The organism is Leisingera sp. ANG-S5 (assembly GCF_000813925.1).
Lineage (GTDB): Bacteria > Pseudomonadota > Alphaproteobacteria > Rhodobacterales > Rhodobacteraceae > Leisingera.
The window spans coordinates 1-55,591 of record NZ_JWLH01000008.1 but is presented as its reverse complement, the minus strand read 5'-3'; the positions used below and the strand labels follow the sequence as shown (position 1 = coordinate 55,591).

Here is a 55,591-nt window from a genome sequence, read left to right as displayed (position 1 = left end):
GATCGGGGCGGCCAATGTGGGCGGCACGCTGCTGGCGGGCTACCTGGGCAAGCGCTATTCCAAGAAATACCTGCTGGCGGCGATCTATACCGGGCGCACGATTGCGGCGGCGGCGTTTATCCTGTTCCCGATCACGCCGCTGAGCGTCATCATCTTCTCCGTTGCGATGGGGTCGCTGTGGCTGGCGACGGTGCCGCTGACCTCTGGGCTGGTCGCGCATATCTATGGGCTGCGTTACATGGGGACGCTTTACGGCATCGTGTTCTTCAGCCACCAGCTGGGCAGCTTCCTGGGCGTGTGGCTGGGCGGGCGGATGTACGACGCCTATGGCGATTACACCCTGGTCTGGTGGATCGGGGTCGGCGTCGGAGCGTTCAGTGCGATTGTGCATCTGCCGGTCAAGGAGCGCCCGCTGAGTGCGGTAGTCCCCGCGGCGGCGTAACAAAAGCGACCCGCCTAAGGCGGGCCGTATCTATGGGTATTTGTGACCAGAAAGAAGCGGGGCCGGGGATGTTTTGTCAGGCCCTGGCCTTCCACTTTTGCAGGATGTGATGGCTGGTCATCAGGTCCAGATGGGCACCGCCGCCGTTCTTGAACAGGGTGATCCGGGCGGGGTCATAGGCCGGGAATTGGCCGAGGCTGTAGTAATCCGCCAGCACATCGCTGCGCTGGATGGTGCCGGCGGCTAGCGGGATCTTGAACTCGCCGATGTGGTCCAGGGTGGTGTCAAAACTGTCGCAATAGATCTGCGCGCGCTTGAGCGCCTCGTCATCGGCCTCGCGCATGTCGGGGCGGTAGGCGCCGATCAGGTTGAGGTGCTGTCCGGGACGGAGCCAGTCGCCTTTGATCACTGGGTTTGACGACATGGTGCAGGTGATGATGATATCGGCGGCGCGCACCGCCGGTTCCAGATCGGGCGCGTGTTTGGTGCCGGGGTATTGGGCGCAGAGTTCTTCGGCCTTGGAACCGGTGCGGTTCCAGACGCGGATCTGCGCCTGCGGGAAGCCTGCGCCGAAGGCCTCGATCAAAGAGCCGCCAACTGTGCCGGCGCCGACGATCAGCACCTCCCGTGCGTCCGGGTTGGCCAGCCGCAGGGCACCCAGCAGGCTGTCGCCTGCGGTCTTCCATTTGGTGACCAAGTGGAAGTCGACAAGGGCTTCAAGGGTGCCGTCGGCATCGGAGTAGAGGCAGACAGAGCCGTTGATCATCGGTTTTCCGGCGTCGGGGTTGCGGGGGAAGATGTTGGCGGTTTTCACCGCCAGCCCCAGCCCGTCGATCCAGGCGGAGCGGCTGAGCAGCGTGTCCGGATCGCGGTAGAGGAAAGTATCGCCGATCTCTGCCTTGGGCAAATCGTGGCTGGCGGCCAGCGCCTCGGCAAAGCTGACCCAATCGAGCAGCGCCTCGCCCTCTTCAAAGCTGATGAACGGGATGGTCATGGGCCTGTTGTCCTTCTTCCTGCGGGCCGTCTCAGGCGGCGTCTTGGTCTGTCAGCAGCCCTGCCTGCACCAGCCGCGCCGCGAATGGGGCGGGGGCGGTGAACAGATGGGTCTGCCAGCCGCGTGCTTTGGCGGCTTCGATGTTTTCCGGGCGGTCGTCGGTGAACAGCAGCCGGTCCGGCGCCACCCCGGTTTCGCGTTCCAGGATGGCATAGATTTCCGGTTCCGGCTTGATCGTTTTCAGATGCGCAGAGACAAATGTGCGGTCAAAGCCGCGCAGGAACGGGTAGGCGGCGCAGGCGGTCTCGAAGGTTTCCGCGCCGAAGTTGCTGAGGGCGAAAACGGGCGTGCCCTTGGCCTGAAGCGCCTGCATCAGGCGGACGGAATGGGGGATGTCGCGCGGCACCATCTGCAGCCAGCAATCGTGCCACCAGCGGATTTCCTCCGCCCAGTCCGGGTGCTGCTCTGCCAGCGCATAAACGCTGCCGCGGAAGGGGTGGCCGCGGTCCACATTCAGGTTCATCTCGTGCAGCGGCACCTGGTCGAACAGCTGCTGCCGGCGGGTGGCGCCGATGCGGCCGTCGTAGAAGCGTTCCGGCTCCCACTCGATCAGCACACGGCCGATGTCGAAGACGACGGCGTCAATGGGCATTGGGGTTATCCTTCTGCGCGCGGGCGGGGCCGCGGGGCGGGGCGGTTCTTGCGGGTCTCGCGCCAGACCGAGACCAGGCCGGAGGCGATGATCAGGGCGCTGCCGAGCCAGACCTGCAGATCGGGCCATTCGTTGAAGATCAGCACGCCCCAGAGGACCGACATCGGCATGGCGATGTATTCAAACGGGGCCGCCAGCGCCGCCTCGTTCATGCGGTAGGCCTGGCTGACCAGATAGCCGCCGGCTGAGCCTGCGATGCCGACGCCGATCAGGTAGGGCCAGTCCTGTGGCGCGGGCCAGATCCAGGCGCGCAGGATGAAGTCAAAGGCGGGGCTGTCGCCAGTGGCAAAGCGGCCGTCGCCAAAGATCAGCCCGGCCAGCGCGCTGAGAAGCAGAAAGCCCAGCATCGGGTAGAAGGCGAGCGTCGCCCCAGCCTCGGACCCGCCGGCGCGGCGGGTCAGCACGTGCAGGGTGGCATAGCCGCAGGCGCCCAGCAGCGGCAGGATGGCGGCGGGCTGGAACGTGCCGGCGCCGGGGCGCATGATGATCAGCACGCCCAGGAACCCGGCCACCACCGCGCCCCAGCGCCAGGGGCCGGGGCGTTCGCCAAGAAACAGCGCCGACAGGGTGGTGACGATGAGGGGCGTGGCAAAGGCGATGGCGACGGCTTCGGCCAGCGGCAGCAGGGTGAGGCCGGTGAAGAAACAGATGTTGGCAAAGAACACCACCAGGCAGCGCATGAGGTGCAGCTTGGGCTGGTGGGTGCGCAACAGGTGGTAGCCGCCTTCCAGCGGCATGATGAGGGCGAGCATGACGGCCACCGCGATGACGGAGCGGAACAGCACCATTTCATAGAGCGGGTAGTCGCCCGACAGGAACTTGAAGATCATGTCGATGACGGAAAAAGCGATGCCCGCCCCGGCCGCGGCAAACAGGCCGGGGACGCTGACCTTCATCTCTGCGCTCATGCCGTTGCCCTCCCGTATCCTGCCCTTGATCAGTGGCGGATTTGATCTGGCCGGGCAATGGGCGGGGGCGGAAAAATGCAATTTTTCCGGGCAAAATTCCGGGGCGGAATTTTGGGCCGCGGAACGCTGGGGATTGGAAATTGGGGAGGGGATGGATTGCCTGCTGAGAAGCGGTTCAGGTGCAGGCCTGCCCCTGAACGCGCCTGTTCGAGTGTGAGGCGGCCTGATCCCGCGTCAAGGCCACGCCGTGCTGAGGCACGGTCCGCTGGCGCGGAGCCTTGACCCGGGCGCAGGCCTGTGGGGTTATAAGCAGGCCGGTGCTACTGGCTTGACGGCGCCATGCCGCGAAGACTGACAAGCTGGAAATTTTAATCAGAGTATTGATATGGAAACAGAAATTACAGCGCACGGCAATGGTGCTGCCTGGCAATTGCTGCCGCAAAGCGGGGTGGCCGGAATAGCGCTAGCTGTCTTGTTCCTCTACCTGTTTTTCAGGCACCTGATGTTTGTTCTTATGGTTATGGATATCTTGCTGGGGTTTCTACGGCGGTTCAGCTGGTTTCCCAAAGAAGGCAGCCGACTGAAGGCGTTTGGGCATTGGGTGACTGCTGTGGTCTTGTTTGTCGGCTACCTGGTTGCCGCCATGCAATTTGGCTGGATCGAATTTGTGCCCGTTTAGAAGCGGAGCTTTGAGCCTGCAAAATGGGCAGGCTTAGCGGCCTGCCTTGGCCGCGCGCAGTTCGCGCTCCAGTGCATCCAGGAAGCGGGAGCGGTCGGCCTTGGTAAAGCCCTTGCCGCCGCCCTGAACCCCCAGCGGGTTGGCGGCGCGCAGGTCGGCCATCAGGTCGCGCATCGCCAGCTGCTGGCCGATGTTGGCTTGGGTGAAGCGCTCGCCGTTGTGGCGCAGCACGCGGGCGCCGGCTTCGATGCATTTGGCAGCGAGAGGGATGTCACCCGTCACCACCACATCACCGGGGCCGCAGCGGTCTGCGATCCACATGTCGGCCACATCGGCGCCCTCGGCCACGATCACGGTTTCCACCAGCGGGTTCTGCGAGGGCCGCAGCCCGCCGTTGGAGACCACGAACATGCGCAGGCCATGGCGGGTGGCGACCCGCTCGGCCTCCTGCTTCACAGGGCAGGCGTCGGCATCGATGTAGAGGGCGGTCACTCTGCCGCCTTCTTCTCTGCCGCGGGGGCTTTCTCCGCCTTGGCCTCGGGTTTGGCCTTGGCCTTGCGGGCGGGTTTCCTGACCTTGAACTCTTCCGGGATCGGCATCCGGTTGAAGGCGTCGAGACCCGCGATCTTGTAGGCCTCGGCCAGGGTCGGGTAGTTGAAGGTGTTCTGCACGAAGTAGTCCACCGTGCCCTTGAGGTTCAGCACCGCCTGGGCAATGTGAATGAGCTCGGTCGCGCCTTCGCCGACGATCTGCACGCCCAGCACCCGGCGGGTTTTCAGCGAGAACAGCATCTTGAGCATGCCGTGCTCCAGCCCCATGATGTGGCCGCGCGAGGTTTCGCGGAAGCGGGCGACGCCGACCTCGTAAGGGATGCCGCGCTCTTTCAGCTCTTCCTCGGACATGCCGCAGGTGGACATTTCCGGCACCGAGTAGATGCCATAGGGGTACCAGGGGCTTTCTGGCAGCGTCGGGGTTTCCAGCGCGTGGCAGGCGGCGACGCGGCCCTGCTGCAGCGAAGTGGAGGCGAGCGACGGGTGGCCGATCACATCGCCCGCGGCATAGATATGCGGCACCTCGGTCTGGTAGGTCTTGCGGTCCACGCTGAGGCGGCCGCGGTGGTCGGTCTTGAGGCCAACAGCCTCGAGGTTCAGGGCGGAGGTGGCGCCCATCCGTCCGGCCGCAAACAGCAGCATTTCAGAACGCACATGGCGGCCGTTTTCGAGGATCACCTCAACATGCTCGCCACGGTCCTCGATGCTTTCGACCGCGGAGCCAAGCCGCAGGTCGACGCCGTTTTCGCGGATCTGATGGGTGAAGTCCTGGATCAGAGTCTTGTCGATGAAGTCGAGGAAGGTCTCGCGCGGTTCAATCAGGGTGACGCGCACGTCCAGGGCCGAGAACATGGTGGCATATTCCACCCCGATCACGCCGGCGCCGATCACGGTGAGGGAGCGCGGGATCTCGGCCATCTCCAGGAATTCGTCGCCGTCGACCACGGTCTTGCCGTTGAAGGGCACATATTCCGGGCGGTAGGTCTTGGTGCCGGTGGAGATCAGGAATTTCTCTGCCGTCAGCCGGGTGGTTTCGCCCGCCTCGGTGGCGACCTCGACCTCGTTCGGGCCGATGAATTTCGCCAGTCCCAGCAGCGTGTCCACGTGGTTGCGGTTGAACTGGTGCTCCAGCACGTCGACCTCGTAATCGAGGGTCATGTGCAGGCGCGCCTTCAGGTCGTTTGCTTCGATCTGGTCCTTCACCCGGTAGGAGCGGCCGTAGAATGAGCGTTCGCGCCAGCCGGAGAGGTTCAGCACGGTTTCGCGCAGGGTCTTTGACGGGATGGTGCCGGTGTGCACCGACACGCCGCCCAGCCGGTCCTTGCGGTCGATCACCAGCACCCGGCGGTGCAGTTTGCCCGCCTGGATGGCGGCGGCGCGGCCCGAGGGGCCGGAGCCGATGATGATCAGGTCATAATCAAAGTCTTCACTCATGGCCGCGTCCTTTGTCTTTTAGTTCTGGTACAGCGCGTCGGCGTGGAAGGAGACATGCTCCTCCATGAAGGTCGACACGAAGAAATAGCTGTGGTCATAGCCCGGCTGCATCCGCAGGGTGGCCTGCTGACGGCGTTCGGCCACCGCGTGGGCCAGCGCCTCGGGCTTCAGCAGGTCGATGAACTGGTCGGAGGTGCCGGTGTCGATCAGGATCGGGCCGTCAAAGCCCTTTTCGCGCATCAGCAGGGTGGCGTCATGCTTGGCCCAGGCGGCTTCATCGTCGCCCAGGTAGGCGCTCAGCTGCTTGCGGCCCCAGTCCGATGCGGTCGGGTTGGAAATCGGCGCAAAGGCGGAGACCGACTTGTAGCGGCCCGGCAGGTTCATCGCCAGCGTCAGCGCGCCGTGGCCGCCCATGGAGTGGCCGGTGATCGCCTGGCGGTCCAGGTCGATGGCGAAGTTCTCACCCAGCAGCGCGGGCAGTTCTTCGGCCACGTAATCCCACATGCGGAAATGCGGCGCCCAGGGGTCCTGGGTGGCGTTCACGTAGAAGCCCGCGCCCTGGCCCAGGTCATAGGCGTCATCATCGGCCACGCCTTCGCCGCGGGGGCTGGTGTCGGGGAACACGATGGCGATGCCCTGCTCGGCGCACCACGCCTGGGCGCCTGCCTTGGTCATGGCGTTTTCATGGGTGCAGGTGAGGCCCGAGAGGTACCACAGCACCGGCACCGGGCCGTCCTTGGCCTCCTCCGGCAGGAACAGGCCGAATGTCATGTCGCCGCCGGTGGCGCTGCTGGCGTGTTTGTAGACGCCCTGGGTGCCGCCAAAGGCGCGGTTCTCGGAAACGGTTTCCATGGGTGAGGCTCCTCAAAATCTGTTAGCCCTACCGCTACCTGCTGATGGCCTCAGGGTCCAGCGGATGGGCGGCAGCAATGCCGGTTTTTGCGGCACAAGGATTGCGAATTCGCAAACAATCGGGGCTTTGGCCGCCGGGAGGATGCCGCAGTTGCGCAAGGGGGTGCTGGACAGCCGCCGCGAAAACCGGGACAGTCCGCCGCCAAGGCAAGAGGGAGGCACAGCGCCATGAGCGATTTTCTGAGACTGACACCGGAGGCCGCGGAGGCGGAGGTGGAGCGTCCGGCGCCAGAGAAGGTGCTGGCGGGTGATCCGGTGTTCACCACCTGGAACGCGGAGGAGCGCGACGGTTTGTACTGCGGCATCTGGCAGTCGACACCGGGCAAGTGGCGGATCACTTACGACGAGTGGGAATACTGCCGGATCCTGGAGGGCCGGTCGGTGATCACCAGCGATGACGGCACCGCGTATCCGCTGGCGGCGGGCGACAGTTTCATCCTGCGGCCCGGCTTCAGCGGCACCTGGGAAGTGATCGAGACCACCCGCAAGGATTATGTGATCCGGCTGTAGGGGCCGCGGGTCAGGAGACCCAGGCGATCACCGCCGGCACGGTGACAATCGACACCACGGTGGAAATGAAAATGGCGGCGGAGGCCCGGTGCGGGGCCACGCCGTAGTGTTGCGCCAGCATGTAGACGTTGCCCGCCACCGGCAGGGAGGCGGCAGCGATGGCGACTGCGGCGGAGAACGGTGCCGCCGGGATCAGCCACAGCACCGCGATTGCGACACAGGCCGGGTGCAGCACCAGCTTGGCAAAGCTGAGCCAGCCGGAGATGTGCACTCGCTCCGCCGATTTCGAGGCCAGCGAGGCACCGATAGCAAAGAGGGCTCCGGGGGTGGCGGCGCCGCCGAGGATGGTGAGGAAATTGTTTGCGGGTTCCGGGATCGGCAGCGCCGATGCCGACCAGGCAAGGCCCGCCACGATGGACAGGATCATCGGGTTCTTCAGCAGGCCCAGCCCCACAAGCCGGAGGGTGGCAAGACCAAGCCCCTGGCCGCGGCCCGCGTTGATCAGGATCACGATCAGCGAGGAGAACACCACCAGATCGACGCTGAGCACCACCATCATCGGCGCCGCCGAGGCCGGGCCGAACAGGATCGCCATCATTGGCAGGCCGAGGAAGCCCACATTGCCGATCGCCGCGCATTGCGCCTCCACCGCGGCGGTGGGCACGTCCAGGCCGCGGGCCATGGCGACAGCTGTCACCAGCAGGTAGACCGCCAGCGTGCCCGCCAAATAGCCGAGGATCAGTGTGGGATCGAAGACCTCGGCAAAGGAGAGGTTGGCGGCAAAGCCGAAGATCATCGCCGACAGCGGGAAGTAGAACACAAAGCGGGTGAGATAGGCGGTGGCTTCCTCGGTGAAAAACCGGCTGCGCCCGGCCCAGTAGCCGAGGCCGATGATTGCAAAGAAGGGCAGGGTGCGGAAGAAGATCTCGGCCATGAAGGATTGGTAACAAGACCTGACCAATTGGCAAAGTCTGTTTTTTGGGCAGGCTTGGGACGAGCAGATCTTGATAGGGCAGGGGCGTGCTCCCGCCTGTTCAGCGGCAATCTGAAGAATGCCCTTCACAGTTGGGCGTGGCCCTGTGCTGCGCTCAGGGCAGGGGTTGTGCTGAGATGCGCTCTAAGGGCAGGTGTGCCCTGAGAGAGCCTGGTCAATTGTGATATCGTCCAAGACAGCCTCAAGGGTAAACCGCGCTGGCGCGCGGCGGCTGTGCCGCCCTTGACCCTGTCTTGGCCAAGCGGAGCAGCTCGCAGCGCTTCTAACCGCTGCCGATCAGCGCGCCGGCGCCCAGCACCAGCGCACCGCCCAGCACCACCTGCATAGTGGCGCGCCAGAACGGGGTTTCCATGAACTTGTTCTGGATCCAGGCGATGGCCCAGAGCTCCACAAAGACGATCAGCAGCGCCAGGGTGGTGGCGGTCCAGAATTCCGGGATCAGATAGGGCAGGGCGTGGCCGAGGCCGCCGACGGTGGTCATGATGCCGGAGGCCAGCCCGCGTTTGACAGGGGAGCCGCGGCCAGAGAGCTCGCCGTCGTCGGAGGCCGCTTCGGTGAAGCCCATTGAGATGCCCGCCCCGACCGAGGCCGCCATGCCAACCAGGAAGGTGGTCCAGGTGTCCTGGGTGGCAAAGGCGGTGGCGAAGATCGGCGCCAGGGTGGAGACCGAGCCGTCCATCAGCCCGGCCAGTCCCGGCTGCACCCAGGTCAGCACGAACTGGCGGTGGGCGGCGCGGTCCTCGTCCGCGCGGGTGTCTTCGTCCAGATGCGCCTCCTGCAACTCGCCCGCACGGGCCTGGTGCCCTGCCTCCGCTGCGGCGAGGTCGCCCAGAAGCCTGCGGGTGGCGGCATCCTGCGTGCGGGCGGCGGCGTGGGTGTAAAACCGTTCGGCATCGCGCTCCATCGCGCGGGCCTCGTCGCGGATGCGGTCGAGGCTCAGGTTCTCCATCAGCCAGATGGGGCGGCGGGCGTAGTATCCCGCCACATGCTCGCGCCGGATCAGCGGGATTGCGGGGCCGAACCGGCTTTCGTGCAGGGCAATCAGTTGGGCGCGGTGCTCGTCTTCCTCCGCCGCCATCCCGTCAAACAGTGCCGCAGAGGCGGGGTATTCGCTGCGCAGCCGCTCGGCATAGCCGCGGTAGATGCGCGCATCGTCCTCCTCGGAGGAAATTGCCAGGGCCAGGATCTCTTGCCCGGTCAGGTCCGTAAACCGTTTGCGCTGGGTGAAAAAACGCATCTGCCGCCCCTCAATTTAGAATAATTCTAAACATAACGGTTCCGCGAGGGAGCGCAAGATGATGCGGGTTCTGCTGTTGCAATGGGGCGGCGCAGGCTACATTAGGCCCAGACCCCTACGCAGCCATTGGAGCCCGCATGAACCAGCAAGCCAGCGTCCTGCGCACCGGCCGCAAATTCGATCAGGTCCTGGACGGCGCGCGCGAGGTGTTCCTGGCGGACGGGTTCGAAGGCGCCAGCGTCGACAAGATTGCCAAGGCGGCGGGGGTCTCCAAGGCGACGCTCTACAGCTATTTCCCTGACAAGCGGGTCTTGTTCATGGAGGTGGTGCGGTCAGCCTGCGTGCAGCAGGCGGATGCTTCGCTGGATCTGGCGCCCGGCAGCTGCGGGCCGCGGGACGTGCTGCGGGCGGCGGCGGAGCGGGTGCACGGGGTGCTGCTGGGCGGTTTCAGCCTGCAGCTGTTCCGCATCTTCGTGGCTGAGGCCGACCGGTTCCCGGAGCTGGGGCCGATGTTCTACGAAAGCGGTCCGATGGTGCTGCACGGGGAGATCCAGGCCTATATGGAGGCTGCGGCGGCGCGGGGCGAGCTAAAGATCGAAGACGCCGATCTTGCCGCGGCGCAGTTCATCGAGCTGTGTAAGGCGGATGTGTTCCTGCGGTTCCTGTTCAAGATCGACACCGAATTCTCTGAGGCCGAGCGCGAGCGGGTGATCAGCGGCGCGATTGACACCTTCATGGCGCGTTTCGGGGCCTGACTTGCCGCCCCGTGGCAGGGGCTGCTGTCCTGTTAGTGTGTGGTGAAGCTGTTGGGGGTGCTGCGGTAGGTCTCGTGGCAGCTGAGACAGCTTTGCATCAGGCCGGGCAGGGTGCGGCGCAGGGCGGGCAGCGAGCGGGTGCTGAGGTTGCGGGCCGCGGCCTCTGCGGTTCCGGCGCGGGTCTTGAAATCCTTCCAGCTGTGCCAGATCAGCGGCCGCGCGTTGGAGCGCGCATCCAGCCGCGGTTTCTTGAAATGCTTGCGAATGCTGCCGGTGGATTTGATCAGCTGGCGCCGGGCGCTGCGCGCCTTGTCCCGGTCGAAGACGATGCGTCCGGCCATCATCCCGGTGAGCACATCCATCGCCGCTTTCTGCCCTGTCATCAGGGCCATCCGCCGGGTCACATGTTTGCTGAGACCGCTGTCTGCCGTGACCGGGGCGGTCACGCCTGCGGCCAGAGCGGCGAGGATCACGAGGAAGGCGAGCCCCTTGAGACGGCGCAGGGTCATTGCGCAGCGCCCCTGCGGATTGACCGAATCGCATTTTGAGAACAAAATAAGAACATCTGCCAAAAAACTCCTGTAACCTGCCGCCTGCCGGCCCTTGCTGCCCGATTTGCCCATGCCCCATCGCCGCATTCTGTCGCTGTGGTTTCCGCGCCTTGGCGCCGAACGCATTTTGCGGGCGGAGCGCGGCGGTATTGCCGGGCCGCTGGCCGTCGTTGAGGAAGTCTCCAACACTCAGGTTATTTCCGCGTTAAACCTGGCCGCCTCGGCAGAGGGGCTGCAGGCCGGCCAGCCCTTGCGCGATGCCCATGCGATGTGCGCGGGCCTGGTGGTGCGGCCGCGCAACCGGGCGGCGGAGATGGCGTTCCTGGCCGCACTCCGGCGCTGGGCAGGCAAGTTCAGCCCCTGGGTGGCGGAGGCGGGGGAGGACGGGCTTACCATCGACCTCACCGGCTGCGCGCATCTGTTCGGCAGCGAGGCGGCGCTGATGGAGACGGCGGGGCAGGATTGCGCGGAGATGGGGCTAAGCGTGCGGATGGGGCTGGCGGACACCCTGGGCGCGGCCTGGGCGCTGGCGCGCTATGCGGGGGAGGAGGCGGCGCCGGAGCGGTCGGGCGACGCCATCGACCAGGAGGCGCGGGCAACCCGTGCCCGGGCGCAGAAACGCCAGAGCGTCAAGCGGCGCCACTGGACCCGCGGCGGCGCGGCGCCGCAGCTGCAGGCGGCGGTGCCGCAGCTGGGGCGGATTGCCGAAGCCGGCCAGGCCTATGGCGCGCTGGCGCCCTTGCCGGTGGCGGCGTTGCGGCTGGACAGCGCCACCGTGGCGCAGCTGAACCGGCTGGGGCTGCGGCGGATCGGCGATCTCTTGGGCCAGCCGCGGGCCAGCCTGGCGCGCCGGTTCGGCCAGGGGCTGGTGCTGCGGCTGGACCAGGCAATGGGCAGCGCGCCGGAGCCGGTCTCGCCCGCGCGCAGCCCGGACCGTTTTGCGGTGCGGCTGACCCTGCCGGAGCCGATCGGGCTGATGGAGGATCTGCTGGCAGGCATCGACCGGATGCTGCCGCGGCTGTGTGCCCGGCTGGAGGCGCGCGGCAAGGGCGCCCGCGTGCTGCGGCTGGAGGCGCACCGCTGCGATCAGGAAATGGAGGCCGTGACCCTGGGCCTGGCCCGTGCCAGCCGCCAGCCTGCCCGCATCCGGCCGCTCTTGGAGATGAAGCTGGAGCAGATCGACGCGGGTTATGGCATCGACATGCTGCGGCTGGAGGTCTTGCAGGCGGAAGCCATTCATGCCCGCACCCCGGCGGGCCATCTGCAGGCAAGTGCCGCGGCGCGGGCGCGGCAGGAGGATGGCGCCGCGCTGGAGGATCTGATCGGCCGGCTGGGCGCGCGGCTGGGGATGGAGGCAATCACCCGCTGCCATCCGGCGGAGAGCCACATTCCGGAAAAAACCTTCACCGTGCAGGCGGCGGCCTGGTCGGAGCCTGCCTCCGGCGATTGGCCCTTGCCGCCGCGCCCGCGGCCGCTGCTGTTGTGGCGGCCTGAGCTGGTCCATGCGCCGGATGTGCCGCAGGTGCCGGAGCAGTTCAGGTGGCGCGGCCGGGACTGGGCGCTGGCAGCGGCGGAAGGCCCGGAGCGGATTGCGCCCGAGTGGTGGCTGGAAGACCCGGAGTGGCGCAGCGGGGTGCGCGATTACTGGGTGGTGGCGACAGGCTGCGGGGCGCGGCTGTGGCTGTTCTTTGCCCATGGCGGCGCGCTGTCGCCGGGCTGGTTCTGCCATGGGTCGTTTGCGTGACCGGGCACGCGGAAACGGAGGGACAGTTCGGCGCGCGGCGAAGGGTTTTGCTTGGGTGTCCCTGCGCAAACCGCATAGGGTAGGAGCATGATCACACCGCGCTTCGACATTCTGGGCCAGGCCATCAGTGACGCCAGCCGCACGCAGATGCTGTGCGAGCTGATGGAGGGCCGCGCCTATACCAACAAGGAGCTGGCGGCTGCTGCTGGGGTGACGCCGCAAACCGCCTCGGCGCATTTGCGGCTGCTGCAGGACGCAGGGCTGGTGGTGGCGGAAAAGCGCGGCCGCTGCGTCTATCACCGGCTGGCAGGCGCCGAGGTGGCGCACGTGCTGGAGCAGCTGGCGGCAATTGCGCCTGCCGACAGCCTGCACCGCGCCCAGCAGCGCAAGGCGGGCGGGCTGGCACAGCTGCGCAGCTGCTACGACCACCTGGCAGGCCCGCTGGCGGTGGCGATGACCCGCGCCTTCCTGGACCGTGGCATGCTGGTGGAGGAACAGGGCGCCTTTCGCGCAGAACCCGCCGGAGAATGGCTGAAACTGGGGGTGGTGCTGCCGGAAAAAACCGGCCGCCAGCCCTTCGTTCGGCCCTGCTTGGACTGGACCGAGCGCAGGCTGCATGTGGCGGGACCAATGGGGCGGCAGATCCTGGAACATGCCTTGGACAGCGGCTGGGTCAAACGGCACCGGCACAAGCGCGGGCTGATGCTGACGGCGCCCGGACGGGTGGCGCTGGAGCAGATCCTGGGGGTGCAGTGCGGGGCACTGGCGGCGGCCTGAGAGGGTCTGAAAAAGGCTCTAATACAGCCGGAAACGCGCTACTTTCGCCTGTGCGCATCCTGCACCACACGAAAAATCGAACGTTAAAACCCTTGATTTGCCGGGGAAACGGCGCAACCTGTTATCTATGAGCTTTGATCAGGTGCAGCCTTTTCCCGGATCTCCCATACCTCAGCAAGTCGCCTTTGACCGCCGGGAACTGTCGGTCATTATGACTCTCTATGGCCGTATGGTGGCCGCCGGGGAGTGGCGCGATTACGGGATTTCTTCCTTGCGTGATCTGGCAGTTTTCTCCGTCTTCCGGCGCACGGCAGAGCATCCGCTCTACCGGATCGAAAAGCGCCCCAAGCTGCGGCTGCGGCAGGGGCAGTATTCGGTGGTCGGCATGGACGGGCATATCCTGAAGCGCGGGGCGGATCTGAAGACCGTGCTGAGGGTGCTGGAGCGCAAGCTGATCCGCTCCGTGGAGTAGCCGCAAGCTTTGCGGCAGGGCGGGGACCGGAAAATTCGAATTTTCCGGCTAAAAATCTTCGCAAGATTTTTGCCGCCGGTGGCGGGCGCAGGGGCCTACGCCAGCCGTTTATGCGAGGTAAGCGGGCCGTCGCCTTGGGCCTGTATACGCTTTATTGCAGCACCGATGGGTTCGATGGCCACCGCCATGTCATGGGCATTGGCATGGATCAGCGTCTCTGCGTCCCGCACCAGGGCGACATGACCCTTCCAGAACAGGAGATCGCCGCGGCGGTAGTCTGCGTCCGGAACGGGCTCGCCCAGTTCCTCCTCCTGCATGTCGCTGTCACCAGGGCAGGGGGTGCCGCATGCCAGCAGCGCGGCCTGCACCAGGCCGGAACAGTCGATGCCAAACCGGCTGTTGCCGCCCCAAAGGTAGGGGGTGCCGAGGAACAGCTCTGCCACCATCACCGGATCATCGGCATGGGCACCCAAGGGCGACAGGTGGCGGGCGGGGATGAAGCCAAGGCTGGTTTCCACGAACCGCCCAGTGAACTGCCCGGTGCCGCCCATCACCTCCACCCGGCTGCCGTGGCTGAGGGCGCTGGTTTCCGGCGATTTGAAATCATCCGCGGAATAGGCGTGGGTGGCCGGGGCGCTGACCCAGTGGGTGGCCTCGAACGGTGTGGTCAAGGCGGAACTGGGAACATAGCCCACGTAGGAATCCTTGGCGGCCTGCAGGAAGGCCCAGCCGCCACAGTCCTCGTAGACCGTGACCGGTTCGCCGTAGACCAGCTGGCGGTCGCGGGCGCCGTCCGGTGTGCGCAGCAGGTCTGCGACGGGCATGCCGATGCGGGCGGCAATGCCGTCAACACGTTCCAACCCTTCAGGCGCGTGTGTCAGATGGGCGGCGGCGATGCGGTCATTTACCGGAGTACGGCGGCGGTCTGCCATGGGATCAGAGCTCCAGCATGTCCGGCAGCGCAGCAAACAGAGCGCGGGCGCCCTGCAGGGCGCCGCCCTTGGGGCGGCCGGGTGCTGCGCTGGGGGTCCAGCCGTAGATGTCGAAATGCATGTAGCGGGTGTCCCCGGCAAAGCGGCGCAGGAACAGGGCCGCGGTAATGGAGCCTGCGAACCCGCCTGAGGGTGCGTTGTCGAGATCGGCTATACCGGGTTCGATCATCGTCTCGTAAGGATCGTGGAAGGGCATCCGCCAGACCGGGTCGGCGGTGCGCGCCGCACTGGCCGCAAGCGCCGCGGCATCATTTTCGTGATCCGTATAGTAGGGCGACAGGTCCGGGCCGACCGCAACGCGGGCCGCGCCGGTGAGTGTGGCCATGGAGACCAAGAGGTCCGGCGAGCCCTCTGCCGCCAGCGCCAAGGCGTCGGCCAGAACCAAACGGCCCTCTGCGTCGGTGTTGTTGTTCTCGACCGTCAGCCCCTTGCGCGACATCAGCACGTCACCGGGGCGGAAGGCAGAGCCGGAGACGGCATTTTCCACCGCGGGGATCAGCACCCTGAGCTGCAGCTTCAGCCCGGCATCCATGATCATGCGGGCGAGGCCCAGAACATTGGCTGCACCGCCCATGTCCTTTTTCATCAGTGCCATGCTGTTTCCGGGCTTGAGGTTCAGCCCGCCGGTGTCGAAACAGACGCCCTTGCCCACCAGGGTGAGCTTGGGGCCGGTGCGGCCCCAGCGCAGGTCTATGAGCCGCGGCGCGCGGGTCGAGGCGCGGCCGACGGTGTGGATCAGCGGGAAGTTCCGAGCCAAGAGGTCCTCGCCCAGGGTGACGGAGATTTCTGCGCCGAATTCCTGCGCGAGGGATTCGGCTGCGGCTTGAAGCTCTGCCGGGCCCATGTCGGAGGCGGGTGTGTTGATCAGGTCGCGGGTCAGGCATTCCGCCGCGGCCAGCGACTCCACGGCGGCGGAATCCACGGCCTCCAGTGTCTGCAGGGCCGCAGTTTCGCCCTTGGCCTCCTTGTAGCGGTCGAAGCGATAGGCCGTGAGCAGCCAGCCCAGCGACTCGCTGGCGGCATCTTCCGCGGGCAGGCCTGAGGCGATGCGGTAGGTTCCGGCGGGCAGTTTCTGCACGGCTTCGGCCAGCACGAAGCGGCGGCGCGCGCGCTGGGCGGCGCTGCCGTAGCCCGCAAGGGCCATTTCGATCCCGCCATCGGCATCCGGCACTGTCAGCGCCTGGCCGCAGGCGCCGGTGAAGCCCTGCGCCGATGCCCAGGCCTGAACGCGCTGCGGCTGGCCTGAGAGCCAGCTGTCCAATTCATCGCTTGCAATAACATGCACAGGGCAGGCGTCAGGGCCGGGCGCGGCAAAGACTGGCGGCATCGAAAAAACTCCGGTTGCAATCACTTCTGATGCGCCAGAGTAGCCGCCGCCGCGCGGCCTGCAAGCCCTGCGGGCTGCACAATTGTCAGATCGTCATGTCCTGCTGGTCCCAGACCGCGGTCAGCGAACGCTCGCCCACCCGCATCAGCCGGAACAGGATGGCGGCGACCGCCGGCCCGTCCTCGGCATCAATCGCCTCGGTAACGTCCTTGGCAATTGTTGCCAGCGCGGTCATGCCGATCTGTTCGGCCATTGCAATCAGCGACCGGGCGCTCTTGCGCAGGTTCATCATATCGTTCTGCCGCCACAGACGCTCGCAATGCGTCAGGCGGACCGCCATTTCCTCAATCGCCCGGCACACGACGTCCTCAGCACCGGCCTCGCCGAGCTGTTCATAGAGCGCGGAAAGTTTGTCTGGATCTAATCGCACTGTCTCGGAGTGCATCACTGTCAGTATATTGGCCACCACATTCACCCAATTCTTCATGCCCCCACGGCACGCTGCCCAATGTGGAAGCCAGAAGTTTTCAAAAGGTTTCCGCGGGCGGATCAAATCCCTCGAATTTTGAGACAATGCAGGGTAATACGGCCGGCAACGTGAAATGAACCGAGGATTCGACAATGGAATTTGCCAAGCCTCTCCCGAGCTATCTGGTGACCCGTTATCACGGCTGGAAAGCCACTTCATACGAGGAAAACCAGGGCTGGTACCGCCGTCTGGCGACCGAAGGCCAGCGGCCGCGGGCGATGGTGATCTCCTGCTGCGACAGCCGGGTGCATGTGACCTCGATCTTTGGCGCTGACCAGGGCGAGTTTTTCATTCACCGCAATATCGCCAATCTGGTGCCTCCGTTTGCGCCCGATGGCGACCACCACGGCACCTCGGCGGCGGTGGAATATGCGGTCACCGCGCTGAAGGTCTCGCATCTGATCGTGCTGGGCCATTCGCAGTGCGGCGGCGTGCAGGGCTGCATCGACATGTGCAAGGGCCATGCGCCGCAGCTGGAGGAAAAGACCAGCTTTGTCGGGCGCTGGATGGACATTCTGAAGCCGAAATTCGGCGGGGTTGCGGATATTGACGACCCGGTAGAGCAGGCGCGCCAGTTCGAACGGCAGGCGGTTGTCGCCTCGCTGGAGAACCTGATGACCTTCCCGTTCATCGAATCGGCCGTGAAGGCCGGAGAGCTGAGCCTGCACGGTCTGTGGACCGACATCGGCGAGGGCGGGCTGGAATGCTATGACCCCAAGGCGGGTACCTTCGCCCCGGTCTGAGGTCAGGCCGTTTCCTTGCTGATCCCGAATGCAGCCGCCAGATTGGCGGCTGCTTGCGTATAGCCCCCTGCCGCGCCGTCGATAAAGTGGATGTGATCGTCCTCCACCGGAGAGGGCACGATGCAGGTGACCATGGCAGCGTCCTGTTCGTGCAGTCCGAACTGTACCAGACCGGCCGAGGCGGCCTGTTGCAGTTTCTGGCGAATGCGGCGGCTGATCCCGGGCGTGCAGTCCAGTGTCATCTTGAGCCCGTCGTCGAATTTGCGGAAGTCGGAATGCGCCCGCAGCATCGACAGGTAATGCAGCGTGTCAAATGCGCCCACGCGCCGTTTTCCGGTGAAAACCCAGGCGGCAAAGGCGCAATGGCCTAGCAGATAGAGCTTGCGGAGGAACAACGGAAGCCGGCCGCGGGAGGCCTTGGCCTCAAGCGTCAGACCAGCAGGCGGAAACTGCAGCCGGGGGCCTGCCTCGGGAACGGGGTGGCCGCTGTCCTCGAGCTCTGCCGCCAGATCCAGCACATCAGCGGCGAGCCGGGCAAAGTCCTGCGGGCTGGCGCCGGGGGCGGGCTGGGCCACCACAGACAGGATGATGCCGTGTCGGGCGGGGGTGTTGCTCCAGCGGCAGGAGAGGCCTGCGAGGTCGGGCGGGTCCGCCTGCGGGGCAGGGGCAACCGCAAAGGCGCCGGCCTTCATCTGCGCTTCCGCCCAGGCCAGGCCACCGCCGCTGAACATGGCGAAATCGGCGTGGTCCGACACCGCGTAGCGGGCCACCTGCACATCCAGCCCCTCGTCGCGGATCGCAGAGGCCGGAAGGACCGCGGCGCGCAGGGAGATGCCGTATTCATCTTCGGTCCAGCTGCGTAAGGATCCCAGAACGCGCTGTGTTGTGGCCTGATGGCGGGGCGGCACCGCGAAAGAAGCGCCGTCGCCACCGAAGACATAGGGAAACGCCTCGCCCTTAAGCGCGTTACGCATGGCGGCAATCACTGCGGCGCCGACCATGTTCACGGTCTTGTAGCGGCCTGCCTTCACCAGTCCGGTGGAATTCACGATATCGGTGCAGCAAAGCAGCCAATCGCCGGGCAGCGGCGCAAAGACCGATGGGTCGGAGAGATCGCTGAAATCGCGGACCTTGGGGAGGGTGGCATAGAAAGTGTCCGTCGTCATATGCGTCTTCCCTCTGTGGCACGGTCCCGCGGCCTGCCGTTTCTGTGTAAACAAATTGTGCGCCCGCGCCAAACATGCAAGCTGTACGGCAGTCACGAAAAACTGTGCAGGACTTGGGGGAGAGAAAATGCAGGCAGGATTGATCTTATTGTGCCTGGCCTATGTGCTGAGTCAGTTTTTTCGCGCCTTCCTGGCCGTTTTGTCCGGGGTGCTGGGGCTGGATATCGGTGCTGCGCCGGATGATTTGGCCTTTGCCTCCGGGCTTTGGTTTCTGTCCTTTGCGGCAATGCAGCTGCCGGTAGGCTGGGCGCTGGACCACGTTGGCCCCCGCAAAACGGCGTCGCTGCTGCTGCTGCTGGGCGGCGGCGGCGGTGCGGCGCTGTTTGCCGCTGCTACAGCCCCCTGGCATGTCGGTGCCGCCATGTTCCTGATCGGCATCGGCTGTTCGCCGGTGCTGATGGCGTCCTACTATATCTTCGCCCGCCAGTACCCGCCCGCGCGTTTCGCCACATTGGCGGCGCTGATGCTGGGGGTGGGGTCGGCCGGCAACCTGGTGGCGTCTTACCCGACTGCACTGGCGGTTGATCTGTTCGGCTGGCGCGGCACGCTGGCGGGGCTGGCGGTTGTTTCGGGTATCGTCGCGGCGGGGATTTTCATGACCGTCAGTGATCCGGACAAGCCTGAAGGGGAGCACACGGGATCGGTGCTGGACCTGCTGAAGATGCCGGCGATGTGGGCGATCTTCCCGCTGATGCTGGTGGCCTATGCGCCGTCGGGAGCGCTGCGGGGGCTTTGGATCGGGCCTTACTTAAGCGATGTCTACGGACTCAGCACCCAGGCTGTGGGGCTGGCGACGCTGGTGATGGGGGCAGCGATGATTGCCGGCACCTTTGCCTATGGGCCGCTGGACCGGGTGCTGGGCACCCGCAAGTGGCTGATCCTGGGCGGCAACCTGTTGGGCTGCGCGGCCCTGGGCGGGCTGATCCTGGCCACCGGCGCGCCGGTCTGGATGCCGGTGGTCATGATGGCGGCCGTTGGCTTCTTTGGCGCGTCCTTCCCTGTGATCATGGCGCACGGGCGTGCCTTTGTGCCGCCGCATCTGGCCGGGCGGGGGGTGACGCTGCTGAACCTGTTTGGCATCGGCGGGGTGGGAATCATGCAGTTTGCAACGGGCCGTCTCCACGCAAATCTGGCCGGAGCGGACCCATCCTTGCCCTACACGGGTATTTTCACCTTCTTTTTGGTGCTTCTGGGGCTCGGCTGCGCAATTTATCTGCTCAGCCGCGACAGCATGGACTGATCGGCCCCTTTAAACTTGTCCCCATAGGCAGTATCACTCCCGCGCCGGCCATGGGGCCGGGCAATACTGGAGAAACAGACAAATGGGTTACCGCATCGTCGTCGTTGGCGCCACTGGCAACGTGGGCCGCGAAATGCTGAACATCCTGGCCGAGCGCCAGTTTCCTGTGGATGAGATCGCTGCGCTGGCAAGCCGCAAATCTCTCGGCACTGAAGTCAGCTTTGGCGATAAGACACTCACTACCCAGGATCTGGACACCTTCGATTTCACCGGCTGGGACATGGCGCTGTTTGCCGTCGGCTCCGCCGCGACCAAGGATTACGCGCCCAAGGCCGCTGCGGCGGGCTGCACCGTGATCGACAACTCGTCGCTCTACCGTTACGACCCTGACATCCCGCTGATCGTGCCGGAGGTGAACCCGCAGGCGATCCACGGCTATGCAAAGAAGAACATCATCGCCAACCCCAACTGCTCGACCGCGCAGATGGTTGTGGCGCTGAAGCCGCTGCACGACCGCGCCAAGATCAAGCGCGTTGTGGTCTCGACCTACCAGTCGGTGTCCGGTTCCGGCAAGGACGCGATCGACGAGCTGTGGAACCAGACCAAGGGCGTTTACGTCCCTGGGCAGGAAGTGCAGCCCAAGGTCTACCCCAAGCAGATCGCCTTCAACGTCATTCCGCATATCGACGTCTTCATGGAAGACGGCTCGACCAAGGAAGAATGGAAGATGGTTGCCGAGACCAAGAAGATCGTCGATCCGTCGATCAAGGTCACCGCGACCTGCGTCCGGGTGCCGGTGTTTGTCGGCCACTCCGAATCCGTGAACATCGAGTTCGAGGACTTTCTGGACGAGGACGAGGCCCGCGACATCCTGCGCGAGGCGCCCGGCATCATGGTGATCGACAAGCGCGAGGCCGGCGGCTACGTGACCCCGGTGGAATGCGTTGGCGATTTTGCCACCTTCATCAGCCGCATCCGCCAGGATTCGACCATCGAGAACGGCCTGAACCTGTGGTGTGTCAGCGACAACTTGCGTAAGGGCGCGGCGCTGAACGCGGTGCAGATTGCCGAACTGCTGGGCCGCGAGGTCCTGAAGAAGGGCTGAGGCATATATCCTTTTGGTGAGGGGGGTGCTTCGAAAGAGGCGCCCCCTTTGCTTTTGCGCCCCTGCCGGAGGGCGGCGGCCGGGCCTAACCTGATCCTGAAATTATGAGTGAAGGAGGTGAGGCCATGCTGGCGCAAAAGGAATTTCCCGCAAATGTCATGAACCAGAACGCTGCCCCGGCGCAGACCGCCTGGGCCAGCGCACGTATCCACAAGCGGCTGGATTCGGAGATGGCGGCGCAGCTGCGGATGCTGCTGGCGGGGATCTTTCATTCCGCCCAAAGCTGGCTGGAGCTGCGCAAGGGGCTGAAGCAGCACGGGTTTTACCTGCGCCGGAAAGGGCTGCGCCTGCTGCTCTGCGATATGCACAGCCATGTGGAGATCTGCTCTTGCCGGTTTCTGGGGTTTCCTGCGGCAGTGCTGGAACAGCGTTTGGGCAGCCTTCTGCCGCGGGCCTGAGGCAGGCAACGGCCGGGCTGGCCGGACCTCCCTGACGGGGGTAGCATGGCATCAGGCGGGACCACCGCCGTGATTTTTGATTGAGAGATGCCAATGCGATTTTCTTTGATGGCTTTTGCCTTTTCTTCAATTGCCGCGGCGGCGGCTGCGGACACTATCCCCGTCAGCAGCACGGTGTCGGAGGTGACGCTGTATCCCGGGCTGGCGGAAGTCACCCGCAGCGCCGCGCTGACCCTGCCGGAGGGGCGCCACCGGCTAATCCTGCAGAACGTGCCCAGAACGGCTGCGCTGGAGACACTGCAGGTGGAGATCGCCGGCGCCCGCCGCGTCGCCACCCTGCTGCGTGAGAATTACGTGCCGCCGCGCGATGCGGATGACCCTGAGGTCGAGGCCGCCGAGGCGCGGGTGCGCGAAGTCGAGGCGCGGATTGCCGCGGTGCGGGACGAGGCAGCGCAGGCACGCGCCGGGGTGCGGGCGGCGGAGGCCTCAATCGGGTTCCTGCAGCAGCTGGGCACAAACGAAGGTTTGGCTCAGGCGGATGCGGTTGCATTGAGTGAAATTGCCCGGATGATCTCTGCGGAGGCGGCGGGCGCCAGTCAGGCAGCCGTGGCGTCAGAGGCTGAGGCGCGCCGGATCGAGCTGCAGATGCAGGACTTGGAAGAAGAGCTGGCAGAAGCGCAGGCGGCACTGGCGGCGATCACGCTCGAGGATGACGACCGTCTGTACATCGCAGTGGACATCGAGGCGGAGCAGGCGGGTGAGGGCGCCGTCAAGGTGAGCTACTATACCGCGGGCGCGGGAAATATCGGCTGGCAGCCGTCTTATGAGATGCACTTGAATACCGTGACGGAGCAGCAGGTGATCCTGAAGCGTGCGGTGATGCTGGTGCAGGATACCGGCGAGAACTGGCAGGATGTGGCGCTGACACTGTCGACAGCGGTGCCAGGTGATCAGGGCAGCCCGTCGGTGCTGCACCCCTGGCTGCGCCGGATCGAGGAGCCGCAGCCGCCGCGGGCGCTGAAGTCCATGGGGCAGGATGTGGCGGAAATGTCTGCGCTGGCAGAGCCGGTGCTGGAAGCGCCCATTGTTGAGGAATACAGAAGTCCCGGCTGGGGTGCGGATCTGGGCGGTGCGGCGGCGACCTATCGCTTCGGGTTGCCTGTGTCGATTGCCTCCGGCGCCGATTTGCTGCGGCTGGAAATGGACAGCCTGACGGCGGAGGCAAAAGTGCAGGCGGTGGCGGTGCCGTCACGGGATGACACGGCTTATCGGGTCGCGACCTTCACCAACACATTTGCCGAGCAGCTGCTGGCCTCGGATGAGGTGCCGCGGTTTGTCGATGGCAAGCTGGTCACAGTGGAGGACTTCGCCGGGCTGGCGCCGGGGGCGGAGATGGACGCAGGGTTCGGCCCCATCGAAGGGCTTCAGTTGCGCCGCGACGTGCTGGGGCAGAGCGAAGGGGAGCAGGGGCTGATCTCACGCAGCAACGCGCAGGTGCAGAAAGTGGAGATCACGGTGGAGAACCTGACCGCGCAGGACTGGCCTGTCCGGGTGCTGGACCGGGTGCCCTATTCGCAGCAGGACGATTTGGAGATCACTTGGAGCGCCACGCCGCGTCCCGCGGAGGAAAACGTCGAGAAGCAGCGCGGCATTCTGGCCTGGGATCTGGAGCTGGGTGCTGGCGAGAGTGAAACCATCCAATTGGATACCACGCTCAGCTGGCCCGAGGGTATGCTGCTGCGCTGACGCTGGTTTGGTGTCAGGCAACGGACAGGTGGCTCCCGCCCGTCGTCAGGCATTGAAAATACCTTCCTCCCGTTGGGCGTGGCACCGCGCTTGGCGCGGTGCCACGCCCAAGACAGCTGCCGCTGCGCTGGCAAAGCCGGAGCAGCGGGCAGGCGCGGGAGTGCTTCCTTTGCGATGTACGGCAGGCGGTTAGTCTGCCTTCCACTTGGCCGCTAAATCACGGGCGTTGCGGGCAAGCACCATGACGTCGATGCCGACCGCCAGGAACTGCGCGCCCATGTCCGCATAGGCCTGAGTAGCCTCATCCGTGGTGCCGAGGATGCCGGGGGCGATACCAGCCGCCTTGATGCGGGTGATGGCATCAGCAATTGCGGCGCGCACCTCCGGGTGGGCGGAGTTGCCTTGGTGGCCCATGTCGGTGGACAAATCCGCCGGGCCGATGAAGACGCCGTCGATGCCCTCGACCTGCAGAATTTCGTCCAACGCAGCCATCCCGGCGCGGTTTTCCACTTGCACCAGCAGGCAGACTTCCTGATCGGCGGTCTGGATATACTCGGAGACCGTGCCGAACATGGTGGCGCGGGCCGCCGTGGCACCGACGCCGCGCAGGCCCTTGGGCGGGTAGTGGCAGGCGCGGACCAGCTCGCGGGCCTGTTCGGCGCTTTCGACGATCGGCACCAGCACCGTCTGGGCGCCTGCATCCAGCACTTGCTTGATCATCCAAGTCTCCCCCACCGGCACCCGCACCACCGGGTGGCTGGGCGAGGCCGCCAGCGCCATCAGTTGGTCGCGGATCGAGCGGATGTCGTTGGGGGCATGCTCGCCGTCGATCACCAGCCAGTCGAAGCCGCAGGTGCCCATGATCTCGGCGAGCTGGCCGTCGGCAAAGCTCATCCAGCAGCCGATCTGGCGTTTGCCCTGTGTTAGAGCCTGTTTGAAGCTGTTCTTGGGCGCGGGCATGGAGGCCTCCTGTCAGGCGAAATTGATGGATACAGAACCGAAGGGGCCGAAATCTGCGGCGATCTCCGAGCCCGGCGGGCATTCGATGGGGCGGATGAAAGAGCCTGAGAGCACGATATCCCCGGCCTCGATCTGTTGTCCATATTCCGCCATCCGCCGCGCCAGCCACAGGACCGAGGTGACGGGATCGTTCAAAACACCCGCGCCGAGGCCGGTTTCCTCCACCGTGCCGCCCCGGGCCAAGATGGCGCCGACCCAGCGCAGGTCATGCGCGTCCACCGCGTGGCGCTCCGCCCCCAGAACCACGCCGGCATTGGCGGCGTTGTCGCTGATGGTGTCGGTGATGATGCGGGCCTGGCCGGTTGCGGGGTCGGCGCGCAGGATGCGGGTGTCGAGGATTTCCAGCGCCGGCGCCACATAGTCTGTTGCGGCCAGAACATCTGCACGGGTGCAGTGGGCGCCTGCGAGGGGGGATTTCATGACAAAGGCGATCTCCGCCTCCACCCGCGGCTGGATGAAGCGGCCTTCGGGGACGGTGGCGCCGTTTTCAAATGCCATGTCGTCCAAGAGCACGCCGCTGTCGGGGGTGGTGATGTTCAGCGCCTGCTGCATGGCGCGGCTGGTGAGGCCGATTTTCCAGCCGATTTTCCTGCGGCCGGAGGCCAATTTTTGCCTTATTAGAGCCTGTTGCACCGCATAGGCATCGTCCAGCGTCATGCCGGTATAGGCCAGCGAAAGCAGGCCGCATTGCTGGCCGGATTGCTCGGCTTTGAACAGCCGGTCAGCGGCTTCCTGATGCTGTTTCGGGGTCATGCCTCTCCCCCGCTGAACTCATCTTCAACCGTGTTGCGTAAGGTTCCGATGCCTTCGACCTCAACCTCGACCACGTCACCGGGTTTCAGGTACTTCGGCGGATCAAACCGCGCGCCTGCGCCTGTCGGGGTGCCGGTGATGATCACGTCGCCGGGCTGCAGGGTGGTGAAGGTGGAGATATAGGCGATTTCTTCGCGGATCGGGAACATCATGCGGGCCAGGTTGTCATCCTGGCGGATCTCTCCGTTCACGCGGGTGATGATTCGGGCGTTGTCCAGCTGGGCGGCATCGGTGAAGGGCACAAGCCAGGGGCCGATGGCGCCGGAATTGTCCCAGTTCTTGCCTTGTGTCACGTTGAATTTGGCGTGGCGCACCCAGTCTCGGATGGTGCCCTCGTTTGCCAGCGTCAGGGCTGCGATGTGACCATAGGCGTCTTCGGGCTTGATCCGGCGGCCCGGCTTGCCGATCACCACGGCGACCTCCCCCTCATAGTCCAGCGTGTGGTTTTCGGGCGGGCGGATCAGCGGACGCTCTGCTCCGGTGAAGGAACGCGGGAAGCGGGGAAACAGGGACATGTGCTTGGGCTGGGCAGAGCCGTCCTTGTACTCCGCGTTGCGGTCCGGGAAGTTGACGCCGACGCAGATGATCTTCTCCGGGTTGGGGATGGGGATCTCATAAGTGAAATCCGTGTGGGTCACGGGTTGGCCTTCGGCGGCCTGAGCCAGCGCGGCCAGGCCGTCCGCGGCAATCACCTCGCGCAGGGTGGGCCAGTCCGGGAACTGCGGCGACAGGGCGATCATGCCGGCGTCCGTCACCGCGCCATAGAAGGTTTCGCCGTCGGCGGTGTAGGTACCAAAGCGCGTCATTACAGGTTCCTTGCGATTTCGGTGATGACGTCGAAGGCCATCATCACGTCTGCTTCCGTGGTCTCGAATTGACCCGCCTGGAAGCGGATCACCAGCTGGCCGTCGAGGCGGGTCTGGGTCAGGTAGATGCGGCCATCGCCGTTGATTGCATTGACCAGCCGCAGATTCAAATCGTCGAGGTCCGCCGCGCCCTCGGGCGCATAGCGGAACGACCAGAGCGACCACATGGGCGCGGAAGTGAATTGAAAATCAGGCTCTAACTTGAGCTTTTCGTGCAATTGTTTCGACCACGTGATGTGGTTGCGCAGGCGCTGGCGCAGGCCCTCCAGGCCGTAGGTGCGGATCAGGAACCAGATCTTGAGCGCGCGGAAGCGGCGGCCCAGCGGCACCGACCATTCGGAATAGTTGATGATGCCGTCATGGCCGTGGGTCTTGAGGTATTCCGGGCTGATCGCGAGGGATTGAATCAGATCATCCGGGTTTTTCAGGAAATGGGCGGAGCAGTCGAATTGCACGCCCAACCATTTGTGCGGGTTGAAGACGATGCTGTCGGCGCGTTCGACGCCGGGCCAATAGTGGCGGTATTCGGGGCAGATCATCGCGGAGCCGGCCCAGGCGGCGTCCACATGGGTGTAGAGACCGTATTTTTCAGCGACGTCCAGCACCTGGTCCACCGGGTCGGTGGCGCCAACGCCGGTGCCGCCAACGCAGAGGATCACACCTGCGGGCTGGTGGCCTGCGGCGAGGTCGGCCTGGATGGCGGCCTCCAGCGCTTCGGGGTCCATGCCGCGCCAGTCCCCCTTGATCGGCACGCGGATCAGGTTCTGCTGGCCGATGCCCGCAACCCAGATGGCCCGGTCGATGGAGGTGTGGACTTCGGAGGAGCAATAGATGCGCAGCGCCTTCTTGCCGAACAGCCCTTGTTGGTTGCCCTGCCAGTTCAGCGCCTTTTCCCGCATCGTCAGGACGGCTGCGAGGGTGGCGGAGGAGGCGGAGTCCTGGATGACGCCCTGGAACTGGTCCGGCAGGTCCAGCGCCTGGCGCAGCCAGTCCATCATCCGGGTTTCCATCTCGGTCGCCGCTGGAGAGGTCTGCCACAGCATGCATTGCGGTGCGATGGCGGCGGTCAGGAATTCCGCCAGCACCGAGGGCGCGGCGGCGTTGGAGGTGAAATAGGCAAAGAAACGCGGGTGCTGCCAATGGGTGATGCCCGGCATTACGATGTCTTCGAAATCGCGGAAGATTGCCTCCATCCCCTCGCCGGCCTCAGGCGGGGTTTGGGGCAGGGCGTTCAGCACCTCGCCGGGTTCTGTTCTGGCGCGCACGGGGCGGTCACCAACGGTCAGGTGGTAGTCCTGGGTCCAATCCGCGACCCGGCGGCCCCATTCGGAGAATTCATCCCATTTCATTTTTCTTACCTTACTTCTACCGGGGCGCGATTGCGCACACCCTCGGGACGGTCGCGATCCTGATGTTTAGGGTGCAATAATCGGCTGCGCGTTCAAGGCGCTGGGTTTCGGAGTGGTGCCTTCAAACACCGAGCCTTCCTCAAACCAGCTGCGCGGCGCCGGGGCGCCCCAAAGGGTCTGGCGCTGCGGGTCGGTGAGCGACCATTTGATCGGCTCCAGATCCGGATCGACGGTCTGGTAGTCAGAGCAGTAGATTTCGATCCGGTGGCCGTCTGGGTCGCGCACATAGAGGAAGAAGGCGTTGGAGATGCCGTGGCGGCCGGGGCCGCGCTCGATGTTATCGACATAACCAGTGGTCGACATCAGGTCCAACAGGTCGATGATATTCAAGGGGTTCGGCACCCAGAAGGCGGTGTGGTGCAGGCGCGGGCCGAGACCATTGGTGAAGGCCACGTCATGAACGCCGCCCTTGCGGTGCATCCAGGCGGCCCAGACCTTGCCGCTCTCGTCATCTTCAGTGAACTCAGTGGTTCGGAAGCCCATCTCGTTATAGAAGGCAATCGCGCCGTCCACATCCGCGCTGAACATGTTGAAATGGTCGATGCGCAGCGGTTTTACCCCGTTATAGAGCCTGTATTTCTGATGGATCGGCTCCAGCCGGTCCATTTTAACGTAGAACTCCAGCGGGATGCCCCAGGGGTCGCGGGTGCGCAGGGTTTTGCCCATGTGCGGGCGCTCCACCCATTCGACGGGTAGGTCCTTGGAAGCGAAGAACTCCGCTGCCTTATCCAGGTCGGGCTCATCATAGAGCTTGAAGCCCAGCACCCCGACCGAGGCCGTGTCCGCCTGCACCAGCACGATGCAGTGGTGGCCGCGTTCCTCCATCGCACGCAGATAGATGCGCTCGCTGTCCTCATGCGTCACCTGCAGGCCGAGGGTATCCACATAGAAGGCGCGGGAGGCGGCGAGGTCGGTCACGGCGTATTCGACGTGGCTGAGCCGCACGATGTTGAAGGGCGGATAGAGGTTCGGGGCGGGGACAGGCATTCGGGGTCTCCTTTTACTGAACCGGGAAGATCACGTTGGTCTGGCCGGTGCCGGAACTGGGGAAATACTCGGTGATCACTTCGCAGGGGGCAGTGTAGCTGTCCCAGCCAAGCGCGCCATACAGCATGGCGGTGTCGTGCATGGAACCTTCGCCGCAGCAGAAGTCGGCGTATTCGCCCAGCATTTTGAGGAAGGTGGCGTGGTCGCCCTTCTGCCACAGCTCTAGCACCCGCAGGTCCATCTGGCGGTTGAACTCGGAACTGATGGTGAAGGTGCCATTGTTGGCGGCATAATCCTTGTTTGCCCAGATCTTGTGGCTGAGCGAGCCGGAGGCGACCAGCAGCACCTTGCTGTCCGAGGCTTCGACTGCTTCGCGGATGGCCTCGCCGATCACCCGGCTTTCGTCGTGATCGTGGACGGTGCACCAGGCGGCGACGGAGACCACCTTGAAATCGCCTTCGCGGCTCATGAAACGCATCGGGACCAGGGTGCCGTATTCCAGTTCCAGCGAGTCGAGCTGGTGCGACAGGGTGTAGACGCCCTTGTCCGACGCCGCTGCCGCGATGGCATCGCCCAGGGCCGGGTTGCCCTCGTACTCATAGGGCAGGTTCTGGATGAACTGCGGGAATTCGTTGGAGGTGAACAGCCCCTTGAAACGGCTGTTGGCGTTGATGTGGTAGCCCGCGTTGATCACCCAGTGGGTGTCGCAGATCACGATGGTGTCGGCGCCGAGCGCCTTGGCGCGGCGGGCGATTTCCCGGTGGCCGTCGATGGCGGGCTTGCGGGCGCCCTCCAGCCGACCGGGCTGTTCCGACATCAGCATGGTGGGCACATGGGTGCATTTGGCGGCGAGAACGATTTCTCCCATGGTCTTCTCCTCAAAGACGGGTTGCGCGTTTCCTTGAGGTCAGGCACCGAGGCGCGGGATCTTATGGTGGCCCAGGGCAAAGCCGATGTGTTTCTGTTCCATGTAGAACTCGAACGACCAGTCGCCGCCATCGCGGCCGATGCCGCTGGCCTTGACCCCGCCAAAGGGGGTTGGCAGGTGGCGGACGTTTTCCGAGTTCACCCAGATCATCCCGGCCTCCAGATGGTTAGTGAAGCGCAGGGCGCGGGTGAGGTCGTTGGTCCAGACATAGCCGGTGAGGCCGTACTGCGTGTCATTGGCCAGTGTCAGAGCCTCATCCTCGTCTTTGAAACGGATCGCGGTGAGGACCGGGCCGAAGATTTCCTCCTGCGCGATGGTCATATCGTTGGTCGCATTGGTGAACAGCGTCGGGCGGACGAACCAGCCCTGATCGCCAACGCGGGTGCCGCCGGCGGCGATGGTGGCGCCGTCCTGTTTGGCTGTCTCGAAGTAGGATGTGACCTTGTCGAAATGCACCTTGTGGATCAGCGGGCCGACCTCTGTGGCGGGGTCCAGCGGGTGGCCGACGCGGATGTTGTTCACGCGTTCGATCAGCTTGGCCTCGAACTCCTCCGCGATGCTCTCCTGCACCAAGAGGCGCGAGGAGGAGGTGCAGCGCTCGCCGTTCAGCGAGTAGATCATGAAGATCGCGGCATCGAGCGCGCGGTCGAGGTCAGCGTCATCGAAGACCACCACTGGGTTCTTGCCGCCGAGCTCGAAATGCACCCGTTTCAGGGTATCGGCGCCCTGTTTCATGATCATCGATCCGGTTTTGGACTCGCCGACAAAGGCAATGGCCTTGATGTCTGGATGCTCGGTGAGGGCCTTGCCGGCATCCTCGCCAAAGCCGTTCACCAGGTTCCAGACACCGGCGGGCAGACCTGCCTCGTGGGCGATTTCGGCCAGGATGCGGGCGGTGAGCGGCGAGAATTCAGCCGGTTTGTGGACCACGGTACAGCCTGCGGCCAGGGCAGGTGCGATCTTCCAGGTCGACAGCATGAAAGGCGTGTTCCACGGGGTGATGACGCCGACCGGACCGATCGGGACCCTGGTGGTCACGTTCATCAGCGTCGGCGATTGCAGCTGCTGGCCGTCGCGGGCGGAGGTGGCCTTGTCGGCAAAGAAGCGGAAGTTCTCAGCACCGCGCAGGGCCGCCTTGGACATGAAGCGCAGGGCCTGGCCAGTGTCCCAGCATTCGCACAGCGCGATTTCCTCGGCGCGTTCGACGATTAGGTCGGCGATGCGGTGCAGGATTTTCTTACGCTCCAGCGCCGGCATGTCGCGCCAGGCGGGGAAGGCCGCCTTGGCGGCCGCTGCCGCAGCGTCGATGTCCTCAGCGCCGCCTTTGGCAACAGAGCAGATCACGCTTTCATCGACGGGTGACGATGTTTCGAAGGTGTTGCTGGAGGCGGCGGGGCGGCTCTCGCCGCCGATCAGGTTCAGGATGCCGGTCTCGCGGAAGCGGGCCAGGTGGCTTTTCAGCGTTTCGATGTTGGTGGTCAGATCGCTCATCACTGGTCCGCCTTTTGCATGTGCTCGCGGATGGTGCCGCATTTCGGGGAAAGCTCCGGGTCGACGTTGCGCATCTCCAGCGACAGCGCGATGGAGTGCTGTTGCATGGCCGGCTCAAGGAAGGATTGCGCTGCCTCGAACACCGCCTGGGCTGCGCGTTTGCGGGTGTCCAGGTCACGGCCCGCGCGCAGCCGGATGGAGATGTCGAGATAGCCGTGCCGGTCATCGCCGTCGGCAATGGAGGTGTGATTGGCCGCAAAGGCACGCACCCGGATGCCCGCAAGGGGGAACACGCCGGTGGCTGCCGCTGCCTGCCGCAGATGGCAGCACAGGGCGGCGATGTCGGTGCGCGCCTCCATATTGGCTGAGTAGTCCAGCGTGATGTGCGGCATCTGCGTTACCTCTCCTGAATTACTTAACATGTTTAGCAATTGTGCGGCGATGAGTCAAGCGGAAGAAACCCAAGCGGCAATTGCGTTTAGCCGGAAGCGGGGCGATACTCGGGTATGACCAGGATGATGCCCTCCACCGACCGTTCGCTGCCAATCGCCCTTTTGCGGGCGCGGGAGCGTGTCATGGGGCCGATCCGTGCCCTGCTGAGCGGCGCGGGGCTTACCGAGCAGCAGTGGCGCGTTTTGCGGGTGGTGCAGGAGAGCGGGCCGATTGATCCAACCCAGATCGCCGACAAGGCCTGCCTGCTGCTGCCCAGCCTGACGCGGATCCTGCAGAAGCTGGAGGAAAAGCAGCTGATCAGCCGGGAGCGCGACAAAGAAGACCGCCGCCGTCAGGTGGTGCGGATTGCGCCTGCAGGGGAGAAGATCATCACCGACAACCTGGAGGCCAGCCTGGAGCTGATGGAGCAGACCCGCCGGAAGATGGGGGTGGAGCGCTATGAGGCTCTGCTGGATCTGCTAAACGAGCTGGACCAGATCGACCTGCCGGAGTGAGTCGGATTTGCCGCATTTGGCGCGGATGCCGGGGTGCGTGACGCAAATGGACCAGATTATTCAGTTTTGTGGCGGGTCAATGATTTTCATGCTATTGTCAAATAAAATCAATTGTCTAGATGTGGTTTGAGACTGCATTGCTGCAACCTGTGATGCTGCATCTGCACAGGTGATTTCCCGCCTGTGACGCAAATGGCGCTGCCGATGTCCGAAATCCCTCTGTGATGTGACGCATTTCTCACTCATCCTGCCGGGGACAGTTGATGAGGACATCATGCGGTACTCTGGCCTGAAAGTGATCAAGGAGGCCCTGACGGGCCACAAGGGATGGCGCCCGACCTGGCGTGATCCGGAACCCAAGAAAAGCTACGATGTGGTGATCATCGGCGGCGGCGGGCACGGGCTGGCGACGGCCTATTACCTGGCCAAAAACCACAACATCACCAATGTCGCGGTGATCGAGAAGGGCTGGATCGGCGGCGGCAACGTGGGCCGCAACACCACCATCATCCGCTCCAACTACCTGCTGGACGGCAACGAGCCGTTTTACGAGCTGTCGCTGAAGCTGTGGGAAGGGCTGGAGCAGGACTTCAACTATAACGCCATGGTCAGCCAGCGCGGCATTCTGAACCTGGTGCATACCGATGCGCAGCGTGATGCGGCGCGGCGGCGGGGAAATGCGATGATCCTGAACGGGTCCGACGCGGAGCTGCTGGATACCGATGGCGTGCGGGCGATGTACCCGTTCCTGAATTTCAATGATGCGCGTTTCCCGATCAAGGGCGGGCTCTTGCACCGCCGCGGCGGCACCGTGCGCCACGATGCGGTGGCCTGGGGCTATGCCCGCGGGGCAGACCTGCGCGGCGTGGACATCATCCAGAACTGCGAAGTCACAGGTTTCAAGATCGAAAACGGCAAGTGTCTGGGCGTGGAAACCACCAAGGGTTTCATCGGCGCCAACAAGGTCGCGAGCTGTGTGGCTGGATCTTCCAGCCGGGTGATGGAGAAGGCGGGCATGCGCCTGCCGATCGAGAGCCACGTGCTGCAGGCGTTTGTCTCTGAGGGGCTGAAGCCGGTGCTGGACGGGGTCATCACCTTTGGCGCTGGTCACTTCTATTGCAGCCAGTCGGACAAGGGCGGCCTGGTCTTTGGCGGCGATCTGGACATGTACAACTCCTATGCGCAGCGCGGCAACCTGCCGGTGGTCGAGGACGTGATGGAAGGTGGCATGGCGCTGATCCCGGCGCTGGGCCGGGTGCGGATGCTGCGCAGCTGGGGCGGTATTATGGACATGTCGATGGACGGCTCCCCCTTCATCGACAAGACGCATATCGACGGTCTCTATTTCAACGGCGGCTGGTGCTACGGCGGATTCAAGGCAACCCCGGCCTCGGGCTGGTGCTATGCGCATCTGCTGGCGACCGATACCCCGCACAAGGTGGCAACGGCCTACCGGCTCGACCGGTTCCGCCGCGGCTGCATGATCGACGAAAAGGGCCAGGGCGCCCAGCCGAACCTGCACTGAGGAAAGGAAGACAGCGATGATTATCAACCATCCGATCCTCGGGCCGCGGGATTTCCAGGAGTTCACTTACCTGGGTGATGCGTCCCTGATCGACCGGCCGGACTGGCAGGCTGACAATGCGTCGGATCAGTTCCACGACTACCTGTATCTGCGCGACAACCCGGCGGGCGAACACCGTGAACTGTGGTTCCATGAGCAGGGCGACCGGTCCTGGCTGGTGGTGACCCGCAACACCGTGACCCACGAAATCCTGAATGTCGAACTGGCCCGTGATGTGGCCCGGGCAAGGGGGCGCAGCAAATGACTGACGCAGTGATGAATGCCGGCCGCGTGGCCTTTCAGGCCGACGGCAGCACCGGTGCCCGCAAGGGGGTGCAGGTGAACCGCTTGGACGGGGGGCTGATCAAGGGCGGCAAGCCGCTGAGCTTCACCTTCGATGGCAAGCGTTTCAAGGGATTTGAGGGCGACACATTGGCCTCGGCCCTCTTGGCGAATGGCGTGCGGCTGATGGGCCGGTCGTTCAAATACCACCGTCCGCGGGGCGTGCTGACCTCCGGCTCCGAAGAGCCGAACGCGCTTGTCGAGCTGCGCAGCGGCGGGCGGCAGGAGCCGAACACCCGCGCCACCGTGGCGGAGCTGTATGACGGGCTGGAAGCGAACTCGCAGAACCGCTGGCCGTCGCTGCAGCATGACTTCATGGCGATCAACGACCGGTTCTCGAACTTCCTGACCGCGGGTTTCTACTACAAGACCTTCATGTGGCCTGCAGCGTTCTGGGAGAAGCTGTATGAGCCGATCATCCGCAAGGCGGCAGGTCTGGGCAGCATCAGTTTCGAGGCGGACCCGGATGCCTATGACAAGGGCTTCCTGCATTGCGATCTCTTGGTGATCGGGGCCGGTCCCACCGGCCTGATGGCAGCGCTGACTGCGGGCCGGGCCGGTGCGCAGGTGATCATTGCCGATGAGGATTTCCTGCTGGGCGGGCGTCTGAATGCGGAAACCTTTGGCATCGGCGATCTGGCTGGGTCTGCCTGGGTCGAGCAGGCGCAGGCGGAGCTGGCGGCTATGCCGAACGTGCGGGTGATGCCGCGCACCACCATTATCGGCGCCTTTGATCACGGTATCTATGGCGCGGTGGAGCGGACTGCCGACCACGTGCTGGCGCCGGAGGCGGGCAAGCCGCGGCAGATCCTGTGGCGGATCTATTCCAAGCGGGCGATGCTGGCGGCGGGCGCAACTGAACGCCCCATTGCGTTTGAGAACAACGACCGTCCCGGCGTGATGCTGGCCGGTGCCGTGCGCGCCTATGCCAACCGCTGGGCGGTGACGCCGGACCAAACCGTTGCGGTTTTCACCAACAACGACGACGGCCACCGCACTGCCGCCGACCTGATCGCCAAGGGCGTCAAGGTGACCGCGGTGATCGACACCCGCGCCGATGCGCCCGCGGTCGAGGGGGCTGAGCTTTTTGCCGGTGCAAAGGTGATCGACACCAAGGGCCGGCTGGGCCTGGAATCCGTCCGCCTTCGTCTCGCCAGCGGCATCACCCGCGACGTGCCTTGCGGGGCACTGGCGGTGTCCGGCGGCTGGAACCCGAACGTGCATCTGACCTGCCACCAGCGCGGCCGCCCGGCCTGGCGCGAGGATATTGCGGCCTTTGTGCCGGCAGGCGAGCTGCCGCAGAGCATGGTCGTCGCCGGTGCCGCCAATGGCGATTTCTCCACCGCCGCCGCGCTGCGCGCCGGTGCCGAGGGCGCCGTGGCCGCATTGTCGGAGCTGGGTATCGAGGCAAAAGCTGCCGATCTGCCTGAGGCTGAGGATGCGCCGGTCAACGTGACCCCCTTCTGGTATGTGAAGGAAGGCAAGGGCCGCGCCTGGCTGGATCAGCAGAACGACGTCACCGTCAAGGACGTAAAGCTGGCGCACCAGGAGAACTTCCGCTCTGTCGAGCACCTGAAGCGTTACACCACCCTTGGCATGGCAACCGATCAGGGCAAGACCTCCAACATGGGCGGCCTGGCGATCATGGCTGAGCTGGCGGGCAAGCAGATCCCCGAGGTCGGCACCACCATGTTCCGCCCGCCCTATACGCCGGTGTCCTTCGGTGTGATGGCAGGCCGCTCTGTGGGCGAGGAGTTCCGCCCCACACGCAAGACGCCCAGCCACAAATGGGCTGAGGAGCAGGGTGCGGTGTTTGTCGAGGTCGGCCAGTGGCTGCGGGCGCAGTGGTTCCCCCAGGCGGGCGAAACCCATTGGCGTCAGTCGGTGGACCGCGAGGTGCTGCAGACCCGCAATTCGGTCGGTGTCTGCGATGTGACCACGCTGGGCAAGATCGACGTGCAGGGCAAGGATGCCGCCGAGTTCCTGAACAAGATGTATGCCAATGCCTTTGCCAAGCTGCCGGTGGGCAAGGTCCGCTATGGGCTGATGCTGCGCGAGGACGGCATTGCCTATGACGACGGCACCGCGGCGCGGTTTGCCGAGGATCATTTCGTGGTGACCACCACCACCGCCAACGCAGTTCTGGTCTACCGCAACATGGAATTTGCGCGCCAGTGCCTGTTCCCTGACATGGATGTGCAGCTGATCTCGACAACCGAGGCCTGGGCGCAGTTCGCGGTGGCGGGTCCGAATGCCCGCAAGCTGCTGCAAAAAGTCGTGGACCCCGAGTTCGATATCTCGAACGAGGCGTTCCCCTTCATGGCCTGCGGGGAAGTGACCGTGGCGGGCGGCTGCCGGGCGCGGCTTTTCCGGATCTCCTTCTCGGGCGAGCTGGCCTATGAGATCGCGGTGCCGACCCGCTATGGCGATGCGATGATCCGCAAGCTGATGGAAGCGGGCGAGGAGTTCGGCGCTGTGCCTTACGGCACCGAGGCGCTGGGCGTCATGCGGATCGAGAAGGGCCATGCCGCCGGCAATGAGCTGAACGGCACCACTTCGGCTCTGAACCTCGGCATGGGCCGGATGGTCAGCAAGAAGAAGGATTGCATCGGCAATACCTTGAGCGAACGCGAAGGCATGAACCAGGAGGATGCGCTGAAGCTGGTGGGCTTCAAGCCGGTGAATGCCGCCGATCCGGTGCAGGCCGGGGCACATCTGATGAACGCCGATGGCGAGGTCAGCGCGGCCACCGATCAGGGCTATATCACCTCTGCCGCTTATTCGCCGGTGCTGGGGTGCTCGATCGGGATCGGCTTCCTGAAGCGCGGTGATGCGCGCAAAGGGGAGGTGATCCGTGCGGTCAATCCGCTGGAGGGCCGCGAAATCCAGGTCGAAGTTGTCAGCGCGCATTTTGTGGATCCGGAAGGGGAGCGTCTCCGTGGGTAAGTTTGATAATCATGGGCTCAAAGCCATCTCTCCGCTGGGCGGGTATGAGCCGCGGGTGGATGTCTTCACGGGTCTCCAGATCCGGGAAGTCACTGACCGGGCGCTGGCCTCCTTGGCGGCGCGTCAAGGCAGCGAAAATGCGGTGAAATCTGCGGCCGCGTCTTATCTGGGCGGGGCGTTGCCGGAGGCTGCCAGCTGGACTGAGCACGGCGTGTTTGCTGCCTGGTGGATGGGGCCGGACCTGTGGATGATCTCTGCTCCGCATGACAGCCATGAGCTGATGGCGGCGGATCTGAAGCAGGCCGTGGGAGAGGCGGGCTCTGTGGTGGAGCAAACCGACGGCTGGTGCCGCTTCGACATGGAGGGCCCGCGCTGCTTTGACGTGCTGGAACGGCTGTGCAACGCCAATGTCCGTGCGGGCAAGGCGGGCGACGCCACCCGCACCTCGATGGAGCATCTGGGTGTGTTCCTGCTGTGCCAGGCGCCGGGGCAGGGTTATTCGATCATCGGCCCGCGGTCCTCGGCAGCATCGCTGCATCATGCGCTGGTGGCGGCTGCGAAGTCTGTGATCTGAACAAGAAAAGGCCGGTGGTTTCCTGAAGAATCACCGGCCTTTTTGTGTCTGGTCTTTCCTGCCTGGAGGGATCAGGCTGAGGGGATCGGCCGGTTGTCCTGGACCCTGAACAGGTTCACCTTGCGGCGTTCCTCCTGTGGAGTGACGCCGAAGCTTTCGCGGTAGTGCTGCGACAGGGTGGAGGAGGTGGCATAGCCCACCGCATTGGCGATCGAGGTGATCGAGTCGCGGGAATACATCACCAGCTGCCGTGCCGCATTCATCCGCAGGGTGCGGTAATAGATGGCCGGGCTTTGGCCGGTGGCGGCCTTGAAGCTGCGCTCCAGCTGGCGCGGCGAAACGCCGATTTCGCTGGCGGCATCACGGATTGAGACCGGGTGCTCCAGATTGTCGGCAAACAGCTCAACCGCCTTGGCAACCGGCGGCGGCAGGCTGTCGGCGGTGCTGTCGGTCTTGAAGGCGGGGATTTTCTGACGCACGCCCTCGGCCCGGACCATCGGGTGTTGGAACCAGCAGGCGACCTCTGTCATCACGGCGTCGCCCATGGCGCGCTCTATCAGTTTCAGCGACAGGTCAAACATTGCCGCGGCGCCGCTGGCGGTGAACCGGCGGCGGTCCAGCACGATCACGTCATCGACGGTGGCGAGGGACGGGAATTCGGCGGTGAACGCTGCCTTGTAGCACCAGTGGACCGAACAGCTGTGGCCGTCGAGCAGGCCGGAGCGGGCCAGCGGGAAAACCCCGCCGGAAACCGCGCCCATGGTGGTGCCGTGCCGGGCCAGGTGGCGCAGCTTGCCGTTGGAGGCCTTTGGGTCCTCGAACTTGCCTTGCGGGCTGGACAAGAGGAACAGGGTGTCGACGCCGTCGGCCTCATCCAGGGCGCAGTCTGGCTGGAAGGCCACATTGGCGGAAGCGTTCACGCTGTCACCGGTTTCGGACACCAGTTTCCATCGGAAGGTTTCAGAGCCGGCAATTTCATTTGCCGCGCGCAGGGGTTCGATGGCCGAGGTCAGGCAGGCCATTGGAAAGCCGGGAAAAATCAGAAAACCGAGTGTCATGGTGTTATCGCGCTGCATGGGGTGAATTATAGCTTGCGAAGAGAGATTCGCACAGCGGCGAAGGGGGGCCTGCGCCGTACAGGAAGGGGAAAACGGCGCAGGCGTATCTGCCGGGGACGAGTCCCTAGTTCTGCAGATATGCTTCCAGCGAGTCGTCCAGGGCGTCCTTCCACGGGGTGTGGTGCACGGGTGCCATGGTGCCGGTGATCACTGATTTGTAGGAGTTGTTGCGGAAGGCCATGATGTCCTGGGCCTTGTGGCCTTTCCACTCATAGAAGGCCTGGCAGGCGCCCGCCACGTCGAAGGTCGGGTAGTCGGTCTCCTCGATCAGTTCCAGCACGTAGTCGCCCTGGTACTTGATCGCGTATTTGACGTCGTCTGAGGCTTCCTCGCGCTCTTCGCGCTCCTTGACGTCGGCCAGAAGGGTTTCCTTGTCCGCCGGAATCTGGATCTTGCCCATGATCGCGTCGCGGACCCACCAGGCCTGGGCGTCGAACATGTTGAAGGTGAACCACTGATCCTGCATGCCCAGATAGAACATCTTGGGGTTATGGGCAAAGACCACGCCTTTGTAGAGGTCGGCGGTGGCCAGGCGATTGGCGGTTTTCAGGCGCAGGTCGTCCGGCAGGAAGTTGAAGAAGTGCTTGTAGCCGGTGCAGAGGATGATCGCATCGACTTCCTTCTGGGTGCCGTCAACGAAGGTGGCAGTGTTGCCGGACACCGATTCCAGCGCCGGAACCTCGTCCCAGTTGTCCGGCCATTTGAAGCCCATCGGTGCTGAGCGGTAGGAGGTGGTGATCGACTTGGCGCCGTATTTCCAGCACTGGGAGCCGATGTCTTCGGCAGAATAGGAAGAGCCCAAAAGCAGGATGTCCTTGCCTGCAAATTCGCGGGCATCACGGAAGTCGTGGGCGTGCAGGACGCGGCCGTTGAAGGTGTCGAAACCAGGGTAGAACGGCACATTCGGGGTTGAGAAGTGGCCCGAGGCGCAGATCACGTGATCGAAGTCTTCCTTGTAGGTGCTGTCCTTGGCGTAGTCATGCACGGTGACGGTGAAATTGCCCTTGTCCTCGTTGTATTCGACCCAGCGGATCGGGGAGTTGAAGCGGATCCACTTGCGCACATCCGCCTTTTTCACCCGGCCTTCGATGTAGTCGAACAGCACGGCGCGCGGCGGGTAGGAGGCGATCTGTTTGCCGAAATGCTCTTCGAATGAATAGTCGGCAAACTCCAGGCCTTCCTTGGGCCCGTTGGACCACAGGTAGCGGTACATAGAGCAGTGCACCGGCTCGCCGTTTTCGTCCAGGCCGGTACGCCAAGTGTAGTTCCACAGGCCGCCCCAGTCGTCCTGCTTTTCAAAACAGACGATTTCCGGGATCTCCTCGCCCTTGTTGGCCGCGGACTGGAAGGCGCGCAGCTGGGCCAGGCCTGAAGGGCCGGCGCCGATGATGGCAATACGTTTCTTGGTCATCTGGTTCTCCCGTTGGTTCGGACCAATATCTTAATTTGGCTCATTTGGTCTGGTCCAATTAGGTCCAAACTTGCACCAATAAGTCAACATTTTTTCACATGCGGAATGTTTTTGGGCGCAATTGGACTGGAAACGCGTTGTTTTCTTGGTAGGATTTCAAATATGAAGACGACCAGTTTTGTGCACCAGTTGACCGCCCGCGCGGCGTTGCCGCGGCTGTCCGTGGGGATGGCAGAATCAGTGAATATCGGGTTCCTTGGCCCGCTTTCGGGTCCTGTGGAGAGCTGGGGGCTGCCCGGATTGAACGGCTGCCGGATCTGGGAGGACGGGCTGAACAAGGCCGGCGGGGTGCTGATCGGCGGCCGCCGCTATCCGATCCGGATCCACTCATACGATTGCGGCTACGACCCTGAACGCGCGCTGGAAGGTGCGGTTGAACTGGTTCAGCAGCACAACGTGAAGCTGATGCTGATGCTGGGCGGTGATACCTTCGCGCCGGTGCGCGACTTCCTGATGCGCAACAAGGTGCTGACGTCCACGCTGCTGCCCAGCGACCTGTCGCCGGACACGCCCTATTTGATTGCGCCAAGCGAGGCGCACCCGATTCAGAATGTGACCGGGGTGTCCTGGCTGGCGGAAAACCGGCCGGAGCTGAAAACGGTGGCCCTGTGCAGCCAGTTCGATCTTCTGGGGCTGCCTTCGCAAGCTGTATACCGGGCGGCGTTCAAGGCGGCGGACAAGGAGATCCTGCACGAGGTGCAGTATGATCCCGGTTCCAGTGATCCGGCGCCGGTGGTGGATCCGATGCTGGAAAGCGGCGCCGATATCCTGTGCTGGTGCTCGTCTTATGCGCCGATGGTGCACGCAATGACCGAATATGCCCATTCCAAAGGCTTCAAAGGGCAGATCATCAGTTGCACCATGGACGGTTATGACCGGCTGGTGGAGCGGACCTCGCCGGACTTCATGGAGGGGGTGGTGTTCCAGTTTCCGGATTTTGATGATCCGATGCTTCGGGAAAAGGCGTTTTTCTTCAACCGGCCGCATGTGTTCTATGAGGAGTACAACCGGCGTTTCCCGGGCAGCTGGTCTGCGGTGAGCTGGGAATATGTGGCGATCCTGGATATCTGGCACAGCGCGGTGGAGAAGGCGGGATCGGTCGCGCCGCCCTCGGTGCTGGCAGCAATGAAACAGCTGGGCCATGTCACCCACGCCTTTGGCCACGCGGAATGGTGGGGTGAAGAAATATTCGGTATTTCCAATGCCTTGGTGGGCGATTGGCCGGTGGTGACGATCCAGGACGGCAAGGCGCGGATTGCGGATTTCAAGTCGATCCCCGCCTGGCTGGCGCAGCATTCAGGTCTGCTGAAATCAGAGATGGAAGCGCTGGGGCAGCTGTGGCACCAGCGGCTGGAAAGCGATGCGCCGGGCAGCGAGGTCAGCTCGCGTGCGGTGGAGGGCTGAGCGGGATCAGACCTCCTGCAGCAGCAGCTTCTGCTCGTCGATAAGGTGCAGCTTGATGAATTCCACCGCCGATTCCACATCGCGCGAGGCGATGGCGTTGAACAGCGTGTTGTAGCGCTTTTGGTAGTCCTGAATCCGCTGCGGCGTCAGGTGGCGGCGGCGCAGCGCAGTGCGGTAGGACAGGCGGCAGGCCTCGATCGTCAGCTCGTAGCAGGAGTGCAGCAGCGGGTTGCCGGTGCCTTCGGCGATTTTGCGGTAGAGATCCTCCTCCGCATCGATGAATTCACCTGGGTCAGTGCGCACGGCTTCGACACGGGACAGGATCTGATCCAGCTCCTCGATCTGGCGCGGGGTCATGTTGATCACTGCCAGCCGCACCAGTTCCGGCTCCAGAATGCCGCGCACCACAAGATGGTCGAGCGGTGAAACCTCGTTGGCCAGCGAGCTATAGGAGGTGGCTTCCGGCTTGGGGTCGGAGCGGTATTTCACAAAGCTGCCGGAGCCGGCCCGGCGGTGGATCACGTTCTGGGTGGCCAGAACATCCAGCGCCTCCCGCACGGTGTTGCGGGCGACGCCCAGTTCGGACGCCAGTGTGCGTTCCGAGGGCAGCCGGGTGTCCACCGGGTAGGTGTCGGATTTGATCCGGGCAAACAGCGTGTCGATCACCACCTGCACCGTGGCGCCGACGGAATGGGTGGTCAGAATTTGCGAAGTGGTTTCTTCCGCTGAGCTCATGGTCTGTCTTTTCCGGGCCGTGTGAGCGGGAAACCCTGCTCCTGAGTGCTGTGCGCTCGCTGCTTATGCCAGTGTGGGTGGCGGTGTTGCAGGTGTTTTCACAGCGGTGATTGGGTCTCAGATTAGCGGTTCCGCTGCTAGTCAGCAAGGACAGCTCTGCGAATTGGTTCTGTGTTGTGGTGTTTTCACAGGTTTAGACGGACGGCGCTATCTCTCTGTTTTTCTGCCATTTTTAGGTCGCAGAGCGAAGTCACTGTCTGGAGGGCCGCAAAATTGGTGCCTTTTTGGTCTGGAGGCCGCAAGCGCGAACCGGGTCTGTCTTCTGGCGGCGGTGGCCCTGTGTCCCTGCCGGCTTGATTTTCAGGTCACGCCGGATGCCGCCCTTCGGTAGGCGGGCGCAGCGCCGCGGCAACAAATTTCTTTCCTGTGGCGGTAAGGGGTTGGGAAAAATGAGTAATGGCAGTAAAATAATTTTCGCAGCATTCCTTGCGTTTGGGAAAGTTTTTACATATCGGCTGCTGCGCGCTTGTCAGAGGCCATCCATAAGGAAGATAACACAGTGGCTAAACTCAAAGATGATAGTGACGCAGTGGCAAATAACCTTTCCCAAGACCCGCACCGGGTCCGTGATGGTGCAGAAAAAGTTCTGGAAGTGGCGATTGGCCGCGAGGTGCGGTCGTTCCGGCGGCAGCAAGGGATCACAGTGGCGGATCTGGCCAATCTGACCGGGCTGTCAATCGGGATGCTGTCGAAGATCGAGAACGGCAACACCTCGCCTTCGCTTACCACTTTGCAGCTTCTGGCCAATGCGCTGAGCGTGCCGATCACGTCGTTTTTCCGGCGGTTTGAGGAAAGCCGCGAGGCGGTGCACACCAAGTCCGGTGAAGGCGCGGAGACCGAGCGTGCGGGCACACGGGCCGGGCATCAGTACCAGCTGCTGGGGCATCTCGGCGCCAATGCATCCGGCGTGATGGTGGAGCCTTACATGATCACTCTGACCGAGGAGTCGGATGTGTTTCCGACCTTCCAGCATGACGGTGTGGAGATGCTTTATATGCTGGAGGGTGAGGTTGACTACCGGCATGGCGACAAGGTGTTCCCGCTGAAGCCGGGCGATACGCTGTTCTTTGATGCGGATGCGCCGCACGGGCCGGAGCAGTTGGTCAAGCTGCCGGCGCGGTACCTGTCGATCATTTCCTACCCGCAATCGAGCTGACGCGCGGCGGCGGTGCTCCCGCCGGTTCCGCGGCATCAGAAGATGCCCCTCACCGTTGGGCCAAGCGCCGCGCGATGCGCGGCGCTGTTGTGTTCTGCTGCTGCCTGGCCGGTTGCCGCCCGCGGCGCGCAAGGCGCGCTGCCCGGCCCAACGCCGCACCGGGTGCGGGAGCAGCCTGCGGCTGGATGCGGGGGCGGGAGTGCGCCGTTTCCGAACCGCAGGCAAAAAGAAACTGCCGGAGCCAGAGGCAGCGGCAGTCAGTGAAGCGGGCCTAAGTGACAGGGGTAGGGACGGCCCGCAAGTCCGCTCGGGATCAGTCGTCGTCGGGCCAGATGCCGTCTGAGGTCGGGGTGCCGTCGTCAAACTGCGACAGCCATTCCACCATCAGCGGGCGGTTGTCGATGAAGCCCTTGTAGGTCGCCAGCTCCTCCGGCAGGTCGCGGATCACCCGGTGGAGGCGGCGCGCCCATTTCGGCACTGTTACCAGATCGTTGAAGCTGATCAGGTAGCAGCGGATCGGGAACACCAGCGCGTTGGAGCGCGGCAGGCGGAAGAAGGTCTGCAGTTCGACCCGCAGGTGCTGTTTCTCGCCGATGTTCTCCATCGTCAGCCCCTGCTTCATCACGCCCCATTTGTGGTAGTTCTCGGGGCTGGTGTCGAGCAGCGGATTGACCGTCATGGTCCAGTTCAGGCGGCGGGCGGGCTGGCCCTGCTGGATGTTCAACAGGAACTTCAGCGCGCGGACGAAGATGCCCATCTCATGCGCCTTCGGCACCGGGGCGTGCCATTCAAAGAAGTTCATGCCAATGTCGAAGTCCAACGACCAGTCGGCCTGTGTGGTGACCATGCCGGCGTCCATCCACAGGTTGTCGTCGCGCTGGTCCAGCACCGCAAAGTCGCCCTGGGTCTGGCGGGTGATGTATTCCATCGGGCCGTAGGGCAGGGTGCTTTCATCAAGGAAGGTGAAGGTGTCGTCGATGCCCAGCGGCTTGTTGATCCAGCGCCAGCGGTTGCCGTCCTTGTGCAGTTCAAACAGGTCCGGGTATTCGGCTGCCTTGGCTTCCATGATCAGCTCGACCAGATCCCAGCCCGCAAGAGTCATATGCGGCAGCGACTGGCAGCGCAGCGGGTCGTTTGCCAGCACCCGGGCGCGGTCCTTCATTTCCGAGACATAGTGTTCGTCCACGTCGAAGGTGCGTTCGAACACCGAGCCGGGCCGGTAGGATTTATGCGGCTCCATGTTCACCGAATACATGTAGCTGTCTTCGTGGAACGGGAAGGGGAAGCGTTTGATTGCCCAGTCCGAGTTCTTGAAGGTGAAATCGCCGTAGAAGGTTTCGTCGTTGAATTGAATGGTCATCTTTCTCTTCCTCAGCGATCCAGAACCAGTGTCTTGCCTTCAAAGCGCGACACGCAGGGCATGATGTGTTTGCCGCCGGCCTTTTGCTCGTCGGTCAGCCAGTGGTCGTAGTGCAGGAACTTGCCGTCGTAGCCGATGACATTGGTTTCGCACTGGCCGCAGGCGCCGCCGCGGCAGAGGTAGGGGGCGTCGATGCCCGCCGCTTCCAATGCTTCCAGCAGCGATTGATGCTCGCCGACCTGAACGATCTTGTTGGAGGCCGCGCATTTCACCTCAAAAGGCTTGCCGGAGGCAGGTGCCAGGAATTCCTCGGAATGCACCGCCTCGCGCGGCCAGCCCATGTCCTCGGCTGTGCTATGCACCCAGTTGATCATGCCCTTGGGGCCGCAGACATAGACGTTCGTGCCTAGCGGCTGATTGGCGAGCAGGGTCTTGAGGTCGATCGCCTCTTTCTGGTCGTCATGGTAGATGTGCACCTTGCCCGGGTAGCGCTCGGACAGTTCGTTGGCATAGGTGCCGAGCGAGGCTGTGCGGACCGAATAGTGCAGTTCGAAATTGCCGCCCATCATCGACAGCTGATGCATCTGCGCCATGAAGGGGGTGATGCCGATGCCGCCGGCCAGCATCAGGTGCTTCTTGGCCCGCAGGTCCAGCGAGAACAGGTTGACGGGGTTGGAGATCACCATCTCCATGCCCTCTTTCACCTGGGAATGCATGAATTTGGAGCCGCCGCGGCCCTGGTCGTCGCGGCGCACAGAAATTGTATAGGCGCCGCGGTCGGCCGGGTTGGACATCAGCGAGTAGGCGTTCAGGCGGGTGATATCGCCGTCCTGCATCTCGACCACGGTATGCGCGCCGCCCGAGAAGGTGGGCAGGTCGCCGCCGCCGGTGCGGACGAATTTGAAACGGGTGACCAGGTCGTTGATCGGTTTGACCTCGGCCACGGTGACATTCAGTTTTGCGGTGCCAGCACTCATTTGAACAGCTCCACTTTCTCGGGGATGTTGCCCGGATCCTCGGCATCCACCCGCACACCCTGAAAGGCGGCGAGGCGGCGCGAATAGTGATCGCGCACGAACAGGCTGAGGCCGCAGTGACTGCATTCGAACGGGTCGGTGGTGACGTCCTCGGTGATGCCCTTGCAGTGCACGCATTGCATGCGCCGCGCGGTGGAGCCGCGGTGTTCAGTCTGGATGGCGGTGTGCGGAATGCCAGCGGCTGTGGCCTCGGCCATGGCCTGGCCCATCAGGCTTTCGGTGCCTGAGAGGTAGACCTGCGTGCCCATGTGGCAGTCCTGCAAGGCGCGGCGGATGCGGCTCTGTGCGGCTTCGTAAGACGGGCCTGCGTAATATTTGCCGGCCCCCAGTGCCTCCAGCTGGCTGCTGTATTTGGTGCCGGTCTTCTTGGGGATGTAGATGATATGGGCCTTGGCCCAGAAGTCCGCGTCTGCGGAATTGGCCAGATCCAGGATCGCCTCGGCGCCTTCGGCGTCGGCGATCATCAGGTGGCCGCTGCCGGAGCGGGCCTCAAGCTCGCCGTAAACCGGGCGGCTGGTGATGGAAGGGGGGAATTCGGTCTTAGACATGTGGGTCGCTTTTCCTGCAGTCCGGGTGAACGAAAGCGGGCGCCCCCGAACGGGGACGCCCGGGATCCGGATCAGCCCTTTGCGGTGCGGATCGATTTGTCCTTGTCGTAGAAGGGCATCTCTTCGGCGGTGGCGGCAATCTCTGTGCCGTCGCCGTTGCGGACAGTCAGCTTGGTGCCCGGCTTGGCGCAGGCGACCGGCATCCGGGCGATGCCCACGTTGTGGTTGTTCACCTCGGAGTACATGCCGTAGGTGACCACGCCGACCTTCTCGCCGTTCTGCAAGAGATCCGCGCCTTCGTCCGCGGGGGTCTTGCCCTCCAGCATGACGCCATAGATCTTGAAGCGTTCCTTGCCTTCGGCGGCATAATGGTTCTCGGCGCCGATGAAGCCGGTCTTGCCCGGGGAGACGGTAAACTCGAGGCCCAGTTCCCACAGAGTGTCGCCGCAGGGCTCATCGTCGAACGGGTAGGTCTCGGAGTTGTCGCCCGGATAGAACAGAAGGTAGCTTTCGGTGCGCAGCAGGTCGAGGGTGGAGAATTGCACGGGAACGATGCCCATCCCCTTGCCCTTGTCCAGGATGCTGTCCCAGAGATGCACCGCGTCCTTGGCCTGGCAGAAAATTTCATAACCGCGCTCGCCGGTGTAGCCGGTACGCGAGATCATCACCGGGCAGCCGAACAGCTTGGTCTGGATGATGCCGAAATAGGCCAGATCGCGGATGCCGGGCACATATTCGGCTAGGAAGTCCACGGCGACGGGGCCTTGCAGCGACATGTCGTGCAGGTTGTCGTCGAACACAACCGAGCAATTCTTGCCGGCGGCAACGCTGCTGAGCTGTTCCATTCCGGTGCCGGTGCCGTGGACCACCATCCAGCTGTTCACCGACAGGCGGTAGATGATGCAGTCATCCACGAACTTGCCCTGTTCATTCAGGATCGAGGCATAGGTGGAGCGGCCCGGCATGATCTTTTCGACGTTGCGGGTGGTGACCCGGTCGATGACCTGGGCAGCGTGCTCGCCCACGACGTGGACTTTCTTGAGGCCGGACACGTCCATGAGGCCCGCCTTGGTGCGGACCGCCTCATAGTCGGCCTTGGCGCGCTCGGGGGTGTGGTCATAGAACCAGGCGGTTCCCATGCCATTCCAATCTTCCAGCTCGCCGCCGATTTCCTTGTGGCGCTGGGCCAGTGCTGAAGTCCGCCAGATGATGGCCATTTTTTGCGTCTCCCTATTGGTGCGGACCAAAACTCTTGATTTGGTTCCTTTGGTCCGGTCCAGTTAGCCAAGGGAGGAGGGTTCATGTCAACGATTATTCCTAACAGGAAAAAGATTTCTCTTAAAAGGCGGTTTTTGAACGTGTTTGCGGCATGAATTGGCCTGAAACGGTCTTTTTGGTCTTCGGCTTGGGGTTGCGGCGGGCCTTTGGTGGCCCGCTGAGAGTGAGAATCGCTGTGCGGCTGTGCCGGAGATTCGCGTGATTCCGTCGCAAATTGACGATGCGCCCTTGGATTGGATGGCCCTTCCTTCCGCGGTCTCCTGCCTGAAACTGTTGCGCTGCGGCAGATGTTTAGCCCTTGAAAGTCCAAGGCTTAGGGGTCGCATCGGGAGTGGTAAGTGCCGTTTCTTGGTTGCAATGATTTCCCCAAAGGTAACAATTTTTCACATGATTATTGACAGCTCGCCCCCCTGAGACCCAATAATATAGGAAAATAATTTTCCCAAGAGGCAAAAAGCCCGGGATACTGCCAACAGGAGGGCAAAACATTGGATGGAAATCTGAACGCGTTAACGACGGTGTTCACCGAGTTCTATTACTGGGTGACCGTCGTCTTCATGTTCCTCATTCACGTGGGGTTCTGCATGTATGAGGTTGGCGCCAGCCGCCACCGCAACCACATGCATACACTGATGAAGAACATCATGATCATTCCGCTGGTCACGGTGACCTTCTTTTTCTTCGGCTGGTGGATCTACTGGTCCTTCCCGAACTTCCCGTTCTTCGGCGGGCTGAATCATGATGCGGGGGCTGCGAACCTGCCGTGGTCGGAAAACATGGGCACCAACCTGTCGGACCGGATCACCGGTGTGTTCTGGGCAGCGTTCCTGCTGTTCTCCTGGACTGCGGCCTCGATCGTGTCCGGTGCGGTCATTGAGCGGATCCGCTCTTCCGCTCTGTGGGTGCATGCCGTCATGATCGGTTCGGTGTTCTGGATCATCGACGCGGCCTGGGGCTGGCACGCCGAGGGCTGGATGGTGAAGTACCTGGGCTACCATGATGCCTATGCCTCCGGCGTGATCCACGCGATTGCCGGCGGTTATGCGCTGGGTGTCATTATGGTGCTTGGCCCGCGTCTGGGCAAGTTTGCCGCCGATGGCACTCCGCGGGACATCCCGCCGCATAACCCCTGGATGCTGACCATCGGGATCTTCCTGATCTATTCGGGTTTCTGGGGTTTTTACGCAGCCTGCAACATCCCGGCGATCTCGCCTGAGGGCATTGGCGGCCTGCTGACTGGCGAGACCTGGACAGCCACCAATATCTACCTGGCGCCGACCTCGCTGTCCGCAATCACCTTCAACTTCCTGATGTCGCTGTCCGGCGGCCTGATGGCAGCCTATGTGGTGTCCAAGGGCGATGCATTCTGGACCTTCTCCGGCGGTCTGGCGGGCATCATCACCGCCTCTGCGGGCAACGACCTGTACCACCCGATCCAGGCGATGCTGGTCGGCGCGGTTGGTGTCGTCATTGTTTACAAGCTGCACTACTGGGTCGAGCGTACTTTCAAGATCGACGATGCGGTCGGTGCGGTTGCGGTGCACGGTTATTCCGGCATCGTGGGCCTGATCATCGCAGGCTTCCTGCTGTGGGGCGCGCCGAGCTCGCCGTATGAAGGCTATGCCACCGTCAACCCGGTTGGTCAGACCATCGGCGCGGTGATCATGTTCTTCGTGCTCGGTTTCCTGCCTGCCTTTGTGATCTCCAAGATGCAGGCCGCGGCCGGCGTGCTGCGGATCCCGCTGGAGGTCGAACTGCAAGGTCTCGATTACGCTGAACACCATGCCTACGAAGATGCCAAAGCCGAAATCATCGCTGCTGACAAGGCTGCGCTGAATGGCGGCACTGTCCCAGCTGAATAAGGAGAACTGGAATGTCTACGATCGGTTATGACAGCTGGGCGGTGGACCTGGCAGAGGTTGGAGCGGTCTATCCGTTCCAGGGATCAGAAGGCCTGATGGTTGTTCTAGGGGTAATCTTCTGGATCGGCTGGCACAGGATCCAGTTTGTCCGCGAAGGCGCCCATCTCGATAAGGCTAAAGAGATGGGGGACAAGGAGAAAATAAGCGCTCTGCTCGAAAAATACTGATGTGGAGACCTGCAAAGGCGCGCCAGGACGGCGCGCCTTTCTTCCTTCTAAGGAAAATAAGTTTCATAAGAGTTGAATGAGTGAACGCAAACTGCTAGCGTTGATTCGAGATGAAAAGCAGGAGGCGCACCCATGTGCGGGATTGTCGGTCTTTTTCTGAAAGACAAATCACTAGAGCCAAAATTGGGCGATATGCTCACCGATATGCTCATCACCATGACGGACCGCGGTCCCGACAGTGCGGGCATTGCAATCTACGGATCCGAGGAGGGCGGGCGCACCAAGCTGACCGTTCAGTCGGACGTGCCTGAAGAGGCCTTTGACGGGCTGGACGGGGCGCTGGCCGAGGCGCTGAGCACCGATGTGTCGATCCGGGTCATCGATACCCACGCGGTGCTGGATGTGCCCGCGGGCAAGAGCGAGGAGGCCCGCGCTGCGCTGGCTGAGCTGCGCCCCGGCATGCGTGTCATGAGCGCGGGCGACACCATCGAGATCTACAAGGAAGTGGGTCTGCCCGAGAAGGTTGCCGAGCGTTTCAACGTGCGCGGCATGAGTGGTACCCACGGTATCGGCCACACTCGTATGGCTACCGAATCCGCCGTGACCACTGAGGGCGCACACCCGTTCTCCACCGGCTCGGACCAGTGCCTGGTGCACAACGGCTCACTGTCGAACCACAACTCCCTGCGCCGCAAGCTGCAGCGCGACGGTGTGCGGATCGAAAGCCAGAACGACACCGAAGTGGGTGCGGCTTACCTGACCTGGAAGATGCAGCACGGCGCCACCCTTGGCGAAGCGCTGGAGGGCACGCTGGAGGACCTGGACGGTTTCTTCAACTTTGTCGTCGGCACCAAGGACGGCTTTGGCGTGGTCCGCGACCCGATCGCCTGCAAGCCGGCCGTGATGGCAGAGACCGACCAGTATGTGGCCTTCGGTTCCGAATACCGCGCGCTGGTGAACCTGCCAGGCATCGAAGACGCCCGCGTCTGGGAGCCTGAACCCGCAACCGTTTACTTCTGGAACCACTAAGATGCAGACATATGATCTTGAAGCAAATGGCCTGCGCGGTCTGAACTCGGCCCTGCAGGAACTGAACGGCAGCTCCAACAAGACTGCCTGGGAAATCGTCAACCCCAAGGGCAGCCATGCGATTGCCGTTGGTCTGAACTCGCCTGTCGAGGTGACCGTCAAGGGCTCCACCGGGTACTACTGCGCCGGCATGAACCAGCAGGCGACGGTCCGGGTCGAGGGCTCGGTCGGGCCCGGTGTGGCGGAAAACATGATGTCCGGCACCGTGATCGTCGAGGGTGACGCCAGCCAGTATGCCGGGGCCACCGGCCACGGCGGCCTCCTGGTGATCAAGGGCAATGCCTCGTCACGCTGCGGTATCTCAATGAAGGGCATCGACATCGTCGTGCACGGCAACATCGGCCATATGTGCGCCTTCATGGGGCAGGCCGGCAACTTGGTGGTGCTGGGCGATGCCGGCGATGCGCTGGGCGACAGCTGCTACGAGGCGCGTTTCTTTGTGCGCGGCTCGGTCAAGAGCCTGGGTGCGGACTGCATCGAAAAGGAAATGCGCCCCGAGCACATCGAGATCCTGAAGGATCTGCTGGCCCGTGCAGGCGCCGACGCCAAGCCGGAAGAGTTCAAGCGCTACGGCTCCGCCCGCAAGCTCTACAACTTCGACGTCGACAACGCGCAAGCGTACTAAGGACAGGGATCAAAAGACATGGATAGCAATAACATCCCCCGTACGGTCCCGATCCAGTCGGCGACCTTCTCCAACCCCATCAACGCGGAAATACGCCGCGCCTCGGCCACCGGGATCTATGACATCCGCGGCGGCGGCGCCAAGCGGAAGGTGCCGCATTTCGACGACCTGCTGTTCCTTGGCGCCTCGATCTCGCGCTATCCACTGGAAGGCTACCGCGAGAAATGCGAGACCAAGGTGACGCTGGGCACCCGCTTTGCCAAAAAGCCGATTGAGCTGGATATTCCGATCACTATCGCGGGCATGAGCTTTGGCGCGCTGTCGGGTCCGGCGAAGGAGGCCCTGGGCCGCGGCGCATCGGCTGCGGGCACCTCGACCACCACAGGCGACGGCGGCATGACTCCGGAAGAGCGCGGCCATTCCACCAAGCTGGTCTACCAGTATCTGCCGTCCCGCTACGGCATGAACCCGGACGACCTGCGCAAGGCCGACGCGATTGAAGTTGTGGTCGGCCAAGGCGCCAAGCCGGGCGGCGGCGGTATGCTGCTGGGGCAGAAGATCTCTGACCGGGTTGCGGAAATGCGTACTCTGCCGAAAGGCATCGACCAGCGTTCTGCCTGCCGCCACCCGGATTGGACCGGCCCCGATGATCTGGAAATCAAGATCCTGGAGCTGCGCGAGATCACCGACTGGCAGGTGCCGATCTACATCAAGGTCGGCGGCACACGCCCCTATTACGACACTGCGCTGGCGGTGAAGGCCGGTGCTGACGTTGTGGTGCTGGACGGCATGCAGGGCGGCACCGCTGCCACCCAGGACGTGTTCATCGAACATGTCGGCCTGCCGACGCTCGCCTGTATCCGCCCTGCCGTGCAGGCGCTGCAGGATCTGGGCGTGCACCGCGAGGTTCAGCTGGTGGTCTCCGGCGGCATTCGCACCGGCGCTGATGTGGCCAAGGCGATGGCGTTGGGCGCCGACGCGGTCGCCATCGGCACCGCCGCACTGATCGCGCTGGGTGACAACGATCCGAAATGGGAAAGCGAGTACCAGAAGCTGGGCACCACCACTGGCGCCTATGACGACTGGCACGAGGGCAAGGACCCGGCCGGCATCACCACCCAGGACGCGGAACTGATGAAGCGCCTGGACCCGGTTGATGCGGGCCGCCGCCTGCGCAACTACCTCAAGGTGATGACGCTGGAGGCCCAGACCATTGCCCGCGCCTGCGGCCACAACCACCTGCATAACCTCGAGCCCGAGGATCTGTGCGCCCTGACCATGGAGGCCGCCGCGATGGCGCGGGTTCCGCTGGCCGGCACCGACTGGTACCCGGGCAAAGCAGGGTTCTGACGATTGGCGGGGCGCGGCCGGCAACGGTTCGCGCCCCATTTCCGAAATACGTTCAACAGGGAAAGGAAGTAAGACCATGACCACAGATCTGGCTGCTTTCGCAAAAGAAAAAGGCGTCAAATATTTCATGATCTCCTTCACCGACTTGTTCGGTGGCCAGCGCGCCAAGCTGGTGCCGGCTGAGGCGATCGCGGACATGCAGGAAGACGGGGCCGGCTTTGCCGGTTTTGCCACTTGGCTTGACCTGACGCCCGCGCACCCGGACATGCTGGCGGTGCCGGATCCGTCCTCGGTGATCCAGCTGCCGTGGAAGCCGGAGGTCGCCTGGGTGGCGGCTGACTGCGTCATGGAGGGCGAAGACGTGGCCCAGGCGCCGCGCAACGTGCTGCGCCGCCTGATCAAGGAAGCTGCGGACGAAGGGCTGCATGTGAAGACCGGCATCGAGGCCGAGTTCTTCCTGCTGTCGCCGGACGGGGAGCAGATTTCCGACCCGTTCGATACGGCTGAAAAACCCTGCTACGACCAGCAGGCGGTGATGCGCCGCTATGATGTGGTGCGCGAGATCTGCGACTACATGCTGGAGCTGGGCTGGGGCCCGTACCAGAACGACCATGAGGACGCCAACGGCCAGTTCGAGATGAACTGGGAGTTCGACGACGCGCTGTCGACCGCCGACAAGCACAGCTTCTTCAAGTTCATGACCAAGTCGGTGGCGGAAAAGCACGGTTACCGGGCAACCTTCATGCCGAAACCGGTCGAGGGTCTCACCGGCAACGGCTGCCACGCCCATATCTCGGTCTGGGACGCGCCGGGCAAGGATTCCCGGGTCAACGTCTTTGCCGGTGAAAAAGGCACGGGCCAGATTGCCGAGCTGGGCCTGTCGGAGCAGGGCGGCTGGTTCCTGGGCGGCATCATGAAGCACGCATCAGCCCTGGCGGCGATCACCAACCCGACGGTGAACTCCTACAAGCGCATCAACGCGCCGCGCACGATGTCCGGGGCCACCTGGGCGCCGAACACCGTGACCTGGACCGGCAACAACCGCACCCACATGGTGCGCGTCCCCGGCCCCGGCCGGTTTGAGCTGCGCCTGCCGGACGGGGCGGTGAACCCCTACCTGCTGCAGGCGGTGATCATTGCGGCGGGCCTTTCCGGCGTCCGCTCCAAGGCCGATCCCGGCCCGCGCCACGACATCGACATGTATGCCGAGGGCCACAAGATCACCGATGCGCCGAAACTGCCGCTGAACATGCTGGATGCTCTGCGCTTCTACGACAAGGACGACGGTTTGAAGGCGATGATGGGTGAGGAGTTCTCTGCTGCCTACCTGAAGATGAAGCAGCAGGAGTGGAACTCCTTCGTCAATCACTTCTCCCGCTGGGAGAAGGACAACACGCTGGACATCTAGGCACTGATTCCCCTGTCCGGCTTTCGGGCCGGACTTTGCACGGCCCGGGTTCTGCCCGGGCCCTTTTTGTTTGCGGCAGCGCCTGCCGCATATGCGCCGTTTTCACCCCGGGTGAAAAACCGCCTGTTTCCTATCGGCGGCGGAAATGCGGAAAATGCCCGCTTTTGCACTGAAAACCTGGCAGGAGGGTGTTGACGGTCAGGAAAATAAATTGAGTAATAGGAATATATCTTGCCTCGCACTCAACAAGTGCCGCGGGGAGTGAACCGGAACGGATGGCAGCAGGGAGATGGCCATGAGCTACAAGAGTGACATCGAGATTGCGCGTGAGGCGCAGAAGAAGCCGATCCAGGAGATTGGCGCGAAGATCGGGATTTCCAGCGATGACCTGCTGCCCTACGGCCATGACAAGGCGAAGGTGAGCCAGGCGTTCATCGACTCTGTGCAGTCCAAGGAAGACGGCAAGCTGATCCTGGTGACCGCGATCAACCCGACGCCGGCGGGCGAAGGCAAGACCACCACCACCGTGGGTCTGGGCGACGGTCTGAACCGGATCGGCAAGAACGCGATGATCTGTATCCGCGAAGCCTCGCTGGGCCCGAACTTCGGCATGAAGGGCGGCGCTGCAGGCGGCGGCTATGCCCAGGTTGTGCCGATGGAGGAGATGAACCTCCACTTCACCGGCGACTTCCACGCCATCACCTCGGCCCACTCGCTGCTGTCGGCGATGATCGACAACCACATCTACTGGGGCAACGAGTGCGACATCGACACCCGCCGCGTCGCCTGGCGCCGTGTGGTCGACATGAACGACCGCGCTCTGCGCCAGATCACCGCGTCGCTGGGCGGTGTGTCCAACGGTTTCCCGCGCGAAGCCGGCTTTGACATCACCGTGGCGTCGGAAGTGATGGCGATCCTCTGCCTCGCGAACGACCTCAAGGACCTGGAAAAGCGCCTGGGCGACATCATCGTGGCCTACCGCCGCGACAAGACCCCGGTCTACTGCCGCGACATCAAGGCAGAGGGCGCGATGACCGTGCTGCTGAAGGACGCGATGCAGCCGAACCTGGTGCAGACCCTGGAAAACAACCCGGCCTTCGTGCACGGCGGCCCCTTCGCCAACATCGCACACGGCTGCAACTCGGTGATCGCCACCAAGACCGCCTTGAAAGTCGCCGACTATGTCGTCACCGAAGCAGGCTTTGGCGCTGACCTCGGTGCCGAGAAGTTCATGAACATCAAGTGCCGCAAGGCAGGCATCGCGCCGTCGGCGGTGGTGCTGGTGGCCACCGTGCGCGCGATGAAGATGAACGGCGGCGTTGCCAAGGCAGACCTCGGTGCCGAGAACGTCGATGCGGTGAACTCCGGCTGCGCCAACCTCGGCCGCCACATCGAGAACGTCAAATCCTTCGGCGTGCCGGTTGTGGTTGCGATCAACCACTTCGTCACCGACACCGATGCCGAAGTTGACGCGGTCAAAGCCTACTGCGCCAGCCATGGCGTCGAAGCAGTGCTGTCACGCCACTGGGAGCTGGGCTCCGAGGGCTCCGCGCCGCTGGCCGAGAAGGTTGTCGAGATCGTCGACGCCGGTTCCGCCAACTTCTCGCCGATCTACCCGGACGACATGCCGCTGTTCGAGAAGATCGAGACCATCGCCAAGCGCATCTACCGCGCCGACGAGGTGCTGGCGGACAACAAGATCCGCAACCAGCTGAAGGAATGGGAAGACGCGGGCTACGGCAACCTGCCGGTCTGCATGGCCAAGACCCAGTACTCCTTCTCGACCGACCCGAGCTTGCGCGGTGCGCCGGTGGGCCACTCGGTGCCGGTGCGCGAAGTGCGCCTGTCGGCCGGTGCGGGCTTCATCGTTGCGGTCTGCGGCGAGATCATGACCATGCCGGGCCTGCCGCGCACCCCTGCGGCGGAAACCATCCGCCT

At 63.7% G+C, this 55,591-nt stretch carries 54 protein-coding genes (1 of these 54 cut by a window edge); 26 read left to right on the top strand and 28 right to left on the bottom strand.

What is annotated here, in order from left to right; genetic code table 11:
* Nucleotides 1–442, top strand: the final stretch of a protein-coding gene (locus RA25_RS13285) for an MFS transporter (RefSeq protein ID WP_039172997.1). 806 nt of this gene lie to the left of the window's left edge; 442 of the gene's 1,248 nt are visible here — the last part of the coding sequence; its start codon lies off the left edge, out of view; the stop codon is at nucleotides 440–442.
* A gap of 76 nt (nucleotides 443–518) precedes the next feature.
* Here the strand turns inward: RA25_RS13285 and RA25_RS13280 are convergent, their stop codons facing one another.
* From RA25_RS13280 to RA25_RS13270, 3 genes are read right to left on the bottom strand one after another with little or no spacing between them, the layout of a single operon-like run.
* Nucleotides 519–1,436, bottom strand: coding sequence for an ornithine cyclodeaminase family protein (locus RA25_RS13280; RefSeq protein WP_039172994.1), 918 nt, complete (start codon nucleotides 1,434–1,436; stop codon nucleotides 519–521).
* 31 nt (nucleotides 1,437–1,467) lie between these two features.
* Nucleotides 1,468–2,088 (bottom strand): HAD family hydrolase, encoded by a 621-nt coding sequence (locus RA25_RS13275; protein ID WP_039172990.1) that lies wholly within the window; start codon nucleotides 2,086–2,088, stop codon nucleotides 1,468–1,470.
* Between the two features lie 5 nt (nucleotides 2,089–2,093).
* Nucleotides 2,094–3,056 carry a DMT family transporter gene (locus RA25_RS13270; RefSeq protein ID WP_039172987.1) on the bottom strand — a complete coding sequence of 321 codons (963 nt, stop codon included), beginning with the start codon at nucleotides 3,054–3,056 and terminating at the stop codon, nucleotides 2,094–2,096.
* Nucleotides 3,057–3,441: 385 nt separating this feature from the next.
* Between RA25_RS13270 and RA25_RS13265 the strand changes: the two genes are divergently transcribed.
* Nucleotides 3,442–3,735, top strand: coding sequence for a hypothetical protein (locus RA25_RS13265; RefSeq protein WP_039172984.1), 294 nt, complete (start codon nucleotides 3,442–3,444; stop codon nucleotides 3,733–3,735).
* A 33-nt stretch (nucleotides 3,736–3,768) separates the two neighbouring features.
* Here RA25_RS13265 and RA25_RS13260 read toward each other — a convergent pair whose 3' ends face one another.
* Genes RA25_RS13260 through fghA form a run of 3 tightly spaced genes read right to left on the bottom strand, consistent with a single transcriptional unit; the run spans nucleotide 3,769 to nucleotide 6,572 of the window.
* Nucleotides 3,769–4,227, bottom strand: coding sequence for a YaiI/YqxD family protein (locus RA25_RS13260; RefSeq protein ID WP_039172980.1), 459 nt, complete (start codon nucleotides 4,225–4,227; stop codon nucleotides 3,769–3,771).
* A complete protein-coding gene (gene sthA / locus RA25_RS13255; protein WP_019294567.1) occupies nucleotides 4,224–5,720 on the bottom strand; it encodes a Si-specific NAD(P)(+) transhydrogenase in 1,497 nt (498 codons plus the stop codon). The genes RA25_RS13260 and sthA overlap by 4 nt, the downstream gene beginning before the upstream one ends.
* 18 nt (nucleotides 5,721–5,738) lie before the next feature.
* Nucleotides 5,739–6,572, bottom strand: a complete 834-nt coding sequence (gene fghA, locus RA25_RS13250; RefSeq protein ID WP_039172977.1) for an S-formylglutathione hydrolase — start codon at nucleotides 6,570–6,572, stop codon at nucleotides 5,739–5,741.
* Between the two features lie 228 nt (nucleotides 6,573–6,800).
* Between fghA and RA25_RS13245 the strand changes: the two genes are divergently transcribed.
* Nucleotides 6,801–7,142: a cupin domain-containing protein gene (locus RA25_RS13245; protein ID WP_039146975.1), complete on the top strand. Its 342-nt coding sequence runs from the start codon at nucleotides 6,801–6,803 to the stop codon at nucleotides 7,140–7,142.
* A 10-nt stretch (nucleotides 7,143–7,152) separates the two neighbouring features.
* Here the strand turns inward: RA25_RS13245 and RA25_RS13240 are convergent, their stop codons facing one another.
* Together RA25_RS13240 and mbfA are read right to left on the bottom strand one after the other, a co-directional pair.
* The gene (locus RA25_RS13240) at nucleotides 7,153–8,076 is read right to left on the bottom strand and encodes an AEC family transporter (protein WP_039172975.1); all 924 of its coding nucleotides are present in this window, start codon (nucleotides 8,074–8,076) and stop codon (nucleotides 7,153–7,155) included.
* A gap of 322 nt (nucleotides 8,077–8,398) precedes the next feature.
* The gene (gene mbfA / locus RA25_RS13235; RefSeq protein ID WP_039172972.1) at nucleotides 8,399–9,373 is read right to left on the bottom strand and encodes an iron exporter MbfA; all 975 of its coding nucleotides are present in this window, start codon (nucleotides 9,371–9,373) and stop codon (nucleotides 8,399–8,401) included.
* Nucleotides 9,374–9,510: 137 nt separating this feature from the next.
* On the opposite strand from mbfA, the gene RA25_RS13230 reads away from it, so the two are divergent.
* A complete protein-coding gene (locus tag RA25_RS13230) occupies nucleotides 9,511–10,128 on the top strand; it encodes a TetR/AcrR family transcriptional regulator (protein ID WP_039146981.1) in 618 nt (205 codons plus the stop codon).
* A 32-nt stretch (nucleotides 10,129–10,160) separates the two neighbouring features.
* Here the strand turns inward: RA25_RS13230 and RA25_RS13225 are convergent, their stop codons facing one another.
* Nucleotides 10,161–10,637 carry a c-type cytochrome gene (locus RA25_RS13225; RefSeq protein WP_039147064.1) on the bottom strand — a complete coding sequence of 159 codons (477 nt, stop codon included), beginning with the start codon at nucleotides 10,635–10,637 and terminating at the stop codon, nucleotides 10,161–10,163.
* Between the two features lie 112 nt (nucleotides 10,638–10,749).
* Between RA25_RS13225 and RA25_RS13220 the strand changes: the two genes are divergently transcribed.
* From RA25_RS13220 to RA25_RS13210, 3 genes are all read left to right on the top strand, one after another.
* Nucleotides 10,750–12,423, top strand: a complete 1,674-nt coding sequence (locus RA25_RS13220; RefSeq protein WP_039172969.1) for a Y-family DNA polymerase — start codon at nucleotides 10,750–10,752, stop codon at nucleotides 12,421–12,423.
* Nucleotides 12,424–12,510: 87 nt separating this feature from the next.
* Entirely contained in the window at nucleotides 12,511–13,200 is a 690-nt protein-coding gene (locus tag RA25_RS13215; protein ID WP_039172965.1) for an ArsR/SmtB family transcription factor, read from the top strand.
* Nucleotides 13,201–13,327: 127 nt separating this feature from the next.
* Entirely contained in the window at nucleotides 13,328–13,672 is a 345-nt protein-coding gene (locus tag RA25_RS13210) for a DUF2794 domain-containing protein (RefSeq protein ID WP_029204641.1), read from the top strand.
* Between the two features lie 95 nt (nucleotides 13,673–13,767).
* Here RA25_RS13210 and RA25_RS13205 read toward each other — a convergent pair whose 3' ends face one another.
* From RA25_RS13205 to RA25_RS13195, 3 genes are all read right to left on the bottom strand, one after another.
* Nucleotides 13,768–14,604 carry a C40 family peptidase gene (locus RA25_RS13205; protein WP_039146988.1) on the bottom strand — a complete coding sequence of 279 codons (837 nt, stop codon included), beginning with the start codon at nucleotides 14,602–14,604 and terminating at the stop codon, nucleotides 13,768–13,770.
* 4 nt (nucleotides 14,605–14,608) lie between these two features.
* Nucleotides 14,609–15,991, bottom strand: a complete 1,383-nt coding sequence (locus tag RA25_RS13200) for a leucyl aminopeptidase family protein (protein WP_039172962.1) — start codon at nucleotides 15,989–15,991, stop codon at nucleotides 14,609–14,611.
* Between the two features lie 85 nt (nucleotides 15,992–16,076).
* Entirely contained in the window at nucleotides 16,077–16,436 is a 360-nt protein-coding gene (locus tag RA25_RS13195) for a hypothetical protein (RefSeq protein ID WP_052254254.1), read from the bottom strand.
* A gap of 176 nt (nucleotides 16,437–16,612) precedes the next feature.
* Here RA25_RS13195 and RA25_RS13190 point away from each other — a divergent pair, with 176 nt between their 5' ends.
* Nucleotides 16,613–17,263, top strand: a complete 651-nt coding sequence (locus tag RA25_RS13190) for a carbonic anhydrase (protein WP_019294554.1) — start codon at nucleotides 16,613–16,615, stop codon at nucleotides 17,261–17,263.
* Nucleotides 17,264–17,265: 2 nt separating this feature from the next.
* On the opposite strand, the gene RA25_RS13185 is transcribed toward RA25_RS13190, so the two are convergent.
* Nucleotides 17,266–18,429 carry a DUF3095 domain-containing protein gene (locus RA25_RS13185; RefSeq protein WP_039146993.1) on the bottom strand — a complete coding sequence of 388 codons (1,164 nt, stop codon included), beginning with the start codon at nucleotides 18,427–18,429 and terminating at the stop codon, nucleotides 17,266–17,268.
* A 127-nt stretch (nucleotides 18,430–18,556) separates the two neighbouring features.
* Here RA25_RS13185 and RA25_RS13180 point away from each other — a divergent pair, with 127 nt between their 5' ends.
* The 4 genes from RA25_RS13180 (at nucleotide 18,557) to RA25_RS13165 (ending at nucleotide 23,038) form a co-directional block, all read left to right on the top strand.
* Entirely contained in the window at nucleotides 18,557–19,729 is a 1,173-nt protein-coding gene (locus RA25_RS13180) for an MFS transporter (RefSeq protein WP_019294552.1), read from the top strand.
* An 82-nt stretch (nucleotides 19,730–19,811) separates the two neighbouring features.
* Nucleotides 19,812–20,834 (top strand): aspartate-semialdehyde dehydrogenase, encoded by a 1,023-nt coding sequence (locus RA25_RS13175; RefSeq protein WP_019294551.1) that lies wholly within the window; start codon nucleotides 19,812–19,814, stop codon nucleotides 20,832–20,834.
* A 125-nt stretch (nucleotides 20,835–20,959) separates the two neighbouring features.
* Nucleotides 20,960–21,292, top strand: a complete 333-nt coding sequence (locus RA25_RS13170; RefSeq protein WP_019294550.1) for a hypothetical protein — start codon at nucleotides 20,960–20,962, stop codon at nucleotides 21,290–21,292.
* A 93-nt stretch (nucleotides 21,293–21,385) separates the two neighbouring features.
* Nucleotides 21,386–23,038, top strand: coding sequence for a DUF4139 domain-containing protein (locus RA25_RS13165; protein ID WP_039172959.1), 1,653 nt, complete (start codon nucleotides 21,386–21,388; stop codon nucleotides 23,036–23,038).
* 189 nt (nucleotides 23,039–23,227) lie between these two features.
* Here the strand turns inward: RA25_RS13165 and RA25_RS13160 are convergent, their stop codons facing one another.
* The 8 genes from RA25_RS13160 to RA25_RS13125 all read right to left on the bottom strand — a co-directional run bounded on the left by RA25_RS13160 (nucleotide 23,228) and on the right by RA25_RS13125 (nucleotide 30,944).
* Entirely contained in the window at nucleotides 23,228–23,998 is a 771-nt protein-coding gene (locus tag RA25_RS13160; RefSeq protein WP_039172954.1) for an aldolase/citrate lyase family protein, read from the bottom strand.
* A 12-nt stretch (nucleotides 23,999–24,010) separates the two neighbouring features.
* Nucleotides 24,011–24,811, bottom strand: coding sequence for a 2-oxo-hept-4-ene-1,7-dioate hydratase (hpaH, locus tag RA25_RS13155; RefSeq protein WP_039172951.1), 801 nt, complete (start codon nucleotides 24,809–24,811; stop codon nucleotides 24,011–24,013).
* Nucleotides 24,808–25,677, bottom strand: coding sequence for a fumarylacetoacetate hydrolase family protein (locus RA25_RS13150; RefSeq protein WP_039172948.1), 870 nt, complete (start codon nucleotides 25,675–25,677; stop codon nucleotides 24,808–24,810). Before RA25_RS13150 ends, hpaH begins: the two co-directional genes overlap by 4 nt.
* Entirely contained in the window at nucleotides 25,677–27,086 is a 1,410-nt protein-coding gene (locus tag RA25_RS13145; protein WP_039172946.1) for a pyridoxal phosphate-dependent decarboxylase family protein, read from the bottom strand. Before RA25_RS13145 ends, RA25_RS13150 begins: the two co-directional genes overlap by 1 nt.
* A 66-nt stretch (nucleotides 27,087–27,152) precedes the next feature.
* Nucleotides 27,153–28,133 carry a 3,4-dihydroxyphenylacetate 2,3-dioxygenase gene (hpaD, locus tag RA25_RS13140; protein WP_019294544.1) on the bottom strand — a complete coding sequence of 327 codons (981 nt, stop codon included), beginning with the start codon at nucleotides 28,131–28,133 and terminating at the stop codon, nucleotides 27,153–27,155.
* A 13-nt stretch (nucleotides 28,134–28,146) separates the two neighbouring features.
* Entirely contained in the window at nucleotides 28,147–29,001 is an 855-nt protein-coding gene (gene hpaD / locus RA25_RS13135) for a 3,4-dihydroxyphenylacetate 2,3-dioxygenase (protein WP_039172943.1), read from the bottom strand.
* Nucleotides 29,002–29,040: 39 nt separating this feature from the next.
* The gene (gene hpaE / locus RA25_RS13130) at nucleotides 29,041–30,552 is read right to left on the bottom strand and encodes a 5-carboxymethyl-2-hydroxymuconate semialdehyde dehydrogenase (protein ID WP_039172941.1); all 1,512 of its coding nucleotides are present in this window, start codon (nucleotides 30,550–30,552) and stop codon (nucleotides 29,041–29,043) included.
* A complete protein-coding gene (locus tag RA25_RS13125) occupies nucleotides 30,552–30,944 on the bottom strand; it encodes a 5-carboxymethyl-2-hydroxymuconate Delta-isomerase (protein ID WP_039172938.1) in 393 nt (130 codons plus the stop codon). Before RA25_RS13125 ends, hpaE begins: the two co-directional genes overlap by 1 nt.
* Nucleotides 30,945–31,058: 114 nt before the next feature.
* Between RA25_RS13125 and hpaR the strand changes: the two genes are divergently transcribed.
* The 5 genes from hpaR (at nucleotide 31,059) to RA25_RS13100 (ending at nucleotide 36,925) form a co-directional block, all read left to right on the top strand.
* On the top strand, nucleotides 31,059–31,499 hold the full coding sequence (hpaR, locus tag RA25_RS13120; RefSeq protein WP_019294540.1) for a homoprotocatechuate degradation operon regulator HpaR: 441 nt from the start codon (nucleotides 31,059–31,061) through the stop codon (nucleotides 31,497–31,499).
* Nucleotides 31,500–31,773: 274 nt separating this feature from the next.
* Complete coding sequence (locus RA25_RS13115; RefSeq protein ID WP_019294539.1) at nucleotides 31,774–33,024, top strand: sarcosine oxidase subunit beta family protein; 1,251 nt, start codon at nucleotides 31,774–31,776, stop codon at nucleotides 33,022–33,024.
* A gap of 16 nt (nucleotides 33,025–33,040) precedes the next feature.
* A complete protein-coding gene (locus tag RA25_RS13110; RefSeq protein WP_039172935.1) occupies nucleotides 33,041–33,328 on the top strand; it encodes a sarcosine oxidase subunit delta in 288 nt (95 codons plus the stop codon).
* A gap of 11 nt (nucleotides 33,329–33,339) precedes the next feature.
* On the top strand, nucleotides 33,340–36,351 hold the full coding sequence (locus RA25_RS13105) for a sarcosine oxidase subunit alpha family protein (protein ID WP_052254253.1): 3,012 nt from the start codon (nucleotides 33,340–33,342) through the stop codon (nucleotides 36,349–36,351).
* On the top strand, nucleotides 36,344–36,925 hold the full coding sequence (locus RA25_RS13100; protein WP_039172932.1) for a sarcosine oxidase subunit gamma: 582 nt from the start codon (nucleotides 36,344–36,346) through the stop codon (nucleotides 36,923–36,925). The genes RA25_RS13105 and RA25_RS13100 overlap by 8 nt, the downstream gene beginning before the upstream one ends.
* A gap of 71 nt (nucleotides 36,926–36,996) precedes the next feature.
* Here the strand turns inward: RA25_RS13100 and RA25_RS13095 are convergent, their stop codons facing one another.
* Nucleotides 36,997–38,001 carry a GlxA family transcriptional regulator gene (locus RA25_RS13095; protein WP_039172929.1) on the bottom strand — a complete coding sequence of 335 codons (1,005 nt, stop codon included), beginning with the start codon at nucleotides 37,999–38,001 and terminating at the stop codon, nucleotides 36,997–36,999.
* A 106-nt stretch (nucleotides 38,002–38,107) separates the two neighbouring features.
* Nucleotides 38,108–39,454 carry an NAD(P)-binding domain-containing protein gene (locus RA25_RS13090; protein WP_039172926.1) on the bottom strand — a complete coding sequence of 449 codons (1,347 nt, stop codon included), beginning with the start codon at nucleotides 39,452–39,454 and terminating at the stop codon, nucleotides 38,108–38,110.
* Nucleotides 39,455–39,616: 162 nt separating this feature from the next.
* On the opposite strand from RA25_RS13090, the gene RA25_RS13085 reads away from it, so the two are divergent.
* Complete coding sequence (locus RA25_RS13085; protein ID WP_039172923.1) at nucleotides 39,617–40,918, top strand: ABC transporter substrate-binding protein; 1,302 nt, start codon at nucleotides 39,617–39,619, stop codon at nucleotides 40,916–40,918.
* 6 nt (nucleotides 40,919–40,924) lie between these two features.
* On the opposite strand, the gene RA25_RS13080 is transcribed toward RA25_RS13085, so the two are convergent.
* Complete coding sequence (locus tag RA25_RS13080; RefSeq protein ID WP_039172920.1) at nucleotides 40,925–41,653, bottom strand: FadR/GntR family transcriptional regulator; 729 nt, start codon at nucleotides 41,651–41,653, stop codon at nucleotides 40,925–40,927.
* A 559-nt stretch (nucleotides 41,654–42,212) separates the two neighbouring features.
* Between RA25_RS13080 and RA25_RS13075 the strand changes: the two genes are divergently transcribed.
* Nucleotides 42,213–42,869 (top strand): helix-turn-helix domain-containing protein, encoded by a 657-nt coding sequence (locus RA25_RS13075; RefSeq protein ID WP_052254252.1) that lies wholly within the window; start codon nucleotides 42,213–42,215, stop codon nucleotides 42,867–42,869.
* A gap of 313 nt (nucleotides 42,870–43,182) precedes the next feature.
* Here the strand turns inward: RA25_RS13075 and RA25_RS13070 are convergent, their stop codons facing one another.
* The 4 genes from RA25_RS13070 to RA25_RS13055 form a co-directional block, all read right to left on the bottom strand.
* A complete protein-coding gene (locus RA25_RS13070) occupies nucleotides 43,183–44,229 on the bottom strand; it encodes a heme-dependent oxidative N-demethylase family protein (protein WP_039172918.1) in 1,047 nt (348 codons plus the stop codon).
* Nucleotides 44,230–44,240: 11 nt separating this feature from the next.
* Entirely contained in the window at nucleotides 44,241–45,206 is a 966-nt protein-coding gene (locus RA25_RS13065; protein WP_039172915.1) for a PDR/VanB family oxidoreductase, read from the bottom strand.
* Entirely contained in the window at nucleotides 45,203–45,814 is a 612-nt protein-coding gene (locus RA25_RS13060) for a dimethylamine monooxygenase subunit DmmA family protein (protein ID WP_019294527.1), read from the bottom strand. The genes RA25_RS13065 and RA25_RS13060 overlap by 4 nt, the downstream gene beginning before the upstream one ends.
* Before the next feature lie 71 nt (nucleotides 45,815–45,885).
* The gene (locus RA25_RS13055; RefSeq protein WP_039172914.1) at nucleotides 45,886–47,031 is read right to left on the bottom strand and encodes an aminomethyltransferase family protein; all 1,146 of its coding nucleotides are present in this window, start codon (nucleotides 47,029–47,031) and stop codon (nucleotides 45,886–45,888) included.
* 549 nt (nucleotides 47,032–47,580) lie between these two features.
* On the opposite strand from RA25_RS13055, the gene RA25_RS13050 reads away from it, so the two are divergent.
* The 7 genes from RA25_RS13050 to RA25_RS13020 form a co-directional block, all read left to right on the top strand.
* Nucleotides 47,581–48,954 (top strand): ammonium transporter, encoded by a 1,374-nt coding sequence (locus RA25_RS13050; protein WP_029204636.1) that lies wholly within the window; start codon nucleotides 47,581–47,583, stop codon nucleotides 48,952–48,954.
* 11 nt (nucleotides 48,955–48,965) lie between these two features.
* The gene (locus RA25_RS13045) at nucleotides 48,966–49,181 is read left to right on the top strand and encodes a hypothetical protein (protein WP_019294524.1); all 216 of its coding nucleotides are present in this window, start codon (nucleotides 48,966–48,968) and stop codon (nucleotides 49,179–49,181) included.
* 132 nt (nucleotides 49,182–49,313) lie between these two features.
* Nucleotides 49,314–50,210: a class II glutamine amidotransferase gene (locus tag RA25_RS13040; protein WP_039172911.1), complete on the top strand. Its 897-nt coding sequence runs from the start codon at nucleotides 49,314–49,316 to the stop codon at nucleotides 50,208–50,210.
* 1 nt (nucleotide 50,211) lies between these two features.
* Nucleotides 50,212–50,895 (top strand): GltB/FmdC/FwdC-like GXGXG domain-containing protein, encoded by a 684-nt coding sequence (locus RA25_RS13035; protein WP_019294522.1) that lies wholly within the window; start codon nucleotides 50,212–50,214, stop codon nucleotides 50,893–50,895.
* Between the two features lie 18 nt (nucleotides 50,896–50,913).
* Nucleotides 50,914–52,245 (top strand): FMN-binding glutamate synthase family protein, encoded by a 1,332-nt coding sequence (locus RA25_RS13030; RefSeq protein WP_019294521.1) that lies wholly within the window; start codon nucleotides 50,914–50,916, stop codon nucleotides 52,243–52,245.
* Nucleotides 52,246–52,321: 76 nt separating this feature from the next.
* Nucleotides 52,322–53,653 (top strand): type III glutamate--ammonia ligase, encoded by a 1,332-nt coding sequence (gene glnT / locus RA25_RS13025; RefSeq protein ID WP_039172908.1) that lies wholly within the window; start codon nucleotides 52,322–52,324, stop codon nucleotides 53,651–53,653.
* Between the two features lie 295 nt (nucleotides 53,654–53,948).
* The coding region (locus RA25_RS13020) for a formate--tetrahydrofolate ligase (protein WP_039173210.1) at nucleotides 53,949–55,591 on the top strand (1,643 nt) is incomplete at its 3' end.

Coding starts and splice junctions, on each gene's coding strand:
- RA25_RS13195 (WP_052254254.1), bottom strand. CDS start 16,436: ATGCACTCCGAGACAGTGCGATTAGATCCAGACAAACTTTCCGCGCTC.
- RA25_RS13275 (WP_039172990.1), bottom strand. CDS start 2,088: ATGCCCATTGACGCCGTCGTCTTCGACATCGGCCGTGTGCTGATCGAG.
- RA25_RS13150 (WP_039172948.1), bottom strand. CDS start 25,677: ATGACGCGCTTTGGTACCTACACCGCCGACGGCGAAACCTTCTATGGC.
- RA25_RS13175 (WP_019294551.1), top strand. CDS start 19,812: ATGGGTTACCGCATCGTCGTCGTTGGCGCCACTGGCAACGTGGGCCGC.
- RA25_RS13180 (WP_019294552.1), top strand. CDS start 18,557: ATGCAGGCAGGATTGATCTTATTGTGCCTGGCCTATGTGCTGAGTCAG.
- RA25_RS13280 (WP_039172994.1), bottom strand. CDS start 1,436: ATGACCATCCCGTTCATCAGCTTTGAAGAGGGCGAGGCGCTGCTCGAT.
- RA25_RS13165 (WP_039172959.1), top strand. CDS start 21,386: ATGCGATTTTCTTTGATGGCTTTTGCCTTTTCTTCAATTGCCGCGGCG.
- RA25_RS13170 (WP_019294550.1), top strand. CDS start 20,960: ATGCTGGCGCAAAAGGAATTTCCCGCAAATGTCATGAACCAGAACGCT.
- RA25_RS13055 (WP_039172914.1), bottom strand. CDS start 47,031: ATGGCCATCATCTGGCGGACTTCAGCACTGGCCCAGCGCCACAAGGAA.
- RA25_RS13125 (WP_039172938.1), bottom strand. CDS start 30,944: ATGCCGCACATCACGCTGGACTACTCAGCCAATATGGAGGCGCGCACC.
- RA25_RS13270 (WP_039172987.1), bottom strand. CDS start 3,056: ATGAGCGCAGAGATGAAGGTCAGCGTCCCCGGCCTGTTTGCCGCGGCC.
- RA25_RS13225 (WP_039147064.1), bottom strand. CDS start 10,637: ATGACCCTGCGCCGTCTCAAGGGGCTCGCCTTCCTCGTGATCCTCGCC.
- RA25_RS13220 (WP_039172969.1), top strand. CDS start 10,750: ATGCCCCATCGCCGCATTCTGTCGCTGTGGTTTCCGCGCCTTGGCGCC.
- RA25_RS13265 (WP_039172984.1), top strand. CDS start 3,442: ATGGAAACAGAAATTACAGCGCACGGCAATGGTGCTGCCTGGCAATTG.
- RA25_RS13200 (WP_039172962.1), bottom strand. CDS start 15,991: ATGCCGCCAGTCTTTGCCGCGCCCGGCCCTGACGCCTGCCCTGTGCAT.
- RA25_RS13080 (WP_039172920.1), bottom strand. CDS start 41,653: ATGAGCTCAGCGGAAGAAACCACTTCGCAAATTCTGACCACCCATTCC.
- mbfA (WP_039172972.1), bottom strand. CDS start 9,373: ATGCGTTTTTTCACCCAGCGCAAACGGTTTACGGACCTGACCGGGCAA.
- RA25_RS13105 (WP_052254253.1), top strand. CDS start 33,340: ATGAATGCCGGCCGCGTGGCCTTTCAGGCCGACGGCAGCACCGGTGCC.
- glnT (WP_039172908.1), top strand. CDS start 52,322: ATGACCACAGATCTGGCTGCTTTCGCAAAAGAAAAAGGCGTCAAATAT.
- hpaD (WP_019294544.1), bottom strand. CDS start 28,133: ATGCCTGTCCCCGCCCCGAACCTCTATCCGCCCTTCAACATCGTGCGG.
- hpaR (WP_019294540.1), top strand. CDS start 31,059: ATGACCAGGATGATGCCCTCCACCGACCGTTCGCTGCCAATCGCCCTT.
- fghA (WP_039172977.1), bottom strand. CDS start 6,572: ATGGAAACCGTTTCCGAGAACCGCGCCTTTGGCGGCACCCAGGGCGTC.
- RA25_RS13070 (WP_039172918.1), bottom strand. CDS start 44,229: ATGACCATTCAATTCAACGACGAAACCTTCTACGGCGATTTCACCTTC.
- RA25_RS13185 (WP_039146993.1), bottom strand. CDS start 18,429: ATGACGACGGACACTTTCTATGCCACCCTCCCCAAGGTCCGCGATTTC.
- RA25_RS13205 (WP_039146988.1), bottom strand. CDS start 14,604: ATGGCAGACCGCCGCCGTACTCCGGTAAATGACCGCATCGCCGCCGCC.
- RA25_RS13060 (WP_019294527.1), bottom strand. CDS start 45,814: ATGTCTAAGACCGAATTCCCCCCTTCCATCACCAGCCGCCCGGTTTAC.
- hpaH (WP_039172951.1), bottom strand. CDS start 24,811: ATGACCCCGAAACAGCATCAGGAAGCCGCTGACCGGCTGTTCAAAGCC.
- RA25_RS13240 (WP_039172975.1), bottom strand. CDS start 8,076: ATGGCCGAGATCTTCTTCCGCACCCTGCCCTTCTTTGCAATCATCGGC.
- RA25_RS13090 (WP_039172926.1), bottom strand. CDS start 39,454: ATGACCAAGAAACGTATTGCCATCATCGGCGCCGGCCCTTCAGGCCTG.
- RA25_RS13190 (WP_019294554.1), top strand. CDS start 16,613: ATGGAATTTGCCAAGCCTCTCCCGAGCTATCTGGTGACCCGTTATCAC.
- RA25_RS13110 (WP_039172935.1), top strand. CDS start 33,041: ATGATTATCAACCATCCGATCCTCGGGCCGCGGGATTTCCAGGAGTTC.
- sthA (WP_019294567.1), bottom strand. CDS start 5,720: ATGAGTGAAGACTTTGATTATGACCTGATCATCATCGGCTCCGGCCCC.
- RA25_RS13230 (WP_039146981.1), top strand. CDS start 9,511: ATGAACCAGCAAGCCAGCGTCCTGCGCACCGGCCGCAAATTCGATCAG.
- RA25_RS13045 (WP_019294524.1), top strand. CDS start 48,966: ATGTCTACGATCGGTTATGACAGCTGGGCGGTGGACCTGGCAGAGGTT.
- RA25_RS13215 (WP_039172965.1), top strand. CDS start 12,511: ATGATCACACCGCGCTTCGACATTCTGGGCCAGGCCATCAGTGACGCC.
- RA25_RS13160 (WP_039172954.1), bottom strand. CDS start 23,998: ATGCCCGCGCCCAAGAACAGCTTCAAACAGGCTCTAACACAGGGCAAA.
- RA25_RS13145 (WP_039172946.1), bottom strand. CDS start 27,086: ATGAAATGGGATGAATTCTCCGAATGGGGCCGCCGGGTCGCGGATTGG.
- RA25_RS13085 (WP_039172923.1), top strand. CDS start 39,617: ATGAAGACGACCAGTTTTGTGCACCAGTTGACCGCCCGCGCGGCGTTG.
- RA25_RS13065 (WP_039172915.1), bottom strand. CDS start 45,206: ATGAGTGCTGGCACCGCAAAACTGAATGTCACCGTGGCCGAGGTCAAA.
- RA25_RS13210 (WP_029204641.1), top strand. CDS start 13,328: ATGAGCTTTGATCAGGTGCAGCCTTTTCCCGGATCTCCCATACCTCAG.
- RA25_RS13035 (WP_019294522.1), top strand. CDS start 50,212: ATGCAGACATATGATCTTGAAGCAAATGGCCTGCGCGGTCTGAACTCG.
- hpaD (WP_039172943.1), bottom strand. CDS start 29,001: ATGGGAGAAATCGTTCTCGCCGCCAAATGCACCCATGTGCCCACCATG.
- RA25_RS13095 (WP_039172929.1), bottom strand. CDS start 38,001: ATGCAGCGCGATAACACCATGACACTCGGTTTTCTGATTTTTCCCGGC.
- RA25_RS13245 (WP_039146975.1), top strand. CDS start 6,801: ATGAGCGATTTTCTGAGACTGACACCGGAGGCCGCGGAGGCGGAGGTG.
- RA25_RS13030 (WP_019294521.1), top strand. CDS start 50,914: ATGGATAGCAATAACATCCCCCGTACGGTCCCGATCCAGTCGGCGACC.
- RA25_RS13115 (WP_019294539.1), top strand. CDS start 31,774: ATGCGGTACTCTGGCCTGAAAGTGATCAAGGAGGCCCTGACGGGCCAC.
- hpaE (WP_039172941.1), bottom strand. CDS start 30,552: ATGAGCGATCTGACCACCAACATCGAAACGCTGAAAAGCCACCTGGCC.
- RA25_RS13040 (WP_039172911.1), top strand. CDS start 49,314: ATGTGCGGGATTGTCGGTCTTTTTCTGAAAGACAAATCACTAGAGCCA.